Source organism: Rahnella sp. ATs2 (genome assembly GCF_051851855.1).
GTDB classification, from domain to species: Bacteria; Pseudomonadota; Gammaproteobacteria; order Enterobacterales; family Enterobacteriaceae; genus Rahnella; species Rahnella variigena.
Map to the genome: position 1 here is coordinate 114,999 of NZ_JBLYPL010000001.1, position 56,387 is coordinate 171,385.

The 56,387-nt window shown below is 52.4% G+C and carries 57 protein-coding genes and 1 other RNA gene (2 of these 58 cut by a window edge); 31 read left to right on the forward strand and 27 right to left on the reverse strand.

Translation table 11 applies throughout. The annotated features are described in order from the left end of the window. The 3 genes from ACJY2G_RS00515 to ACJY2G_RS00525 all read left to right on the forward strand — a co-directional run. On the forward strand, window positions 1–949 hold the 3' portion of the coding sequence (locus tag ACJY2G_RS00515; protein WP_120162172.1) for an NAD-dependent succinate-semialdehyde dehydrogenase. The gene continues 512 nt to the left of window position 1, outside the view; only the last 949 of its 1,461 coding nucleotides appear in the window; the start codon falls outside the window, past its left edge; it ends in the stop codon at window positions 947–949. 119 nt (window positions 950–1,068) lie between these two features. Next, on the forward strand, window positions 1,069–1,518 hold the full coding sequence (locus tag ACJY2G_RS00520) for a ribonuclease domain-containing protein (protein WP_120162171.1): 450 nt from the start codon (window positions 1,069–1,071) through the stop codon (window positions 1,516–1,518). A gap of 5 nt (window positions 1,519–1,523) precedes the next feature. Further along, a complete protein-coding gene (locus ACJY2G_RS00525; RefSeq protein WP_112290436.1) occupies window positions 1,524–1,817 on the forward strand; it encodes a barstar family protein in 294 nt (97 codons plus the stop codon). A 52-nt stretch (window positions 1,818–1,869) separates the two neighbouring features. Here ACJY2G_RS00525 and yjgA read toward each other — a convergent pair whose 3' ends face one another. After that, the gene (yjgA, locus tag ACJY2G_RS00530) at window positions 1,870–2,421 is read right to left on the reverse strand and encodes a ribosome biogenesis factor YjgA (RefSeq protein WP_112290437.1); all 552 of its coding nucleotides are present in this window, start codon (window positions 2,419–2,421) and stop codon (window positions 1,870–1,872) included. A 227-nt stretch (window positions 2,422–2,648) separates the two neighbouring features. On the opposite strand from yjgA, the gene pmbA reads away from it, so the two are divergent. Together pmbA and cybC are read left to right on the forward strand one after the other, a co-directional pair. Beyond that, complete coding sequence (gene pmbA, locus ACJY2G_RS00535; protein ID WP_015690526.1) at window positions 2,649–3,989, forward strand: metalloprotease PmbA; 1,341 nt, start codon at window positions 2,649–2,651, stop codon at window positions 3,987–3,989. 158 nt (window positions 3,990–4,147) lie between these two features. Continuing rightward, window positions 4,148–4,534, forward strand: a complete 387-nt coding sequence (cybC, locus tag ACJY2G_RS00540) for a cytochrome b562 (RefSeq protein ID WP_112290439.1) — start codon at window positions 4,148–4,150, stop codon at window positions 4,532–4,534. Between the two features lie 195 nt (window positions 4,535–4,729). On the opposite strand, the gene rnk is transcribed toward cybC, so the two are convergent. Continuing rightward, window positions 4,730–5,140: a nucleoside diphosphate kinase regulator gene (gene rnk, locus ACJY2G_RS00545; RefSeq protein ID WP_112288356.1), complete on the reverse strand. Its 411-nt coding sequence runs from the start codon at window positions 5,138–5,140 to the stop codon at window positions 4,730–4,732. A gap of 398 nt (window positions 5,141–5,538) precedes the next feature. Between rnk and ACJY2G_RS00550 the strand changes: the two genes are divergently transcribed. The 10 genes from ACJY2G_RS00550 to ACJY2G_RS00595 all read left to right on the forward strand — a co-directional run bounded on the left by ACJY2G_RS00550 (window position 5,539) and on the right by ACJY2G_RS00595 (window position 14,462). Continuing rightward, window positions 5,539–5,889 carry a PRD domain-containing protein gene (locus ACJY2G_RS00550; protein WP_112288357.1) on the forward strand — a complete coding sequence of 117 codons (351 nt, stop codon included), beginning with the start codon at window positions 5,539–5,541 and terminating at the stop codon, window positions 5,887–5,889. Between the two features lie 44 nt (window positions 5,890–5,933). Next, window positions 5,934–6,299, forward strand: a complete 366-nt coding sequence (locus tag ACJY2G_RS00555; protein WP_112288358.1) for an SFCGS family glycine-rich protein — start codon at window positions 5,934–5,936, stop codon at window positions 6,297–6,299. Further along, entirely contained in the window at window positions 6,299–6,598 is a 300-nt protein-coding gene (locus ACJY2G_RS00560) for a DUF4312 family protein (protein WP_047605601.1), read from the forward strand. The genes ACJY2G_RS00555 and ACJY2G_RS00560 overlap by 1 nt, the downstream gene beginning before the upstream one ends. A gap of 32 nt (window positions 6,599–6,630) precedes the next feature. Then, window positions 6,631–7,407: a DUF4311 domain-containing protein gene (locus tag ACJY2G_RS00565; RefSeq protein ID WP_056776226.1), complete on the forward strand. Its 777-nt coding sequence runs from the start codon at window positions 6,631–6,633 to the stop codon at window positions 7,405–7,407. Window positions 7,408–7,419: 12 nt separating this feature from the next. Further along, window positions 7,420–8,067: a DUF4310 family protein gene (locus tag ACJY2G_RS00570; RefSeq protein WP_112288360.1), complete on the forward strand. Its 648-nt coding sequence runs from the start codon at window positions 7,420–7,422 to the stop codon at window positions 8,065–8,067. A 79-nt stretch (window positions 8,068–8,146) separates the two neighbouring features. Further along, on the forward strand, window positions 8,147–9,280 hold the full coding sequence (locus tag ACJY2G_RS00575) for an amidohydrolase/deacetylase family metallohydrolase (RefSeq protein WP_430319875.1): 1,134 nt from the start codon (window positions 8,147–8,149) through the stop codon (window positions 9,278–9,280). Next, the gene (locus ACJY2G_RS00580) at window positions 9,270–10,397 is read left to right on the forward strand and encodes a DgaE family pyridoxal phosphate-dependent ammonia lyase (protein WP_430319876.1); all 1,128 of its coding nucleotides are present in this window, start codon (window positions 9,270–9,272) and stop codon (window positions 10,395–10,397) included. The genes ACJY2G_RS00575 and ACJY2G_RS00580 overlap by 11 nt, the downstream gene beginning before the upstream one ends. Next, a complete protein-coding gene (gene dagF, locus ACJY2G_RS00585; RefSeq protein ID WP_430319877.1) occupies window positions 10,394–11,134 on the forward strand; it encodes a 2-dehydro-3-deoxy-phosphogluconate aldolase in 741 nt (246 codons plus the stop codon). The genes ACJY2G_RS00580 and dagF overlap by 4 nt, the downstream gene beginning before the upstream one ends. Window positions 11,135–11,254: 120 nt before the next feature. Continuing rightward, the gene (locus ACJY2G_RS00590; protein WP_430319878.1) at window positions 11,255–12,454 is read left to right on the forward strand and encodes a lactonase family protein; all 1,200 of its coding nucleotides are present in this window, start codon (window positions 11,255–11,257) and stop codon (window positions 12,452–12,454) included. Between the two features lie 88 nt (window positions 12,455–12,542). Continuing rightward, window positions 12,543–14,462, forward strand: a complete 1,920-nt coding sequence (locus ACJY2G_RS00595; RefSeq protein WP_430319879.1) for a BglG family transcription antiterminator — start codon at window positions 12,543–12,545, stop codon at window positions 14,460–14,462. Window positions 14,463–14,652: 190 nt separating this feature from the next. Here the strand turns inward: ACJY2G_RS00595 and npr are convergent, their stop codons facing one another. The 11 genes from npr to ACJY2G_RS00650 all read right to left on the reverse strand — a co-directional run bounded on the left by npr (window position 14,653) and on the right by ACJY2G_RS00650 (window position 22,670). Next, window positions 14,653–14,925, reverse strand: coding sequence for a PTS phosphocarrier protein NPr (npr, locus tag ACJY2G_RS00600; protein ID WP_120131579.1), 273 nt, complete (start codon window positions 14,923–14,925; stop codon window positions 14,653–14,655). Beyond that, window positions 14,922–15,776, reverse strand: coding sequence for an RNase adapter RapZ (rapZ, locus tag ACJY2G_RS00605; RefSeq protein ID WP_013577261.1), 855 nt, complete (start codon window positions 15,774–15,776; stop codon window positions 14,922–14,924). The genes npr and rapZ overlap by 4 nt, the downstream gene beginning before the upstream one ends. A gap of 67 nt (window positions 15,777–15,843) precedes the next feature. Beyond that, window positions 15,844–16,326 (reverse strand): PTS IIA-like nitrogen regulatory protein PtsN, encoded by a 483-nt coding sequence (gene ptsN, locus ACJY2G_RS00610; protein ID WP_192878634.1) that lies wholly within the window; start codon window positions 16,324–16,326, stop codon window positions 15,844–15,846. A gap of 98 nt (window positions 16,327–16,424) precedes the next feature. After that, the gene (gene hpf / locus ACJY2G_RS00615) at window positions 16,425–16,712 is read right to left on the reverse strand and encodes a ribosome hibernation promoting factor (RefSeq protein WP_013577259.1); all 288 of its coding nucleotides are present in this window, start codon (window positions 16,710–16,712) and stop codon (window positions 16,425–16,427) included. 23 nt (window positions 16,713–16,735) lie between these two features. Further along, window positions 16,736–18,169: an RNA polymerase factor sigma-54 gene (rpoN, locus tag ACJY2G_RS00620; protein ID WP_426784919.1), complete on the reverse strand. Its 1,434-nt coding sequence runs from the start codon at window positions 18,167–18,169 to the stop codon at window positions 16,736–16,738. Window positions 18,170–18,271: 102 nt separating this feature from the next. Continuing rightward, window positions 18,272–18,997 (reverse strand): LPS export ABC transporter ATP-binding protein, encoded by a 726-nt coding sequence (gene lptB / locus ACJY2G_RS00625; RefSeq protein WP_112288368.1) that lies wholly within the window; start codon window positions 18,995–18,997, stop codon window positions 18,272–18,274. Window positions 18,998–19,002: 5 nt separating this feature from the next. After that, window positions 19,003–19,560, reverse strand: coding sequence for a lipopolysaccharide ABC transporter substrate-binding protein LptA (gene lptA, locus ACJY2G_RS00630; protein ID WP_112288369.1), 558 nt, complete (start codon window positions 19,558–19,560; stop codon window positions 19,003–19,005). Further along, on the reverse strand, window positions 19,538–20,107 hold the full coding sequence (gene lptC / locus ACJY2G_RS00635; protein ID WP_112288370.1) for an LPS export ABC transporter periplasmic protein LptC: 570 nt from the start codon (window positions 20,105–20,107) through the stop codon (window positions 19,538–19,540). Before lptC ends, lptA begins: the two co-directional genes overlap by 23 nt. Next, window positions 20,104–20,670 carry a 3-deoxy-manno-octulosonate-8-phosphatase KdsC gene (gene kdsC, locus ACJY2G_RS00640; RefSeq protein WP_439291036.1) on the reverse strand — a complete coding sequence of 189 codons (567 nt, stop codon included), beginning with the start codon at window positions 20,668–20,670 and terminating at the stop codon, window positions 20,104–20,106. The genes lptC and kdsC overlap by 4 nt, the downstream gene beginning before the upstream one ends. Window positions 20,671–20,686: 16 nt before the next feature. After that, entirely contained in the window at window positions 20,687–21,673 is a 987-nt protein-coding gene (gene kdsD / locus ACJY2G_RS00645; protein ID WP_112288372.1) for an arabinose-5-phosphate isomerase KdsD, read from the reverse strand. 19 nt (window positions 21,674–21,692) lie between these two features. Next, window positions 21,693–22,670 (reverse strand): calcium/sodium antiporter, encoded by a 978-nt coding sequence (locus tag ACJY2G_RS00650; RefSeq protein WP_112288373.1) that lies wholly within the window; start codon window positions 22,668–22,670, stop codon window positions 21,693–21,695. A gap of 307 nt (window positions 22,671–22,977) precedes the next feature. On the opposite strand from ACJY2G_RS00650, the gene mlaF reads away from it, so the two are divergent. The 7 genes from mlaF (at window position 22,978) to murA (ending at window position 27,883) form a co-directional block, all read left to right on the forward strand. After that, window positions 22,978–23,781 (forward strand): phospholipid ABC transporter ATP-binding protein MlaF, encoded by an 804-nt coding sequence (mlaF, locus tag ACJY2G_RS00655; protein WP_112288374.1) that lies wholly within the window; start codon window positions 22,978–22,980, stop codon window positions 23,779–23,781. 15 nt (window positions 23,782–23,796) lie between these two features. Continuing rightward, entirely contained in the window at window positions 23,797–24,594 is a 798-nt protein-coding gene (gene mlaE, locus ACJY2G_RS00660) for a lipid asymmetry maintenance ABC transporter permease subunit MlaE (protein WP_112288375.1), read from the forward strand. 3 nt (window positions 24,595–24,597) lie between these two features. Further along, on the forward strand, window positions 24,598–25,164 hold the full coding sequence (gene mlaD, locus ACJY2G_RS00665; RefSeq protein WP_120162159.1) for an outer membrane lipid asymmetry maintenance protein MlaD: 567 nt from the start codon (window positions 24,598–24,600) through the stop codon (window positions 25,162–25,164). Between the two features lie 41 nt (window positions 25,165–25,205). Continuing rightward, window positions 25,206–25,838, forward strand: a complete 633-nt coding sequence (gene mlaC, locus ACJY2G_RS00670) for a phospholipid-binding protein MlaC (protein WP_430319880.1) — start codon at window positions 25,206–25,208, stop codon at window positions 25,836–25,838. Then, window positions 25,835–26,128, forward strand: a complete 294-nt coding sequence (gene mlaB, locus ACJY2G_RS00675; RefSeq protein WP_112288378.1) for a lipid asymmetry maintenance protein MlaB — start codon at window positions 25,835–25,837, stop codon at window positions 26,126–26,128. The genes mlaC and mlaB overlap by 4 nt, the downstream gene beginning before the upstream one ends. A 173-nt stretch (window positions 26,129–26,301) precedes the next feature. Next, window positions 26,302–26,556, forward strand: a complete 255-nt coding sequence (ibaG, locus tag ACJY2G_RS00680) for a BolA family iron metabolism protein IbaG (protein ID WP_013577246.1) — start codon at window positions 26,302–26,304, stop codon at window positions 26,554–26,556. 67 nt (window positions 26,557–26,623) lie between these two features. Then, the gene (gene murA / locus ACJY2G_RS00685) at window positions 26,624–27,883 is read left to right on the forward strand and encodes a UDP-N-acetylglucosamine 1-carboxyvinyltransferase (protein WP_112288379.1); all 1,260 of its coding nucleotides are present in this window, start codon (window positions 26,624–26,626) and stop codon (window positions 27,881–27,883) included. A 72-nt stretch (window positions 27,884–27,955) separates the two neighbouring features. On the opposite strand, the gene degS is transcribed toward murA, so the two are convergent. The 3 genes from degS to zapG form a co-directional block, all read right to left on the reverse strand. Further along, window positions 27,956–29,023 carry an outer membrane-stress sensor serine endopeptidase DegS gene (gene degS / locus ACJY2G_RS00690; RefSeq protein ID WP_112288380.1) on the reverse strand — a complete coding sequence of 356 codons (1,068 nt, stop codon included), beginning with the start codon at window positions 29,021–29,023 and terminating at the stop codon, window positions 27,956–27,958. An 87-nt stretch (window positions 29,024–29,110) separates the two neighbouring features. Then, window positions 29,111–30,478, reverse strand: a complete 1,368-nt coding sequence (degQ, locus tag ACJY2G_RS00695; protein WP_112288381.1) for a serine endoprotease DegQ — start codon at window positions 30,476–30,478, stop codon at window positions 29,111–29,113. Window positions 30,479–30,631: 153 nt separating this feature from the next. Next, window positions 30,632–31,033, reverse strand: coding sequence for a Z-ring associated protein ZapG (zapG, locus tag ACJY2G_RS00700; RefSeq protein ID WP_013577242.1), 402 nt, complete (start codon window positions 31,031–31,033; stop codon window positions 30,632–30,634). Between the two features lie 285 nt (window positions 31,034–31,318). Between zapG and zapE the strand changes: the two genes are divergently transcribed. The 5 genes from zapE to sspB all read left to right on the forward strand — a co-directional run bounded on the left by zapE (window position 31,319) and on the right by sspB (window position 35,112). Further along, window positions 31,319–32,455: a cell division protein ZapE gene (gene zapE, locus ACJY2G_RS00705; RefSeq protein ID WP_113876730.1), complete on the forward strand. Its 1,137-nt coding sequence runs from the start codon at window positions 31,319–31,321 to the stop codon at window positions 32,453–32,455. A 346-nt stretch (window positions 32,456–32,801) separates the two neighbouring features. Then, entirely contained in the window at window positions 32,802–33,230 is a 429-nt protein-coding gene (rplM, locus tag ACJY2G_RS00710) for a 50S ribosomal protein L13 (protein WP_013577239.1), read from the forward strand. Window positions 33,231–33,246: 16 nt separating this feature from the next. Next, entirely contained in the window at window positions 33,247–33,639 is a 393-nt protein-coding gene (gene rpsI, locus ACJY2G_RS00715) for a 30S ribosomal protein S9 (RefSeq protein WP_013577238.1), read from the forward strand. A 333-nt stretch (window positions 33,640–33,972) separates the two neighbouring features. Next, a complete protein-coding gene (gene sspA / locus ACJY2G_RS00720; protein ID WP_112288384.1) occupies window positions 33,973–34,614 on the forward strand; it encodes a stringent starvation protein SspA in 642 nt (213 codons plus the stop codon). 3 nt (window positions 34,615–34,617) lie between these two features. Then, window positions 34,618–35,112, forward strand: a complete 495-nt coding sequence (gene sspB, locus ACJY2G_RS00725) for a ClpXP protease specificity-enhancing factor (protein ID WP_112288385.1) — start codon at window positions 34,618–34,620, stop codon at window positions 35,110–35,112. Between the two features lie 161 nt (window positions 35,113–35,273). Here sspB and ACJY2G_RS00730 read toward each other — a convergent pair whose 3' ends face one another. Both ACJY2G_RS00730 and gltB read right to left on the reverse strand, forming a co-directional pair. Beyond that, window positions 35,274–36,692 (reverse strand): glutamate synthase small subunit, encoded by a 1,419-nt coding sequence (locus tag ACJY2G_RS00730; protein WP_095924435.1) that lies wholly within the window; start codon window positions 36,690–36,692, stop codon window positions 35,274–35,276. A gap of 9 nt (window positions 36,693–36,701) precedes the next feature. Next, window positions 36,702–41,159, reverse strand: coding sequence for a glutamate synthase large subunit (gene gltB / locus ACJY2G_RS00735; protein ID WP_112288387.1), 4,458 nt, complete (start codon window positions 41,157–41,159; stop codon window positions 36,702–36,704). 871 nt (window positions 41,160–42,030) lie between these two features. On the opposite strand from gltB, the gene arcB reads away from it, so the two are divergent. Both arcB and mtgA read left to right on the forward strand, forming a co-directional pair. After that, window positions 42,031–44,370, forward strand: coding sequence for an aerobic respiration two-component sensor histidine kinase ArcB (arcB, locus tag ACJY2G_RS00740; RefSeq protein ID WP_430319882.1), 2,340 nt, complete (start codon window positions 42,031–42,033; stop codon window positions 44,368–44,370). An 896-nt stretch (window positions 44,371–45,266) separates the two neighbouring features. Further along, window positions 45,267–45,989, forward strand: coding sequence for a monofunctional biosynthetic peptidoglycan transglycosylase (mtgA, locus tag ACJY2G_RS00745; RefSeq protein WP_430319883.1), 723 nt, complete (start codon window positions 45,267–45,269; stop codon window positions 45,987–45,989). Between the two features lie 69 nt (window positions 45,990–46,058). Here the strand turns inward: mtgA and dolP are convergent, their stop codons facing one another. From dolP to ACJY2G_RS00765, 4 genes are all read right to left on the reverse strand, one after another. Then, window positions 46,059–46,634: a division/outer membrane stress-associated lipid-binding lipoprotein gene (gene dolP / locus ACJY2G_RS00750; RefSeq protein WP_112288390.1), complete on the reverse strand. Its 576-nt coding sequence runs from the start codon at window positions 46,632–46,634 to the stop codon at window positions 46,059–46,061. Window positions 46,635–46,643: 9 nt separating this feature from the next. Then, on the reverse strand, window positions 46,644–47,234 hold the full coding sequence (gene diaA / locus ACJY2G_RS00755; protein WP_013577230.1) for a DnaA initiator-associating protein DiaA: 591 nt from the start codon (window positions 47,232–47,234) through the stop codon (window positions 46,644–46,646). 30 nt (window positions 47,235–47,264) lie between these two features. Further along, window positions 47,265–47,633, reverse strand: a complete 369-nt coding sequence (locus tag ACJY2G_RS00760) for a YraN family protein (protein WP_112288391.1) — start codon at window positions 47,631–47,633, stop codon at window positions 47,265–47,267. 63 nt (window positions 47,634–47,696) lie between these two features. Then, window positions 47,697–49,724 carry a penicillin-binding protein activator gene (locus tag ACJY2G_RS00765; protein ID WP_430319884.1) on the reverse strand — a complete coding sequence of 676 codons (2,028 nt, stop codon included), beginning with the start codon at window positions 49,722–49,724 and terminating at the stop codon, window positions 47,697–47,699. Window positions 49,725–49,785: 61 nt separating this feature from the next. Here ACJY2G_RS00765 and rsmI point away from each other — a divergent pair, with 61 nt between their 5' ends. Further along, window positions 49,786–50,655 (forward strand): 16S rRNA (cytidine(1402)-2'-O)-methyltransferase, encoded by an 870-nt coding sequence (gene rsmI, locus ACJY2G_RS00770; RefSeq protein WP_112288072.1) that lies wholly within the window; start codon window positions 49,786–49,788, stop codon window positions 50,653–50,655. Window positions 50,656–50,680: 25 nt separating this feature from the next. Beyond that, window positions 50,681–51,059: RNase P RNA component class A (rnpB, locus tag ACJY2G_RS00775), an RNA gene on the forward strand. Between the two features lie 90 nt (window positions 51,060–51,149). On the opposite strand, the gene ACJY2G_RS00780 is transcribed toward rnpB, so the two are convergent. The 5 genes in view from ACJY2G_RS00780 to ACJY2G_RS00800 are tightly spaced (at most 28 nt apart) and all read right to left on the reverse strand, a layout consistent with a single transcriptional unit that may run on beyond the window. Further along, a complete protein-coding gene (locus ACJY2G_RS00780) occupies window positions 51,150–51,959 on the reverse strand; it encodes a M23 family metallopeptidase (protein WP_430319885.1) in 810 nt (269 codons plus the stop codon). Between the two features lie 3 nt (window positions 51,960–51,962). Continuing rightward, window positions 51,963–52,793, reverse strand: coding sequence for a prepilin peptidase (locus ACJY2G_RS00785; RefSeq protein WP_430319886.1), 831 nt, complete (start codon window positions 52,791–52,793; stop codon window positions 51,963–51,965). 28 nt (window positions 52,794–52,821) lie between these two features. Beyond that, on the reverse strand, window positions 52,822–54,162 hold the full coding sequence (locus ACJY2G_RS00790) for a hypothetical protein (protein WP_430319887.1): 1,341 nt from the start codon (window positions 54,160–54,162) through the stop codon (window positions 52,822–52,824). 11 nt (window positions 54,163–54,173) lie between these two features. Beyond that, complete coding sequence (locus ACJY2G_RS00795) at window positions 54,174–55,220, reverse strand: type II secretion system F family protein (RefSeq protein ID WP_439291041.1); 1,047 nt, start codon at window positions 55,218–55,220, stop codon at window positions 54,174–54,176. Beyond that, a protein-coding gene (locus ACJY2G_RS00800; RefSeq protein ID WP_430319889.1) for an ATPase, T2SS/T4P/T4SS family crosses the window boundary here: on the reverse strand, window positions 55,204–56,387 show its 3' portion. 346 nt of this gene lie beyond the right edge of the window; the window shows 1,184 of its 1,530 coding nt (coding positions 347–1,530); its start codon lies beyond the right edge, outside the window; the stop codon is at window positions 55,204–55,206. Before ACJY2G_RS00800 ends, ACJY2G_RS00795 begins: the two co-directional genes overlap by 17 nt.

A 56,387-nucleotide genomic window follows, 5' to 3' on the forward strand; every position in this document is an offset into this window, starting at 1 on the left:
TCCCGCACTGGCAGCAGGTTGTACCGGCCTGATCAAACCGGCCAGTAATACGCCGCTGTCGGCCTTTGCTCTGCTGCAGCTGGCAAAAGATGCCGGTGTGCCGGATGGCGTGATCAACGGCGTGGCGGGTGATACGAGCGCCATCAGCCAGGTGATTATGGCGAGCGACGCGGTGCGTAAAGTGTCGTTCACCGGCTCTACAGAAATCGGCAAAACGCTGGTGCGTAACAGCGCTGACACCATGAAAAAGGTGTCAATGGAACTGGGCGGTAACGCGCCGTATATCGTCTTTGATGATGCGGATATCGAGGCTGCTGTGAAGGGCGCCATTACCTGTAAATTCCGTAACACCGGACAGGTTTGCGTGTGTATCAACCGCATCTACGTGCAGGACGGCGTTTATGAGGCGTTCACCTCACGTCTGGCGGAAGAGGTGCGCAAGCTGAAAGTCGGTAAGGGTATGGACGAAGGTGTGACCGTAGGGCCGCTGATTAACATTCAGGGACTGGAGAAAGTCGAAGAGCATGTTAAAGACGCGCTGGAGAAAGGCGGACGTCTGATGGAAGGCGGTGAGCGCCATAAACTTGGCGGCAACTTCTTCCAGCCGACGGTCATTATTGATGCCACCGATGACATGAAAGTGGCACATGAAGAAACCTTCGGCCCGCTGGCGGCCTGTTTCCGTTTCAAAACGGAAGAAGAAGTGATTAAACGCGCCAACGACACGCCTTTCGGGCTGGCGGCGTATTTCTATAGCCAGAATCTGCAACGTATTTTCCGCGTGGCTGATGCAATTGAAAGCGGCATGATCGGGATAAACGAGTGTGCGATTTCCAACGAAGCCGCGCCGTTCGGTGGTGTGAAAGAATCTGGTCTGGGACGCGAAGGGTCGGTGCTGGGGCTGGAAGAATATCTGCAGGTGAAAACGCTGCATTTAGGAAATCTCTAAGTCAGCTTTCCAGAAATCGCTTTTTGAGAAACAATAAACAGGAAAAGATTCATTTTGGTTACCGGTCTCTGGCTACAAACAATTGGCTACAAACAATTGGCTACAAAAAAAGGACGTCAATGAAGGCATTTAACTGGCTGCGTTCGCGCAAACTGATGATGGCAGCTGCGGTCATTCTCGGGCTGTCTGGTGTTGCCGGGCATGTTGTCGCGAAATCGACATACAACCAGGGCACAATTGTGGCGGGCACTGATGAGCAATCCGTGGTGAGTTATTTGCGCCAGAATCACAGACTGCCTGACAATTACATCACCAAGAAAAAGGCGCGTGAAGCGGGCTGGGATGCGCGTTCCGGCAACCTGTGTGATGTGTTGCCGGGCAAAGCCATTGGCGGCGACCGGTTTTCAAACCGTGAAGGTCGTCTGCCATCGGCCAACAAACGGGTATGGCGCGAGGCAGATATCAACTATCGCTGCGGGCGTCGCGGGGCAGACCGCGTGCTGTTTGCCAGCGACGGGCTGATTTACGTCAGTAAAGACCATTATCAGAACTTCGTTCGGGTGGAGTAATGTCGATGAATAAAGTGAGCTTCGATTTTAATCACATCCCGGATTTACCCGCATTCTACGCCGAGTTTGTCCGTCAGTTTGGTCTGACCGACAGCTTCGGTGCGAATCTGGATGCACTCTGGGATGAGGTAACAGGCGGGATTGCGCTGCCGGTTGAGATAGATTTCATCAATCTGAATGCCAGCCGCAAGCGGCGTTTCGGCGCACTGATTTTGCTGTTTGAAGAGGCCGAAGAGGAGCTGGAAGGGGATCTGCGGCTGAATCTGCTGGAGAAACCGGCAGTAAAGGCTAAAGGCTGAAAAGAAAAAACCCGCCATTTTCTGTTAAGTAAAAAGGCGGGTTTTTGTTTTTTTAGTCCTGACCTTCAGCCAGTTCGCGCAGATACTGGAAGATCTGGCGGTAAGATTTCGGCGGCTTATTAGCGGCTTTCTCTTTCTGTGCGTTGCGGATCAGCGCACGCAGTTGCTGGCGGTCAGCTTCCGGATACAGTTCCAGCACCGGCGGGATTGCATCATCACCTTCTTCAACCAGACGGTCACGCAGCATTTCCAGTTTATGGAACAGCGAAACCTGCTGGTTGTGACGGTTTTTCAGCTTGTCCAGTGCAGTCTGGATTGGCTCGACATCGCGGGAACGCAGCATTTTACCGATCAGCTGAAGCTGACGGCGGCGGCCTTCTTTCTTGATCTTCTGCGCTAAGTCGATCGCAGCGCGCAGATCGTCATCCAGCGGCAGTTTGTCCAGCGAGTTTTTACCCAGCTCAACCATTTCTGCACCGAGATCTTTCAGCGCCTCGGCGTCACGTTTGATTTCACTTTTACTGACCCAGATGATTTCTTCTTCATCTTCGTTCTCGTTGGTTTCGGGAACGTCATCGTGCCAGTCGTCAATTTTCTTTGTCATGGGCGCTTCCTCTTAACGAGGTAATCCTGTCAGTTTGATTGTGCTTTATTGCTTCGGCGGCATTATGCAGGGTTATGCCGCATACATCCATGTTCTGTTGCAACTTTGGGCATAACAACGCCGGAGGTAATGCGAAATTGTGGCGAGTCTCTGTTAGACTCAAAGGTATAAGTTTCTTAATACCAGTGTAGAACAATCCCTTTTATCTCATAAGCGATGACATGCCGATGAACGTAGTGAATCAAGTAGCGCAGCAGCGTAAAACTCTGGAACAGGCCGTATCTCAGGCTCTGGAACTGGCGAAAGCGGGTTCAGATGCCGCAGAAGTGGCGGTCAGCAAAACCACCGGTATCGGCGTCAGCACCCGTTTTGGTGAAGTCGAGAACGTGGAATTCAACAGCGACGGCGCACTGGGCATCACCGTTTATTATCAGAATCGTAAAGGCAGCGCGTCTTCCACCGATTTAAGCCCGGACGCTATTTCCCGCACCGTACAGGCGGCACTGGATATCGCCCGTTACACGTCACCGGATCCGTTCGCGGGCGTGGCTGATAAAGAGATGCTGGCGTTTGACGCGCCGGATCTGGATTTATTCCACCCGGAAGAGCTGGATCCCGATCGCAGCATTGAGCTGGCTGCCCGTGCTGAACAGGCTGCTTTACAGGCTGACAAACGCATCACCAACACTGAAGGCGGCAGCTTTAACAGCCATTACGGCATCCGCGTTTTCGGTAACAGTCACGGCATGTTGCAGAGCTATTGCTCGACGCGCCATTCGATTTCCGCCTCCGTAATTGCTGAACACGAAGGCGACATGGAACGTGATTACGCCTATTCCATCGCCCGTAAGATGAGTGACCTGAAAGATCCGGAATGGGTTGGCGCAGAGTGCGCACGCCGCACCTTATCGCGTCTGGCACCGCGTAAATTACCGACCATGCAGGCACCGGTGTTGTTCGCCTCCGAAGTGGCGACCGGCCTGTTCGGTCATCTGGTCGGGGCGATCAGCGGCGGCAGCATTTACCGCAAATCGTCCTTCCTGCTCGACAGCCTCGGCAAGCAAATCCTGCCGGAGTGGCTGACCATCGAAGAACATCCGCATCTGTTGCAGGGGCTGGCTTCGACGCCGTTCGACAGCGAAGGTGTGCGCACCGAGCGTCGCGATATCGTCAAAGACGGCGTGCTGCAAAACTGGCTGATGACTTGTTATTCCGCGCGCAAACTCGGTCTGCAAACCACTGGCCACGCAGGCGGTATCCACAACTGGCGCATCGCCGGTCAGGGTGATGATTTCGCCGGTATGCTGCGTAAGCTCGACAAAGGCCTGGTCGTTACCGAACTGATGGGACAGGGCGTCAGCGGTGTGACCGGCGACTACTCTCGTGGCGCAGCAGGTTTCTGGGTTGAGAATGGTGAGATTCAGTATCCGGTAAGCGAAATCACCATCGCCGGTAACCTGAAAGACATGTGGCGCAATATGGTCGCCATTGGCAGCGATATCGAAACCCGCAGCAACATTCAGTGCGGTTCCGTGCTGTTACCGGCAATGAAAATCGCCGGCGAATAACGCTTCCAAAGCAGCGATCGCCCGATCGCTGCTGTTTCTTCCGCTACCATTCTTTACAAAAAATTCATCCCGTTTTCCTCTCTCTCCGCCTATTTTTATAAAGCCTTACAAGCAATGTCGTTTTATCTAACAAATAAATAACAATAGAGAGAAAGCTCATGCGTAAACAACTGATGGCGTTAGCGGTAGTCGCAATGCTGGGAAGCAGCACGGTGGCACTGGCGGCAGATTTAGAAACGGACATGGACACGATTGCTGATAACTACGGCAAGGTGTTGAAAACCAACGATCAGGCTGAACTGACTACCGGTCTGGCTAACATGAAAGCCGCTGCCGAAGACGCGAAAAAAGCCACGCCACCGAAACTGGAAGGCAAAGCACCGGACAGCCCGGAAATGCAGGATTACCACAAAGGGCTGGATACGCTGATTGGCCAGATTGACAAGGCCTCCGCTTTAGCCAAAGCGGGCAAGGTCGATGAAGCGAAGAAAGAAGCAGAAGGGTTTAAGGCGACAAGGAATGAGAACCACAAGAAATTTAAGTAAGCAGATGGCCGGTGTCTTGCTCCTCCCCCTGCGAAGGGGGAGGCGGGGAGGGGGGGTTAATGACAAAACCAATGTCAGTGCAAACTTCAACTTATTGATTCGTCATTAATACCCCACCCCAACCCTCCCCTTCGCAGGGGAGGGAGCCGTTCAGCGCGTTGCCTTCAACCTTCGCAGAACAAGGAGTTAACTGCCTTAACGTCTCAATTCCCCAGCCGCTTCCGGCTGAAACAACAATTCCAGCACTTCAATCCGGCTGTTCTCGCCATTCGGCATTTCCCACGTGATACTGCCACCCACGCGCAGTCCCAACAGGGCGGCACCTAACGGCGCCATCACGGACAGTTGCTCGTTGCTGTCTTTGAGCGCAGCCGGATACACCAGCGTGCGGATGTGTTCTTCGCCGTCTTTACCTTCAGTAAAGCGAACCTTGCTGTTCATCGTAACCACGTCGGCCGGGATTTGCTCGGGTGGCAAAATCTCTGCGCGATCCAACTCTTCATTCAGTGCGTCGGCGACCGGGCTGTTGGCAAAAGCCGGTTGCGCCAGCAGTGTGTCCAGGCGTTCTGCGTCAAGTTCATTGATGATCAGTGTCGGTTTACTCATAACATTCTCCGTGGTTCCTTTTGCATCACCCGCTTCATGCGAGTGGGGTGCCGGTCGGCAAAAAATAACACCCCCGCGCGTTAACGCAGGGGTGTCAGTGATTTGCATGTGTTCTTTGATACTAGGCACTCTTAAGCGGAAATGAAAGCGTTGTGAGGGAATTAATCCGCATTGCGAAAAATCCGATTACCAGTGAAATACGCTGCTACAGACAGCAATATTCAGTGATATGGCGACTTAACTTTTCGTTTTGCGAATTGGATCTGCTCAGCTCATCGTATTTCCACTTTGAACTGGAAAAAGACCCACTACACAGGAAATCTTCCCAGAGTTAGGGTAAAGACAGACGAAATAAACGGCTGAAATAGTGAGTCAGGTAAGGAGAGAGGTAATCGCGAGTGAATAACGCAAGCGCATCTGTGAAAGGAATCGGGCGGATTGAATTGAAAGATGCCCCGGCCACAACAGAGCAAGTATTAAAAGATATTCAGACAATGCAAAGCGCGAAGAATATCTACACCACAGATGTTCAGTTGCAGATGTTAACGTCTCACGTAAAAGCCATGGTATTACGCGCCATTACCGGCGAGCCGTTACCTGAAGTCGAAAAAGATTTATTTGATGAAATTTCTGCCGAATCCATGCAAATGGCAGAAGAAGTGGTCAGCTGGTTCGGAAATTTACCGATTGAGGAAGCGTATTTGCTCTCGGTGCATTTTGAAGTCGCAAGAGACAACGAACCGAAATAACTTTTTTAGAATACCGCGAATTAATTAATCTGGAGATGTGAATTATGGGACAAGTATTAGTTGTGATCGGCGACCGTTTAGGTAAAGGCCAGAAAGTGGCGGCAGGCGTGGAAGCGGCTGGCGGAAAAGCCATTGTTGTCCCAGGTATGGCAGCAGATATGAAACTTGGCGACGTGATGAAAGCAGAAGGTGCCAGCTTAGGTATTTCCTTCTGCGGCAGTGGCGGCGCGGGTGCGATTACCGCACAAAATAAATATGGATATAAAGCCAAGTACGGGATGCGCTCAGTGGATGAAGGCGTCACGGCAATTAACGAAGGCTGTCTGGTATTAGGGTTCGGATTTATGGATAAAGAAGAACTGGGTCAGCGTCTGGTTGAAGCGTTTAACAAGAAGTATGGTCAGGCGTAATGAAGCAACAATTAACCACGACAGTTCGGGTTGAAGGAAAAGGCGAAAATAAGGCTGCCGCCTTTTCTTCCGCACTGAGTCAGGTTCAGAGGACTGTTCTCAAATCTTCCGCCAATAATGTCTTGCTGCGTATTGAACCGCAGGACGTCAAGGTAATAAAAGCAGAAGAGTCAGTGAAAAGAGAAAAGTTTCTGTTCTTTTTTCTGGCCAGGGAAAGAAAGAGTTATTACGTGGCGTTAGACATTACCGTCAACCTGACTGTTATTAATACGGAACAGGTAGTTTTTGTCACGAAATAAAAACGTTAGCTATAAATGACAAGGATATACTGATGTTTTTAATTATTTTATTTAAGTCGCTTATTATCGGCGGACTGGTTGGCGTGGGCGTAGGTGCGGGTGCCGCACGTATGTTCCATGCGCCAACCGTGCAAGGAATGGGGGCTTTTCGTACGCTTGGGGAATTAAACTCCTGTGAAGGCGATCCGGCTTCGCATTTCTCATTCGGTCTGGGCTTCTTCTTTAACGCCTGGGCATCTTCCGTAGCAGCAGGTTCTTTCACGCAGGACGTTGACCACCGCATCATCCCTCACTGGGCTACCGCGGCGCTGATGTTCAAAAACCGCAATGTGGCTGAAACCATGCACGACCCGCGCAAGATGGCGATTGCCGGCGGCATCATCGGCATGATTGTGGTGGCCTTCCTCAACACCACCGCGTCCGCCGTTCCTCCGGCGTTACAGGTTACCGCGATTAAAGTGCTGGTACCGGCGGCCAACCTGCTGGTGAACACTGTCATGCCGGTGATTTTCTGGCTGGCGGCGATTGATGCAGGGCGTCGTTCCGGTTTCTGGGCCACCATTTTTGGCGGTCTGGCGCAGATGATTATGGGTAACGCCGTACCGGGTCTGGTGCTGGGTATCCTGATCGGTAAAGGCGTCGAAGAAAGCGGCTGGAACCACGTGACCAAAGTGATGATGGCGGCGATTATCGCGCTGTTCGTCCTCAGCGGTTTCTTCCGTGGTTTCGACGTCAAACTGTTGCAGTCATTCATGCTGGACGTCCCGACATGGCTGAACGGCATTCACAATTCACTCAGCGGTAAGTAAGGGAGCATGACAATGGAAGAACAAGCCAAACGTGGTTTCTGGTACGCCGAGTGGTCGTTCCCGATTTTTGTCGGACTGCTGTCTTCAGGCGTCTTCGCCGGGACACACATGTATTACCTGTACGGCATCGGCGCATTTAACGAAGTGGCGTTTGTGTCGATGTTGCGCTCGGGCATGGACACCGGTGTGTATGGCGCAGTGGCGGCCTTCGGTGCCAGCTTCCTGTTTGCCCGCATCATCGAAGGTTCGCTGGTCGGTATTCTCGATATCGGCGGCGCAATCCAGACGGGTATCGGTCTGGGCGTTCCGGCGATGCTGCTGGGGGCAGGATTTATTTTCCCGGTGGCGAACTTCGCCGCCTCGCTGGTGACCGGTCTGATCCTCGGTTTAGCCGTCGGTTACATCATTATTCTGGCGCGTAAATTCACCATCAATCAGAGCAATTCAACCTACGGCGCTGACGTGATGATGGGCGCGGGTAATGCCTCCGGCCGCTTCCTCGGGCCGTTGATTATCCTGTCAGCGATGGCGGCCTCGATTCCGATCGGTCTGGGTTCACTGCTCGGCGCACTGGGTTTTTATCTGTGGCAGAAGCCTATCACCGGGGGGGCGATCCTGGGTGCCATGATTCTGGGCGCTATCTTCCCGGTTTCATTGTAAGAACAGCAACATAGAAGCAAATCAGCAGTAAAGCGGGCGTCGGGAATATTCCTGACGCCCGGATTATGGAGAACGTCGTATGTATGACTTAATCATCCGGCAGGCATTACGCACAGACGGCAGCCTGACTGATATTGCAATTCAGGACGGCAAATTCGCCGCCATTGGCCCGCTGGCAGCCGATGCCACTGCCCGCCAGACTCTCAATCTTCAGGGCAAGGTTTACGCCAGCGCAGGCTGGATCGACTCCCACGTTCACTGTTACCCCAAATCGCCGATTTATCATGACGACGCTGACCTGATTGGCGTCGCCTGTGGCGTTACCACCGTGGCGGATGCCGGCAGCACCGGCGCGAATGATGTCGACGATTTCTATCAGATAACCCGTGCGGCGAACACCAACGTCTACGCGTTTCTGAATATCGCCCGCACCGGCATTGTCACGCAGAACGAACTGGCGGATATGACGCAGATCGACAAAGTCGGCGTGCGTGACGCCATCGCGCGAAATCCCGGTTTTATCATCGGTATTAAAGCGCGCATGAGCAGCAGCGTGGTCGGCCAGAACGGCATCAAGCCACTGGTGCGCGCCAAAGAAATTCAGCAGGAAAACGACGACCTGCCGCTGATGGTGCATATCGGTAATAACCCGCCGAATCTCGATGAGATCGCGGATTTGCTGACGTCGGGCGACATTATCACCCACTGCTACAACGGCAAACCGAACCGCATTCTCTCGCCGGAAGGTGTGCTGCGCGATTCCATTAAACGTGCGCTGAGCCGCGGCGTATTGCTGGATGTCGGTCATGGCACCGCGAGTTTCAGTTTCGACGTGGCGGAACTGGCGATTAAGCAGGGCATTTTGCCGCACACCATCAGTTCCGATATTTACTGCCGTAACCGTATGAACGGCCCGGTGCATAGCCTGGCGACCGTCATGTCGAAGTTCTTTAGCGTCGGTATGACCCTGACGCAGGTGATTGATTGCGTCACCTCGCACGCCGCTGACGCGCTGCGCCTGCCGGCTAAAGGCCGCCTGGAAGCCGGCGCTGATGCCGACCTGACCCTGTTCGAGCAGCGTTTTGCGCCACAGGTGTTTGTCGATTCCGAAGGACAGTCCGTGAAGGGCGAAAGTTTGCTGGTGCCTCTGGCCGCTGTGGTCGCGGGCGTCACCCTGTTAACCGAAGAAGGGAAATCTGCTCATGTCTTCTGAACAATCGTTATATGAAAAATATGATTTAAAACAGGTTATTAACGCGTCTGGTCGTATGACGGCGCTGGGCGTTTCCACGCCGCGCGAGGAAGTCGCCGCGGTAGTGAATACCGGTCTGAATCATTACTTCGAGATGAAAGATCTGGTGAATAAAACCGGCGCTTATATCGCGAAATTGCTGAACGTAGAAAATGCTGTGGTGGTGTCCTGTGCTTCCGCCGGGATCGCGCAGTCCGTAGCGGCGGTGATCGTCAAAGACGACGCGTGGCTGCTGGAAAACCTGCACGCCGCGCCGCTGGAAATTCCACACGATATCGTGTTGCCAAAAGGCCATAACGTGAACTTTGGTGCGCCGGTCGCGACGATGGTCACGATGGGTGGCGGCAAAGTGGTGGAAGCCGGTTACGCCAATGAATGTTCCGCCGCGCAACTTGCTGCCTGCATCACCCCGCGTACCGCCGCCATCATGTACATCAAATCGCACCACTCAGTGCAGAAAAGCATTCTGTCGGTTGCGGAGGCCGCTGAAGTGGCGCGTGCGCATAATCTGCCGCTGATCGTCGATGCGGCCGCAGAAGAAGACCTGACCTGCTATTACGAGATGGGCGCAGATCTGGTGATTTACAGCGGCGCAAAAGCCATTGAAGGGCCGACCAGCGGTCTGGTGCTCGGCAAAAAGCAGTACGTCGAATGGGTAAAACTGCAATCGGGCGGGATTGGTCGTGCGATGAAAGTCGGCAAAGAAGGCATTCTTGGCCTGACGCAGGCGATCGAAAGCTACATCACGCTGCCAAAAACCACCGGGCAGGAAATGGTCGACAAGATGACGCCATTTATCGCCAGCCTGAATGAAATCAACGGCGTCACTGGCCGCGTAGTCTGGGACAGCGCAGGACGTGATATCGCCCGCACGGAAATTACTTTCGATGAAACCGTGCTGGGTTGGAAAACCAAAGCCATCGTGGACGCCATGAAAAACGGCGACACCGCGATTTATTTCCGTGGCTACCGCGCCAACGAAGGCAAGATTGAAGTCGATGTGCGCAGCGTGACGCCACCGCAACTCGCCGTTGTCGCACAGCGTTTTAAACAACTTTTTAGCGGAGAGAAAGCATGAAGCTGACCCCAAATTTCTACCGTGACCGCGTGTGCCTGAATGTGCTGGCGGGCTCCAAAGACAATGCCCGTGACATCTACGAAGCGGCAGAAGGTCATGTGCTGGTCGGTGTGCTTTCCAAAAATTATCCGGATGTCGCGAGCGCAGTGGCGGACATGAAAGAGTATGCCGCTCTGATTGAAAACGCATTGTCCGTCGGTCTGGGGGCGGGCGATCCGCGTCAGTCGCTGATGGTCAGCCAGATTTCTGCGCAGGTTCAGCCGCAGCACGTCAATCAGGTCTTTACCGGCGTCGGTACCAGTCGTGGAATGCTTGGGCAAAACGACAGCGTGGTCAACGGTCTGATTTCACCGACCGGTAAACCCGGCTTTGTGAAGATCAATACCGGACCACTGAGTTCAGCTTCTGCGGATGCCATCGTGCCGGTGGAAACCGCCATTGCACTGCTGAAAGATATGGGCGGCAGCTCGGTGAAATATTTCCCGATGGGCGGCCTGAAAACCCGCGATGAATTCGCTGCCGTGGCCCGTGCCTGTGCGGAACAGGATTTCTGGCTGGAACCGACCGGCGGCATCGATTTAGAAAACTTCGAGCCGATTATGGAAATCGCGCTGGCGGCGGGCGTGACCAAAATCATCCCGCATATCTACAGCTCAATCATCGACAGTGCGTCGGGCAATACCCGTCCTGAAGATGTGAAAACCCTGCTGGCCAGCGTTAAAAAGCTGCTGGGCTGAAGGATCTGACCTTTCCTGCGCGGTAAGCCGTCTGCGCGGTTAAACACCCTGCATCCCTCAGCGACTGAGCGGGTGCAGGGTTCTCTCGTTTGTCTGATATCCCAAATTCTGAGGAAATGTATGAGAAACTGGTTTCTGATTTCAGGTTTAACCACCGCGATGCTGGCAGTGTCTGCCATGCCGCTCTATGCAGCAGAAAAAACAATGACTTCGACGACTCCGCATTTTGCTTACGTCGGCACCTACAACCCGAACGGGGAAGGTGTCTACCGCTTTAAATTCGATCCGAAAACCGGCGCGCTGAGTGATAAAACGCTCGCCAGCCAGCTGCCGAATCAGGCGCAGATGGTACTCAGCCACGACGGTAAAACGCTGTTTATCGGCAGTGAAATTGATAATTACAACGGCGGCAAACATGGCGCTGTGGCGGCCTACCGCATTGCGCCGGAAGACGGCAGCCTGACGCTGATTAACCAGGTGGATTCGCAGGGTGCAGGGCCGGTGTATTTGTCGCTGACGCCAAAAGGTGATCATTTGCTGGTGGCGAACTACATCAGCGGCGTGGTGGCAGTGTTCCCGGTGGATGCCAGTGGAAAACTGAGCGAAGCAAGCAACAGCCAGCAGGATTCCGGTCCGGCGGGGGCAGGCAAACCTGCAGCGGCGGCGGAAGGCAGTTTTGCCATCAGCGACCATAACGGGCCGCACGCACATATGATCGCCACCGATCCTTCCGGCAAATTTGTGTTCTCCACCGATCTCGGGCTTGACCGGATCTATCAGTGGAAACTCAACAGCGAAACCGGCGTGCTGGAAGCCAACGATCCGCCGTTCATCAAGGCCTCTTCAGAAGGTGCGGGACCGCGTCATTTTGTGTTCCATCCGAACGGTAAAGTGGTTTTCCTGATCAACGAGGAAGCCTCGACCCTGACCAGTTATCGCTTTGATACCACTAAAGGCACGCTGACGGAGTTGCACAGTCTGTCATCGTTACCGGCCGGTTTCAAAGGCACCAACTTTGCGGCAGGGATTGTGCTGAGCAAAGACGGCAGGCATCTGTACGTGGCTAACCGTCTGCATAACAGCATCGCGCAGATTAACGTGACCGGCGAAGGCGCAATGACCTGGAGTGATGAAACCTGGACGCGTGGCGATTATCCACGAACGCTGACGTTGTCACCGGACGGCAAATATATTTACGCAATGAATCAACGAAGCGATAACATCACCAGATTCAAGGTTTCTGGCGAAAACGGCAAACTGTCATTCGTTGATGATTATGTGGCTGTGGGCAGTCCGTCACAGATGGTGATTGCGCCCTGATAACGTACTGCGTCTGAACTAAACCATCTGCGTGGAAACTTTACCGGTGACTGCGCAGAGGGCGTATCCGCAATAATATGGAAGAACAATGGTGAGATTTCCCAATCAACGTCTGGCGCAACTGTTTGATGCGCTGCAAACCGAAACCCTTCCTCAGGATGAACTGGCAAAACGTCTGTCCGTTTCGACGCGCACGGTGCGTGCCGATATTACTGCGCTGAATGAAATCATCGCCGATTTTGGTGCGACGTTTGTTCACAACCGTGGCAGCGGGTATCAGCTGCGGATTGACGATCAGACGCTTTTCTCAACGTTACAGCAATCGACGCAACGCAAACCGAATCCGACGCCGCGCACTGCCGCTGAGCGGGTGAAAACGTTGCTGATCCGCTTTTTGACCTCAGCTTTTTCATTGAAGCTGGAAGATCTGGCCGATGAATGGTTTGTCAGCCGGGGAACCCTGCAAAATGATATGGCTGAGGTGAGGGAGCATCTGGCTCGCTATCACCTGAATATCGAAACCAAACCGCGCTACGGTATGAAACTGTTCGGTGCAGAACTGGCGATCCGCGCCTGTCTGACCGACCTGCTGTTCCAGCTGGATGCCGAAGAACAGGCGAATCCGCTGCTGAAGGCGGAAAGTCTGGAGCCGGAAGCGCTGGTGCCGCTGACACGCTTTATGCATCAGGTGCTGACGCAGTCTTCTGTTCAGCTGACCGATGAGGGCGAGCAGTATCTGATCTTGTACTGCGCGGTGGCGATCAAACGCATTACCGGCGGTTATCCGCTGACCGATTTTGATGCAGAAGACGGAGACCCGGCGGTGAAGCAGGTTTCCGTGCGTCTGGCGGCTGAGCTCAGAAATCTGGTCGGCAAGGAAATTCCGGCCTCTGAGGAAGCTTATCTGCGGGTAAATATCGCCGCCCGCCGCGTGCAGCAAATTCTGCCGACCGACATTAATGCCGACGATGACGAAGCGCTGGTCGATTACATTCTGTCGTATATCAATTCGCACTATAACTATGATTTGCAGGGCGATAAGCAACTGCGTGCTGACCTGCTGACGCACATTAAGACCATGATTACGCGGGTGAAATATCAGATAAACATCCCGAATCCGCTGCTGAATAATATCAAACAGCATTACCCGATGGCCTATGACGTCACGCTGGCAGCGGTCTCCAGCTGGGGAAAATACACGCCCTATACGCTGAGTGAAAACGAGATTGGTTTTCTGGTGCTGCATATCGGCGTCGGGCTTGAGCGGCATTACAATATCGGTTACCAGCGGCATCCGCAGGTGATGCTGGTGTGCGACACCGGCAATTCAACCATCCGCATGATCCAGGCACAGATTAACCGTAAGTATCCGCAACTGGTGATGAAACAGGTGGTTTCGCTGCGTGATTACGAGCAGCTGGAGCATGTCGACGAAGATTTTATTATTTCCAACGCCCGCATCACCGAGAAGAATAAGCCGGTGGTGGTGCTGTCGCCATTCCCGACCGAATACCAGATGGAACAGCTCGGTAAGCTGGTGCTGGTCGACCGCACACGGCCTTATATGCTGGAAAAATTCTTCGACGAAAAACACTTCATGATCGTCAAAGAGCCGATGACGCAGGCGGAGTTGTTCCGCCATGTGTGTTCACAGCTGGAAGAAGAAGGATATGTCGATCAGGCGTTTTACCCGTCGGTGGTCGAGCGTGAGGAGATTGTCTCGACCATGCTGGGCGAAGGGATTGCGCTGCCGCACTCTCTGGGACTGCTGGCGAAGAAAACCGTGGTGATTACGCTGCTCTCGCCGCAGGGCATTGCCTGGGGAGAAGGGGAAACCGCGCACGTGATTTTCCTGCTGGCGATCAGTAAGGCGGATTACGAAGAAGCGATGGCGATTTACGATTTGTTCGTGACGTTTGTGCGGGAACGGTCGATGAGCCGTTTGCTGAGCAGTGAGAATTTTGAAAGCTTCAAGGCCATTGCAATCGACTGTTTAAGCCGCATTTAGCCTGCGTCCTTGACGCCGCAGCGGCGTTCGTTCACCCGAATCACTGACTGATGTCAGCTCATCGGGATTAATGAGCCTCGTCCCTGAGGCTCACCCTGCGGGCCAGCGCGAGCGCTGTTCAAATCGGTTCCTGACCGATTTGTCTTTCGCTTGCTGCAACGCCAATGACTATGGCTAAGAGTGAAGGGGCTTAGTCTTCGTCAAATCCTGAATTGATCAGATTTACCACTGCCGTCAATGCCTGTTCTTCATCTGGCCCGGTGGCTTCGATTTCGATTTTCTGACCTTTCGGGGAATCAAGCATCAGCAGCGCGATCACGCTGCTGGCTTCCGCTTCAATGCCTGTGCCGTTGCGCAGCATCACTTCTGATTCAAAGCTCTGCACCAGTTCAAACAACTTCATCGCCGGACGGGCATGCATCCCTAACCGGTTTTTGATTTCTACCGTTTGTTTTACCGTCATGATTTACGTTTTTCCAGCGTGCGATGGCGGGATTGCACGTTCTTCCCGCGGGAACGGAAATAGTCGGCCAGTTGCTCTGCGATATACACCGAACGGTGTTTACCGCCGGTACAACCAATGGCGACGGTCAGATAGCTGCGGTTGTTGGTTTCCAGCATCGGCAGCCATTGTTCAAGGTAGCTGCGGGTCTGGTAGATAAAGTTGTGCACTTCGGTATGACGGTCGAGGAACGCCGCCACCGGTTTGTCGAGGCCGGTCATCGGACGCAGTTTCGGATCCCAGTGCGGGTTCGGCAGGAAACGTACGTCGAACACGTAATCCGCATCAATCGGAATACCGTGTTTGAAACCAAAGGATTCGAAGACCATCGTCAGTTCACGTTCGCGTTTACCCAGCAGGCGGGTACGCAGCATTTCTGCCAGTTCGTGAACGGACATTTCGGACGTGTCGATGATGAGATCAGCAGACGAACGCAGAGGCTCGAGCAAGTCGGCTTCTTCATCAATAGCACTTTCGAGGGAGAGATTTTTGCTGGAAAGCGGGTGCAGACGACGGGTGTCGCTGTAGCGGCGGATCAGCGTGTTGCGGTCGGCATCAAGGAACAACAGCTGCGGTGAGAAGCTCTCCGGCAGTTGTGACATCGCGTACTCATAAACTTCCGGGGTTTCCGGCATGTTACGCACGTCGATGCTGACGGCCGCTGACGTATTACGTTCAACGAGGGTCTGGGCAAGCTGCGGCAATAACACCACCGGCAGGTTATCCACACAGTAAAAACCCATGTCTTCCAATGCCCGTAGGGCAACCGATTTCCCGGAACCGGAACGGCCGCTGACAATCATCAGCACCATGGTGTCACTCCCCTGGCATTCAGTGTTCAGAATTCATTTTCCCGGCACCGTACCGGGAATCAGCAATTTATTCGTTTTCAGTCATTATCTGGAACAGTTCTTCATCGCTCTGCGCACCACGAAGGCGGCGACACACTGTTTTATCAGCTAATTTCTTAGCCACCAAAGATAATGTATGTAAATGGGTTTTACATTGATCTGCCGGTACCAGCAAGGCAAAAAGTAAGTCTACCGGCTGATTATCGATGGCATCAAAAGCGATCGGTTGTTCCAGCTGAATGAACACGCCGACGGCACGTAACGTATCTTCTTCCAGCTTACCGTGCGGGATGGCGATCCCGGCACCGATCCCGGTGCTGCCCATGCGTTCACGGGTCAAAATAGCGTCGAAAATCACCTGTGGCGACAAATTCAGTTGTCTGGCGGCCAGTTCGCTGATGATTTCCAGTGCGCGTTTTTTGCTGGCGCAATGAACGCCGCTTTTGGTGCATTCGGCATTAAGCACCGACGTTAATTGCATTGCTATATCGTTGATCATGTCATCTTTCACTTTTGCGCTGTTTCACCCTTAAAGCTATATCGGCTCGTTTCCCGAAGGTCACAAGCCGATGCCCGAAGGTTTGTAGCACAGGGTTGGCTACATGAATGTCAGTGCTGTTTCAGTTTGTCTTTATGTTTATTCAGCTGGCGGGCCAGTTTATCAACCAGTCCGTCAATCGCTGCGTACATATCCTGATGTTCCGAGGTGGCATGTAACTCGCCTCCATTCACATGCAAAGTCGCTTCGGCAACTTTTTGCACCTTTTCCACGCTCAACACCACATACACCTGATTAATCCTGTCGAAATACTGCTCTAGCTTGGCCAGCTTCGACGTGATGAACTCTCTCAGGGGATCCGTGATCTCAATGTGATGTCCGGTAATGTTGAGCTGCATAATGTCTTCCTTCTCTGTTGAGGTCAAACTAACTGTTTACGTTGGTTTGAGGGCGGGATGGACAAAGACTCTCGGTATTTGGCGACGGTTCGTCGTGCAACCATAATTCCCTGATCGGAAAGCAGGGTCGCTAACTTACTGTCACTGAGCGGTTTTACAGGATTCTCCGCTGCGATTAATTTCTTCACCAGCGCCCGGATGGCGGTTGACGATGCCTCGCCGCCGCTGTCTGTACTGACATGGCTGGAAAAGAAATACTTCAGTTCGAAAATGCCACGCGGGCTGTGCAGGAACTTCTGCGTCGTGACGCGTGAAATCGTCGATTCGTGCATTTCTACGGCGCTGGCGATATCGGCCAGCACCATAGGTTTCATAAATTCTTCACCCAGTTCAAAGAACGCCTGCTGTTGCTCAACGATACAGCGCGTGACTTTCAGCAGCGTGTCGTTACGGCTTTCCAGGCTTTTGATTAACCATTTGGCTTCCTGCAGATTGCTGCGGATAAACTGCCCGTCGCTGTCGCTGCGTGCGGAATTCCCCATCGCGGCGTACTGCTGGTTAATCTTCAGACGCGGAATGCTGTCCGAATTGAGTTCAACCGTCCAGACTCCTGACACTTTGCGCACCAGCACATCCGGGATCACGTATTCGGATTCGCCGGTGTTGATCGACTGGCCCGGACGCGGATCAAGAGACTGGATCAGGAGCATCGCTCCTTTCAGTGTATCTTCTTTTAACCGGGTTGATCGCATAAGTGCGCGGAAATCATGGTTCGCCAGCAAATCCAGATGTTCGCTGATGATAAGACGGGCTTCGGTGATGAAAGGCGTGTCGGTCGCATACTGGGAAAGCTGGATCAGCAGGCAGTCGCGCAGGTCGCGCGCGGCCACGCCGACCGGGTCAAAACGCTGTACGCGTTTGAGCACGGCTTCCACTTCGTCCATCGTGACGTTTTCATCCCCGATGCTTTCCAGAATGTCGTCAAGAGAAACGGTGAGGTAACCGGTGTCATCGACCGCATCGACAATGGACGTCGCAATCGCCGCATCAGTATCTGAGAACGGCGTCAGCTCGACCTGCCACATCAGGTAATCCTGAAGAGTCTGGGTGGTTTCACCCTGATAAATCGGCAGCTCGTCGTCGCTGTAATCATTACCGGTGCCGGAAGGCGTGCCCGCGGTATAGATTTCATCCCAGGTCGCATCCAGCGGCAGCTCTTCGGGCATGTCTTTTTGCTCGAGCGCTTCGCGGGTATCTAACCCTTCGCTGTCGGTGGCTTCTACCGAGTCGATTTCTTCATGAAGGTCGGTTTGTTCCAGCAGAGGGTTGCTCTCCAGCGCGAGTTGGATCTCCTGTTGGAGCTCAAGCGTGGACAATTGCAACAGGCGGATGGCCTGTTGTAACTGTGGAGTCATTGCCAGTTGTTGGCTGAATCTGAGTTGCAAACCTTGCTTCATATCTTGGCTTTATTTCCGTTGATGAGTGAAAACGGCAACACTTCTGTCAGAGACGGCCTGTTTCATTTTAAGGCGAAACAGGCACGGTTCCGGCGGCACAGATCACAGACGGAATTCTTCACCAAGATAAACGCGTTTAACTTGTTCATCAGCAAGAATATCGGCTGGCGTGCCGTGGGCGATTAACTTGCCCTGACTGACGATGTAAGCGCGTTCACACACGTCGAGCGTTTCGCGAACGTTATGGTCGGTGATCAGTACGCCGAGGCCACTGTCACGCAAATGCTCAATGATTTTTTTGATGTCGATAACTGAAATCGGGTCAACACCGGCGAACGGTTCATCCAGCAGGATGAATTTAGGGTTCGCCGCCAGCGCACGGGCGATTTCAACACGACGGCGTTCACCACCGGACAGTGACTGACCGAGGTTATCGCGCAAATGAGAAATATGGAACTCTTCCATCAGTTCATTGGCGCGATCGTTACGCTGTTCTTTGTTCAGATCGTCGCGGATCTGCAACACGGCCATCAGGTTATCAAACACGCTGAGGCGGCGGAAAATGGACGCTTCCTGAGGAAGATAGCCAATACCGCGACGGGCGCGGGTATGCAATGGCAACAAGCTGATGTCTTCGTCATCGACGATAATACGGCCTGCATCACGCTGCACAATGCCGACGACCATGTAAAACGTCGTAGTTTTACCGGCACCGTTTGGCCCTAATAACCCGACGATTTCGCCGGAGTTGACCATCAGGCTGACATCTTCAACGACCTTGCGGCCTTTGTAGGCTTTTGCCAGATTCTCTGCGATTAATTTAGCCATAAAAATCAGTTACTCTTTTTGGTCGGCTGGCCCGCCGCTGCAGGTGTTTTCTGTTGCAGCTGCGAAGGAACCAGAACGGTCGTCACACGGTTGCCTTTATCACTGAAGGCTTCCATTTGCTGTTTCTGCACCAGATAAGTAATACGGTCGCCTTTCACGTTGCTGTCGAGCTGTTCAAGGTAAGCGTTACCGGTCAGGGTCACCAGATCGTTTTCCACTTCATAGCGGACTTTCTGCGCATGGCCTTTTACCGGCTTGCCGTTGTCCTGCATCTGATAGAAGGTCACCGGATTACCGTAACCTTCAACCACTTCTTTGCCGGAAACGCCTTGCGGGCGGATGACGACAACTTTGTCCGCTTTAACCTGGATCGTACCCTGGTTTACCACCACATTACCGGTAAAGGTCGCGGTATTGGTATTCACGTCCAGCGCCTGATTAGCCGAATCAATGGTAATCGGTTTGGTCGTGTCATCTTTCAGGGCGAATGCCGGAACGCTGACGGCTAACAATGAGCTGACGATCAGGAGATTACGGATTTTATTTTTTGCTTTGAATTTCATAAGAGGTCGTTACCTTTTCGATCAGCTCTGCTGTTTTATCACGCAGATTACCACGCATTTTCATGCCGTTAGATGTAAAACCTGTGCCATAAAGCGTTACTTCATCATCTGAGGCAACGTCCTGTGTCGTCAGGTTAACCCGTGCATTGTCCGTTTTGATTCTTTGCAACTGAGAAGTCTCAGGTGTCAGGCTGTCTGCCTGCACATGCCCGTAAAGATAGAGCATTTTATCCTGAGTCAGCTTGGCCTTGTCAGAATGCAGCACCCACGTCGGGACTTTGTTCTTGTCGTACATGGTCGCTACCGGATTAGTAAACCATGTCACCTGATCAGTGGTGTAATATTTCACCTGATCTGAAACCAGTTTATACGTCAGGCTACCCAGCGGATCGTACACCATCGTGACGGTGTGGGAGCTCTGGTAGGTCGGATCCTGATCGTTGACCGCCGGCTGGACGTCATCGCTGTTGTCAGACATTGACCAGCCGATCAGCACCAGAACGATGGCTGTCAGCGCCAGAATAATCCAAAGTCTTGTTTTACTCATATCGACAGCCCTTTGGCGTCCTCCAGCTTACCCTGTGCCAGTAAAATCAAATCGCACAATTCGCGTACTGCACCACGTCCGCCGGCAATTCGGGTGACATAATGCGCTTTCGGCAACAGGATGGGATGCGCGTCCTGAACGGCCACGGAAAGACCAACTTCAGCCATAACCGGCCAGTCGATCAGGTCATCACCGATGTAGGCCACTTCTTCGGCCCGCAAAGACAGTGTATCTAACAGTTCGCGGAAGGCCAAAAGCTTATCCGATTGTCCCTGGTACAAGTGGCGTATACCGAGGGTTTCAGCGCGATCTTCCAGTAATTTCGCATTGCGGCCTGTAATAATCGAGACCTCAATGTCCGAAGTCAGCAGGCAGCGGATACCGTAACCGTCGCGAACGTTAAAACTTTTCAGCTCTTCTCCCTGATTTCCCATGTAGATCAGGCCATCAGACATCACGCCATCTACATCGCAAATCAGCAGGCGGATAGCTTTCGCCCGTTCCAGCACTTGCGTGCTGACCGGACCGTAGCAAGTTTCCACCAGGGCTGCGCTATTACTCATTCAGGGGATTCCTCAATTAAACTACGCCAGCGCGCAGCATGTCGTGCATATGTAACACACCCAGCAACTGGTCACCATCAGCAACCATCACGCAGGTTATGTTTTTTTCCTGCATTAAATTCAGCGCATCCACCGCCAGAAGAGAAGGGCGGACGCGGATACCCCCGGTCGTCATGACATCGGCAATCGAGGCTTCGTTGATGTTAACGCCCATATCGAAAATGCGGCGTAAATCACCATCGGTAAAGATACCTTCGATCCGCATCAGGTCGTTGCAGATAACTGTCATGCCGAGATTCTTGCGGGTGATTTCCAGCAAGGCATCACGCAAAGAAGCGTCACGGCTGACATGCGGAATTTCATCACCGGTGTGCATGATATCGCTCACGCGCAGTAAGAGCTTGCGACCCAGTGCTCCGCCCGGATGGGAAAGGGCGAAGTCTTCGGGTGTGAAACCGCGAGCTTCCAGTAAAGCCACCGCCAGCGCATCGCCCATGACCAATACCGCCGTGGTGCTGCTGGTCGGTGCCAGACCCAGCGGGCAGGCTTCTTTGGGGACTTTCACGCAAAGATGCACATCAGCCGCTTTGCCCATGGTGCTTTCCGGATTAGACGTCATGCAGATAAGCGTGATGTCCAGACGTTTGAGTACCGGGATCAGCCCGAGAATTTCATGTGCTTCACCGGAATTGGAAATCAGGATCACAACGTCCTGTTTCGACACCATGCCCAGATCACCGTGGCTGGCTTCGCCCGGATGGACAAAGAAAGCCGGTGTGCCGGTGCTGGCAAAGGTCGCTGCCATCTTGCGACCAATGTGGCCGGATTTGCCCATGCCCATCACGACGACTTTGCCGTTGCAGGCGAAGATTTTTTCGCATGCACGGGTAAAATCGCCGTTAATGTATTGATCTAACTGCTCAAGTCCTTCACGTTCTGTTTTCAGCACATCACGCCCGACGGCCTGAAAATCAAAGTCGGAGGCGAAGTTAACGTTAGCCATAGTCAGTTCCTGACAAAGTTCAGAAGGCAATGCTGTCCGGTAACAGGAACAGAACCGCCATATAGGCGATAAATCCACACAGTAACAGTGCGCCGGCGAGATGGCCGATACGGTGTTTACGCATCAGGCACAGCCCGGAAAGCACGATACTGACCGCCAGCATGACCCAGTAATCGCGATGAAACGCGTCCGGGTTGAACGAGCCTGGCGCAACCAGCGCGGGTAATCCCAGCACCAGACAGGTATTAAAAATATTCGCACCAATGATATTGCCCAGTGCGATATCATCTTCGCCCTTAATGGCACCGGCGATAAACGTCGCGAGTTCCGGCAGACTGGTGCCGATGGCGATAACCGTCAGGCCAATCACCAGTTCGCTGACGCCAAAGTAACGGGCAATCACTGTACTGTTGTCGACAATCATGCCCGACGCCAGCGGCATGATGATAAAGCCCAGTGCCAGCCACAGAAATGCCACGGTGTTGCTGCTGTCCTGAGGAAGTTCGGACATCTGTTCGTACGTCAGCGTATCCAGCCCTTCTTTTTCGGCCGCGCGGGCGATTTTTATCACCAGCATCATAAACACGGCGGCACTGGCCAGCAGCAGAACGCCGTCAAACCGGCTGAGTTCTCCGTCACTTAGCACAAAACCACAGAGTGCTGTGACCAGTAACAATAAAGGGAGTTCGCGGCGTAATATATCAGAACGAACGGAAAGTGGATGAATCAGGGCTGCACCGCCCAAAATCAGAAGAATATTAATGATATTCGAACCAATTGCGTTTCCGACGGCCAAATCCATCTGATCATTGATGGCGGCTGTGGTAGAAACCACCAGTTCCGGGAGAGATATTCCGACGCCGACGACGGTCATGCCAATCACCAGCGGAGGTATGCCTATTGAGCGTGCCAACACTGCGGCTCCGTACACCAGACGATCGGCGGCGTAAACTAACAGTAACAAGCCGACAATCATCAGTACGATAGCGAGAAGCATGAAACATCCTTTATTGGGTATAATGCGAGGTTCGTTGCCTTTGCAGGCAGGCGATTCCTTCGTCAACATGAGCTAAGGCAACATTTTCTCTGAAAACAAGGCCTGCAGGTTCCTGTATGTTAGACGATGAAGGCTTTTAATTTAAAATGATAATTCATCGATTTTGACCGTCTGGGGCGGAAAAGTAAAACGATGGCAACTTTGGTAACGAAACCGGGGTAAGTTTTTGTAAAAATACCAAAGTTATACGACACCCCATCTGGGTCAGACGTATTCTTAGCGAAAGTATTCCGAAGGGATAAACTGAATGAGTCAAAGCGAATCGAATCTGGTTGAGATCAAGGGCATGAGCTTCGTGCGCGGCGATCGTCCCATTTTCGAAGAGATCAATATGACCGTGCCACGAGGCAAAGTCACCGCCATTATGGGGCCTTCGGGGATCGGTAAAACCACCTTGCTGCGCCTGATCGGCGGGCAACTTGCGCCAAGTAGTGGGGAAATCTGGTTCGACGGAGACAACATTCCGACGTTGTCACGCCGTAAGCTGTACGAATCCCGCAAGAAAATGAGCATGTTGTTTCAGTCCGGTGCATTGTTTACTGACCTGACGGTGTTCGAGAATGTCGCGTTCCCGTTGCGTGAGCACAGTAAATTACCGGAAGAACTGCTGCGCAGCACCGTGACCATGAAACTCGAAGCGGTAGGGTTACGCGGTGCCGGCGACCTGATGCCTGCTGAGTTGTCTGGCGGGATGGCGCGTCGTGTAGCACTGGCGCGTGCGATTGCGCTTGATCCGGAACTCATCATGTTTGATGAGCCTTTTGTGGGTCAGGATCCGATCACTATGGGCGTGCTGGTGAAGCTTATCGATGAACTTAACCATGCGCTGGGCGTGACGTGTATCGTCGTCTCTCATGACGTACCTGAAGTACTCAGTATTGCGGATTATGCGTATATTGTGGCGGCACAGCATGTCATTGCTGAAGGTACACCAGAGGAATTGCAAAATAACCCTGATCCGCGAGTTCGCCAGTTCCTCGACGGTATTGCCGACGGACCGGTGCCTTTCCGTTTTCCTGCCGGTGATTACAAAACCGAGCTGCTCGGATAATGGAGTTCCTGATAAATGTACCTTGTTTTGAAAATAAATAGGGCCTTAGCCTCTGTCGGGCGCCGCGGAATAAACACCTGTGCGTCTTTTGGCCGTGCCGGTCTGATGCTCTTTCGGGCGTTGGTCGGTAAGCCGCAATTTGCCAAACAATGGCCGCTGCTGATCAAGCAGCTCTACAGCGTTGGCGTGCTTTCCCTGCTGATCATCCTGGTTTCCGGCCTGTTTATCGGCATGGTACTGGGCTTGCAGGGATACCTGATTTTAACCACCTACAGCGCTGAGGCCAGCCTCGGTATGATGGTGGCGCTTTCCCTGCTGCGTGAGCTGGGTCCTGTGGTAACGGCGCTGCTGTTTGCTGGTCGTGCGGGTTCTGCCCTGACCGCTGAGCTGGGGCTGATGAAGGCCACCGAGCAAATTTCCAGTCTGGAAATGATGGCTATCGATCCGCTGCGCCGCGTTGTGGCACCGCGTTTCTGGGCTGGCCTGATTTCCATGCCTCTGCTGACGGCGATTTTTGTCGCAGTCGGGATCTGGGGCGGCTCGCTGGTCGGCGTGGACTGGAAAGGCATCGATAGCGGATTCTTCTGGTCAGCGATGCAAACTTCCGTAGACTGGCGGACTGACCTGCTTAACTGCCTGATTAAAAGCCTTGTTTTCGCTATCACAGTGACCTGGATTGCGTTGTTCAATGGCTATGATGCGATACCGACGTCCGAAGGGATCAGCCGGGCAACGACACGTACTGTGGTGCATTCGTCACTGGCGGTGCTGGGATTGGATTTTGTGCTGACAGCACTGATGTTTGGAAATTAAACCATGCAAACGAAAAAGAGTGAAATCTGGGTAGGCGCATTTTTGATCATCGCACTGATTGCGGTGTTATTCCTGTGCCTGAAAGTGGCCGACATCCGTTCTATCGGCTCTGACCCGACTTACCGCATTTCTGCGGACTTCGACAATATCGGCGGCCTGAAAAGCGGTTCTCCGGTCAAAGTCGGCGGTGTGGTGATTGGTCGCGTCAGCAGCATATCGCTTGATAAAAACTATTCTCCACGCGTAGAAATGGATATTGACCAGAAGTACAACCAGATCCCGAGTACCAGTACGCTGGCTATCCGCACCTCTGGTTTACTGGGCGAGCAATTCCTGGCGCTGAACATTGGTTTTGAAGACCCTGACATGGGAACGACTATCCTTAAAAACGGTGGCGTCATTCAGGACACCAAATCGGCGCTGGTTCTCGAAGACCTGATTGGCCAGTTCCTTTATAAGAGCGGCGACGGGAAAGCGGATCCGGATGCAGGGTCTGCGACCGCAGCACCCGCGGGCGATTCTGCCCCTGCGCCAGACGCTAACACGGCTCCACAACCGGCTGCTCATTAAGAACTTGCTACTACGGATTCTCCATCAAAGAGGAAATGATTATGTTTAAACGTTTAGTGATCGCCGCACTGCTGGTGGTTATGGCTCCGCTGGCCAATGCCGCGGTTGATAAAACCAACCCTTACAGCGTGATGAATGAAGCGGCGAACAAAACCTTCACCCGCCTCAAAACCGAACAGCCGAAAATCAAGCAGGATCCTAACTACCTGCGCCAGATCGTGCGTGAAGAACTGCTGCCGTACGTGCAGATCAAATACGCCGGTGCGCTGGTGTTAGGTCGCTACTATCAACAGGCGACCCCTGCACAACGTGAGGCGTATTTCGCTGCGTTCTCTGACTATCTGCAACAGGCTTATGGTCAGGCGCTGGCGATGTACAACGGCCAGAACTATACCGTACAGCCGGAACAGTCTTACGCAGATAAAGACATCATTGCTATCCGCGTGACCATTACCGATCCGAACGGTCGTCCGCCAGTGCGTCTGGATTTCCAGTGGCGTAAAAACAGCCGTACCGGCGAATGGCAGGCATACGACATGATCGCCGAAGGCGTCAGTATGATTTCGACCAAGCAAAACGAATGGGTGGATATCCTGCGTCAGAAAGGGATTGATGGTCTGACTGCGCGTCTGAAACAAGCTGCTGCAGAACCGATTACCCTGGATAAAAAATGAGTGAAGCATTGCGCTGGGAATCGCAGCCGCCGCGACTGACGTTGCACGGTGAACTGGATCGCGAAACGCTGGTCCCCTTCTGGGATGCGCGCAAAAAGCTGATGTCCGGGATTACCTGTCTGGATGTTTCCGGGCTGGAGCGTGTGGATTCTTCCGGTCTGGCGCTGTTAGTGCATTTGCGTGAAGAGGCCAGCCAGCAGGGCGTTTCTCTGACGGTGGCTGGTATCACCGACAGACTGAATACTCTGATTGCGCTCTACAATCTGCAGGACATTATTCCGGCTGCCTGAGCAAATAAGCCAGCAGTTCCGGTAAGTTAGGCGGCTGAAGACGTACCGTCGCCTGACGCTCTCCAAAGCCCCTGTGCGAAACTCTTGCTCAGGGGCTTTTTCGTGGTTTAAGAATTGCGCCGATCCCTATAAGATATCGGGCTGTTATGATTCTTCAGAAGAATAGATCCCCTATGGAAACGAGTGAAATTAAAGATGTGCTGATGAACGCATTGGCACTGGACGAAGCCCACATTACTGGCGATGGCAGTCATTTTCAGGCCATTGTCGTTGGTGCGATGTTTGATGGCATGAGCCGCGTGAAAAAACAACAGACCGTTTACGCCCCGCTGATGGAATACATCGCCGACAACCGAATCCACGCACTGTCTATCAAGGCTTATACCCCTGAAGAATGGGCGCGTGACCGTAAACTGAGCGGTTTATAAGACTGCCGGAGTTCCGGCAGCTTCCTCATATCTGACCTGTCGTTTAAATGAATAGAGAGCAGTCATAATGGATAAATTTCGTGTACAGGGTGGGACTCGTCTAAGCGGCGAAGTCACTATCTCTGGTGCAAAAAATGCAGCACTTCCTATTTTGTTTGCCGCACTGCTTGCTGAAGAACCTGTTGAACTCCAGAACGTTCCTCACCTGAAAGATATCGATACCACCATCAAACTGCTGAGCCAGCTGGGCACCAAAATCGAACGTAACGGTTCGGTCTTTGTGGATGCCAGTGCGGTAAACGAGTTTTGTGCGCCATACGATCTGGTGAAAACCATGCGTGCTTCCATCTGGGCGCTGGGTCCGCTGGTGGCGCGTTTTGGTCGTGGCGAAGTTTCCCTGCCGGGCGGTTGTGCTATCGGCGCACGTCCTGTTGACCTGCACATCACCGGTCTGGAACAACTGGGCGCAACGATCGTGCTGGAAGAAGGCTACGTGAAAGCGTCCGTAGACGGTCGGCTGAAAGGCGCACACATCGTGATGGATAAAGTCAGCGTTGGCGCGACAGTCACCATCATGAGTGCCGCCACACTGGCCGAAGGCACCACCATTATTGAAAACGCCGCACGTGAGCCGGAAATCGTTGATACTGCGAATTTCCTGAATACGCTGGGCGCGAAAATCACCGGCGCGGGCACCGACAGAATCACCATCGAAGGCGTTGCACGTCTGGGTGGCGGTGTTTATCGCGTAGTGCCTGACCGTATTGAAACCGGGACTTTCCTGGTGGCGGCGGCGATTTCCGGTGGCAAAATTGTCTGCCGTGAAGCCCGTCCTGATACGCTGGATGCCGTTCTGGCGAAACTGCGTGAAGCTGGCGCTGAAATCGAAGTGGGCGAAGACTGGATCAGTCTCGACATGCATGGCAAACGTGCCAAAGCGGTAACGTTCCGTACTGCGCCGCATCCGGGCTTCCCGACTGACATGCAGGCACAGTTCAGCCTGCTGAACCTGGTGGCTGAAGGCACAGGTGTTATCACTGAAACCATCTTCGAAAACCGTTTCATGCATATTCCTGAGCTGATCCGTATGGGTGCTCACGCTGAAATCGAAGGCAGCACTCTGATTTGTCATGGCGTTGAAAAACTGTCTGGCGCTCAGGTGATGGCGACCGATTTGCGCGCTTCCGCCAGCCTGGTTCTGGCCGGTTGTATCGCAGAAGGCGTGACCGTCGTTGACCGTATTTATCACATTGATCGTGGCTATGAGCGTATCGAAGATAAACTGCGTCAGCTGGGTGCAAAAATCGAGCGTTTTAAAGGCGAGTAATTCCTGAGCCTGACGCAATAAAAAAGCCGGAAGGGGAGACCTTTCCGGCTTTTTTTGTGTGTTCAGCGGCTATCAGTGATCAGGATATTCCTGCACGGTGACCTGCAAGGTCAGCTGCTGGCCGTCCCGAATGATTTTAACTGGGATCACCGTGCCAGGGCGGACTTCCGCCACCTGATCCATCGTCTCAATCGCGGAAACAGCCGGTTTATTATTCACGTTAACAATCACATCCCGCACCTGCATACCCGCATTTGCCGCCGGACCGTTCGGGGTGACTTCATTAACCACAATCCCCTGAATGCGATCCAGTCCGCTGTTCGGCCCGTGCAGAGGCGATACCTCGCGGCCGCTGATGCCGATATAACCGCGAATGACGCGACCATCACGAATAAGCTTGCCCATCACTTTGGTGGCCAGCGCTGTCGGGATTGCAAAGCCAATGCCTTCCGGCGTCGCACCGTCATTACTCTGGTCAAATGACAGCGTATTAATCCCCATCAGCTCACCCAGTGAGTTCACCAGCGCACCGCCGGAGTTCCCCTGGTTGATTGAGGCATCGGTTTGCAGGAAGTTCTGGCGACCGGACGGGCTCAGACCGATACGACCGGTGGCACTGATAATGCCTTGTGTGACGGTCTGCCCGAGATTATACGGGTTCCCAATCGCCATCACGACATCACCGACATGCGGAGTCCTGTGTGAGTTAATCGGGATCACCGGCAGATTACCGGCGTTGATTTTGAGTACCGCCAGGTCAGTCAGGCTGTCAGAACCCACCAGCAAGGCTTCAAATACGCGGCCATCTTGTAGCGCCACGATGATCTGATCGGCATTATTAATGACATGTTTGTTGGTCAGGATATAGCCATTGTCATTCATGATAACGCCGGAACCCAGCGTGCGAATGGCCAGTTCGTTTTGCGAACTGTTGCCCATGTTGCGGTTATAGACGTTCACGACGGCAGGAGCCGCGTGACGAACGCCCGAGTTATAGCTGACAGGTTCTTCGCTGGTTTGGGTGAAATTGCGTTCGAACAGCGGGTCTGTGATGTTTTTACGCAACATAGGTACCGCCGCCAGCAAAATGCCAGCAACAATCAGGCCGATAACAGCGGATCTCAATAGCTTAACAAACATGGGTGTATGGGATGCGAGATAAAAAGTGAGGGAAGAATAGCATGAGTTAATCGGACGCAGCAGCACCTGCGTCCGATTTTCAACGCTTTACGGCATGAATAAGTAGATATTCTGCCCTTTACGCACAATGCTCAGCGCAATCAGGTCCGGTTTGCTTTCCAGAATTTTGCGGAAGGCGGCAAGATTCTCAAGCGGCTCACGGTTTACGCCGATAATCACATCGTCTTTTTGCAGACCTATCTGATCAGCCGGTGTGCCTTTCTTCACGTCATCGACATGCACGCCTTTAGCATTTTTATCTGCCGGATCGCTGAGTGTCACACCCTGCAAGGCAGGATTGAGTTTCTCAATGCTGACTTCCACGGCCGGGCTTTTATCCAGCGTGACGTTCACGGTCATCGGTTTGCCATCGCGCAGCAAACCAATCTGCATGGTAACGCCCGGACCGGCGGTACCGACTTTTGCACGTAATTCTGCAAAGCTGCTCAGCTTTTTGCCCTGAAGTGTGACCAGCACGTCACCGGATTTAATCCCGGCTTTTGCTGCCGCCGAATCAGGCAGCACTTCATTGACGAATGCGCCACGCTGGCTGTCGAGTTTAAATGCCTGTGCCAGTTCCGCCGTCATTTCACTGCCGCGGATCCCCAGCAGGCCACGTTTCACTTCGCCGAATTCAATCAGCTGATGGCTGAGGTTTTTCGCCATATTCACCGGGATGGCAAAGCCGATACCGACGCTGCCACCCTGGGAAGAAATAATGGCGGTATTGATGCCAATCAGTTCACCTTTCAGGTCGAGCAGGGCACCGCCGGAGTTGCCGCGGTTAATCGAGGCATCGGTCTGAATAAAGTTTTCCAGCCCTTCAAGGTTCAGGCCGCTGCGACCGAGAGCAGACACAATACCGGACGTCACGGTCTGACCGAGCCCGAAGGGGTTGCCGACGGCGACCGCAAAATCGCCCACGCGCAGATTATCTGAATCAGCCATGGTGATTTGTGTGAGATTTTTCGCATCGATCAGCTGGATGACGGCGATGTCAGACTGATCGTCTTTACCGATGAGCTTGGCTTTATATTCGCGGCCATCGTTGAGCTGAACACTGATCTTGTCAGCGTTATTCACGACGTGATTGTTGGTGAGCACGTAGCCTTTAGCGGCATCAATAATAACGCCCGAGCCCAGACCTTCAAAAGGCTGTGGCCCTGCATTTGGCTCCGGATCTTGCTGACCAAAGAAGAATTTGTATTCCGGTGGCACATCCGCACTTGGCGGCTGCGTGCCGGAAACCTGAACGCCCACGACGGCCGGCAGCACTTTATCCAGCATCGGTGCCAGGCTTGGCAAAGGTTGTCCCTGAACTTGTGTCGGTAAAGCAGCATTCGCCATAGGCGCAGAAGCGAAAGTTAATCCAAGGCTAACAGCTAACACACTGAGCAAAAATGACTTTTTCTTCATCACGATAACTCTCTCGCTTTCTGTAAGGGACGTCAGTTATGGACAATAGAACGATGATTCACTGCACGGGAAGGGGCTTGAGAACGGCACATGCACGGAACATGTGCCGTAAATACGCCTGCATAAAGAGTATAATGCAGGCAGGAGCGTCTGTTATTTACGAACCGGACGCTCGCCACGCAACAAACCCGATGCGCCATCAGAATAATCACGCGGCATTTGTACCGGCACCTGATCGTTATCGGCTTCAGAACCGGTCAGGCGATAGTTGAACGGATTATCCTGCTCTGGCATATCAGGCAGCAGATTGTTGGAGCTCTTCGCCATATGCTGATAAAGCTGACGGTAATCTGTCGCCATGTTATCGAGCAACTCTGCGCTGCGGGCAAAATGACCCACCAGCTCCTGACGGTATTCGTCGAGTTCGGCTTTGCTTTTCTCCAGTTCGTTTTTCATGACTTGTTGATCACGTAATTTACGATTACCAAAGCGCATCGCTACCGCACCAATCGCGATACCGACCACTAATCCAATGAGTGCATACTCCCAGGTCATAATGACTCCTATTTTGACTTCGTTGTCCCGCAGGGCTTTTTCACGTAACTTTTATGACTTAACTTTTTTACACAATGGTTTTAACGTAATTGTCACACGCATTCGTCATGCAATAGCTCCACTATAACCGTTAACCTTGTCAGAGTGGAATCCTGCCGGGAAAATCGCTGCCGTCTGATGGTTTTTTAGCACACAGACAGCCGGGAAAAGCGGCGAACCTACGGCAAAAAAGCGGCTAAACGACGTGAAAAACTTAAAATTTTTTTCTCAGGGACGTTAACTAAGATGCAACCCAAATCACCACTTTTCGTTTATCAGAACGCCGTTGATGCTGGCGAGTTCCAGCCGGACGCGGTTCAGAAACAGGCTGTTGCCCAGCTCGACGCTATTTATCAGGCCTTATCTTCCCGTCCGGCGGCAGAACCTGTGACCAGCCGGGGTGGCTTGCTTGGGCGACTGTTTGGCAAAAGTGCGCCAAAAACCACGCAACGCCCGGTTCAGGGCTTATATATGTGGGGTGGCGTCGGGCGCGGCAAAACCTGGCTGATGGATTTGTTTTTCCACAGTCTGCCGGGCGAGCGCAAACTTCGTCTCCACTTTCACCGCTTTATGTTGCGCGTTCACGAAGAACTGACGCAGCTCCAGGGGCAGGAAGATCCGCTGGAAGTGATTGCCGACCGTTTCAAAGCGGAAACCGACGTGCTGTGTTTCGATGAGTTTTTTGTCTCGGATATCACCGACGCGATGCTGCTGGCGACATTGCTACAGGCGCTGTTCGCACGTGGGATCACGTTAATCGCCACGTCCAACATTCCGCCTGACTCGCTTTACCGGAACGGCCTGCAACGCGCGCGTTTCCTGCCAGCTATCGATCTGATTAAAGAATATTGCGATGTCCTGAATGTGGATGCCGGGATTGATTACCGCCTGCGTACGCTGACTCAGGCCAATTTATGGCTGACTCCGGCGGGCGGGGATACGACGGCCGCCATGCAAAGTATGCTGGGAAAACTGACCGGTAATCACAGCGGTTCGGCGGGTACTGAGGCGGTCACGCTGGAAGTGAATCACCGCCCGATGCGGGCGATTGCCGCCGTCGATGGCGTGCTGGCGATAGAATTCCATACGCTTTGTGAAGAGGCGCGCAGCCAGCTCGACTACATTGCGCTGTCAAAAATCTATCACAGCGTGCTGCTGCACAATGTGCCGGTGATGAAGGCGGACAATGAAAATTCGGCGCGACGTTTTCTGGCTCTGGTGGATGAGTTTTATGAGCGTCATGTCAAACTGGTGGTTTCTGCTGCGGCACCGATGTTTGAGATTTATCAGGGCGAGCGGCTGAAATTCGAGTATCAGCGCTGCCTGTCCCGTCTGCAGGAAATGCAAAGTGAGGAATACCTCAAGCGACCGCATCTGCCGTGATTTTTAGCTGATTATATTTTGCTCGATTTGTGATATAAGAACACGCAGTACATTCTGCATGGCGAACCCTTCTGCTGTCGTGAAGGAAATCTTCCTTTTCGTCGAAAAAGGGTTCGATCTTTGCAGGAGACTTCTCTATAATCTTGCGACCCCACGTTACTACAAAGTTTTTTTCCCGAAACTTTATAAGTGCCAGCATTGGCTATTCGAAGGGGTAGGTTTGCTGGACGATGGTCGTGTGAACCTCCAATACTTATTTTATAAACCTGGGTTCTTATGTGGTTTATAAAAACATATAGGCGTTTGGGTGTTCGCCAACGTGTAACTTTAATTGGGTAAGCTTTTAATGAAAACTTTTACAGCTAAACCGGAAACCGTACAACGTGACTGGTTCGTAGTTGACGCTACCGGCAAGACCTTAGGTCGCCTGGCCACTGAACTGGCTCGCCGTCTGCGTGGCAAACATAAAGCGGAATACACTCCGCACGTTGATACTGGTGATTACATCATCGTTCTGAACGCAGAAAAAGTTGCTGTAACCGGCAACAAGCGTAACGACAAGATTTATTACCATCACACCGGCCACATCGGTGGTATCAAGCAAGCGACCTTTGAAGAGATGATCGCTCGCCGTCCTGAACGCGTGATCGAACTCGCGGTTAAAGGCATGTTGCCAAAGGGCCCGCTGGGTCGTGCAATGTACCGCAAAATGAAAGTTTACGCGGGTAACGAGCACACTCATGCGGCGCAACAACCGCAAGTTCTTGACATTTAATTCGGGATTATAGGCAATGGCTGAAAATCAATACTACGGCACTGGTCGCCGCAAAAGCTCCGCCGCTCGTGTTTTCATCAAACCGGGTAGTGGTAACATCGTAATTAACCAGCGTAGCCTGGAACAGTACTTTGGTCGTGAAACTGCCCGCATGGTAGTTCGTCAACCACTGGAACTGGTCGACATGGTTGAGAAATTCGACCTGTACATCACCGTTAAAGGTGGTGGTATCTCCGGTCAAGCTGGTGCTATCCGTCACGGTATTACCCGTGCACTGATGGAATATGACGAAAATCTTCGTGGCGAACTGCGTAAAGCTGGCTTCGTTACTCGTGATGCTCGTCAGGTTGAACGTAAGAAAGTCGGTCTGCGTAAAGCACGTCGTCGTCCTCAGTTCTCCAAACGTTAATTTTCTGCTGCTTTGCAGCTCAGTGCTTCGGCACGAAAATCAGCGTCAAAAACCCGGTGCTTCACCGGGTTTTTTTATGCCTTTTTTTCAGCAATCGCAGGCGAAATGATCTCCTGACACACAATTCCCCACGAAATCGTCTCACCGTCCACCACAGCCCGCGTAAAATCTGGTAAACTATCACACACTTTTGTGCCTATTCGCCGAGCAGTTGACGTTGCCGCGCTTCCTGGCTGGGTTCGCCTTGCCGATGGTTGTCTATGAAACTACGGGACAAAAACTGCAGGCTGGCGATAACTCGCTGTAATATTCTAGATAAACTTGGAGGTTTTCATGGCTGTCGCTGCCAACAAACGTTCGGTAATGACGCTGTTTTCCGGCCCGACCGACATTTTTAGCCATCAAGTACGTATCGTACTGGCGGAAAAAGGTGTCAGTGTCGAGATCGAGCAGGTTGAGATGGATCACCTGCCGCAGGATCTTATTGACCTCAACCCTTACCGCACCGTGCCTACGCTGGTTGATCGTGAGCTGACCCTGTTCGAATCCCGCATCATCATGGAATATCTTGATGAGCGTTTCCCGCATCCACCGCTGATGCCGGTTTATCCGGTTGCCCGTGGTGAGAGCCGTCTGATGATGCACCGCATCGAAAACGACTGGTATTCGCTGATGCGTCAAGTTGAGCAAGGTTCTGCGACTGAAGCGGACGCTGCGCGTAAGCAACTGCGTGAAGAGCTGCTGGCGATTGCGCCAATCTTCTCGTACATGCCTTACTTCAAAAGCGAAGAGTTCAGCCTGGTCGATTGCTACCTGGCTCCGCTGCTTTGGCGTTTGCCAGAGCTGGGCATTGAGCTGTCAGGTGCCGGTTCTAAAGAGCTGAAAGGCTACATGACCCGCGTCTTCGAACGTGATGCTTTCCTGGCTTCCCTGACCGAAGCAGAGCGCGAAATGCGTTTGCATACCCGAGGCTAAGGTATGGAGATGACCGACATGTCTCCGCGTCGCCCCTATCTGCTGCGGGCTTTTTATGACTGGTTGCTCGACAACCAGTTAACCCCGCATCTGGTGGTTGACGTGACGATGCCTGGCGTGATGGTGCCGATGGAGTTTGCGCGTGACGGACAAATCGTTCTGAACGTTGCGCCGCGTGCTGTCGGCAATCTCGAACTGGGTAACGATGATGTACGCTTTAACGCCCGTTTTGGCGGCGTGCCGCGTAACGTATTTGTACCGATCGCTGCCGTTCTGGCGATTTACGCCCGTGAAAACGGTGCCGGTACCATGTTCGAACCTGAACCTGCTTATGAAGCTGAAGGCGCCTTTGACGGCGACCTGAGCGCGGATGAGCCGACAGAGCCGACTATGTCAGTCATTGATGGCGATTTGCCAGATGTGGCTGAAGAAGATCCGGATGATGAGCCGCCGGCTCCGCCACGCGGTGGTCGCCCGGCATTGCGTGTTGTGAAATAACAACCCGACTCAGCCCTGTTTTACGCTTAAACCCTGCGATATTCGCGGGGTTTTTTATTGCCCTGAATTCATGGGCCTCTCATTTCGCCTGTACTGATTGCGTTCGGTTAAAAAAAACGGGGCTGCCATCGCTGGCAGCCCCGTTTTTACGACAGACCGGATCAGACTTCGAGGAAGTTCATGATGCCTTCTGCTGCCTTACGGCCTTCGGCAATCGCCGTGACGACCAGATCGGAACCGCGAACCGCATCGCCACCGGCGAAGATTTTCGGGTTGCTGGTCTGGAAGGCGTTGTCGCTGCCTTCAGGGGCTACGATACGTCCCTGCGTGTCCAACTCGACGTCATGGGCTGCCAGCCATTCCATTTTGTGTGGGCGGAAACCAAACGCCATCACCACGGCATCCGCTTCCATCACATGTTCGGAACCCGCCACGATTTCTGCACGACGGCGGCCATGTGCATCCGGTGCGCCCAGTTCGGTACGCGCCATGCGCACGCCACATACGCGGCCTGAATCGTTCAGTTCGATGCTCAGCGGTTGCAGGTTGAATTTGAAATCCACACCTTCTTCGCGCGCATTCTTCACTTCACGACGCGAGCCCGGCATGTTCTCTTCATCACGACGGTATGCACAGGTCACATGGGTTGCGCCCTGACGAATTGACGTACGCACGCAGTCCATGGCGGTATCACCACCGCCCAGCACCACGACGCGTTTCTTGTCCATCGTCACGTAAGGCTCTTCCTGGCTGTCATCATAGCCCATCAGCTGCTTGGTGTTAGCGATGAGGAACGGCAGGGCATCGTACACGCCCGGCGCATCTTCGTTCGCCAGACCACCGCGCATGGACTGATAAGTGCCGACGCCGAGGAACACAGAATCGTATTCCGCCAGCAGCGCATCAATGGTGATGTCTTTGCCGACTTCCGTATTGAGCTGGAATTCGATACCCATCTCAGTGAAGATTTCGCGACGCTTGGTCATCACTGATTTTTCCAACTTGAAGGCCGGAATACCGAAAGTCAGCAGGCCGCCGATTTCCGGATGGCGATCGTAAACCACCGCCTTCACACCGTTACGGGTCAGCACGTCCGCACAAGCCAGACCTGCCGGACCTGCACCGATGATCGCTACACGTTTGCCGGTTGGCTGCACGTGAGACATATCCGGACGCCAGCCCATCTCGATGGCTTTGTCGTTGATGTAGCGCTCGATATTACCGATGGTGACCGCACCGAACTCATCGTTCAGGGTGCAGGAACCTTCGCACAGACGGTCCTGCGGGCAAACGCGTCCGCAGACTTCCGGCAGGCTGTTGGTCTGGTGCGCGAGGTCGGCGGCTTCCATGATGCGACCTTCGTTCGCCAGCTTCAGCCAGTTCGGAATGTAGTTGTGAACCGGGCATTTCCATTCGCAGTAAGGGTTACCACAGGACAGACAGCGGTCTGCCTGCGATGCGGCCTGAGTTGCTGAGAACGGCTCGTAAATTTCCACAAACTCAATTTTACGGATCTTCAGCGCTTTTTTCGGCGGATCAACACGCTGTAAGTCGACAAATTGATAAACGTTTTGACTCATCTTAACCTCTTACTGCGCTTGTACCCGCAGCTCAGCTGCGGAACGACTACGGTGACCCAACAATGCTTTGACATCACTGGACTTCGGTTTTACCAGGGCAAATTTAGGCGCCCATTCCGGCCAGTTCGCCAAAATTTCTTCACCACGGGTCGATGCGGTCAACTGTACGTGTTCGATGATCAAACCGCGCAGATGCTCTTCATGGATAGCCAGTTCGGCCACTTCCAGGACTTCAACCAGCTCCGGGTTAACACGTTTGCGGAATTCGCCGTCTTCATCAAGAACGTAAGCGAAACCACCGGTCATGCCTGCGCCGAAGTTGACGCCGGTACGACCCAGCACACACACAATACCGCCGGTCATGTATTCACAACCGTTATCGCCAATGCCTTCGACGACAGTGATCGCACCGGAGTTACGGACTGCGAAGCGTTCACCCGCACGACCCGCTGCAAACAACTTACCGCCGGTTGCGCCGTACAGACAGGTGTTACCGATGATGCTGGCTTCGTGGCTGCGGAACGCGGAACCGATTGGCGGACGGATGGCAATACGGCCACCGGCCATGCCTTTGCCCACGTAGTCGTTCGCGTCGCCGGTCAGCATCAAATCGACTCCGCCTGCGTTCCAGACGCCGAAGCTCTGGCCCGCGGTACCGTTGAAGTTAATACGCACCGGATCAGCCGCCATGCCCTGATCGCCATGTTTCTCAGCAATTGCACCTGACAACATTGCACCCACAGAGCGGTCAGTGTTGCGGATATCAAAGTAGAACGCTTTGCTCTGCTTAGAATCGATGTGCGGCGCGGCCTGTTCCAGAATGTCTTTGTTCAGCTGACCCTTGTCGAACGCCGGGTTGCTTTCGGTGCAGTACACCGCTTTGCCTTCATGCGGCGTGGCAGTCGCCAGCATCGCAGAAAGGTCGAGATTGTTTTGTTTGGCGGTGAAACCGTCCAGCTCAGTCAGCAAATCGGTGCGACCAATCAGATCCACCAGCTGGCTGACGCCCAGTTCGGCCATGATTTCACGGGTTTCCTGCGTGATGAACTTGAAGTAGTTCACTACGCGTTCTGGCAGGCCGTGATAATGGTTGCGACGCAGTTTGTCGTCCTGAGTTGCCACGCCTGTTGCGCAGTTGTTCAGGTGACAAATACGCAGGTATTTACAACCCAGCGCGACCATCGGTCCGGTACCGAAACCGAAGCTTTCTGCACCCAGAATCGCGGCCTTGATGATGTCGAGGCCCGTTTTCAGACCGCCATCCACCTGCAGACGGATTTTGTGACGCAGGCCGTTGGCGACCAGTGCCTGTTGTGTTTCCACCAGACCCAGTTCCCATGGACAACCGGCATATTTCACCGAGGACAGCGGGCTTGCGCCGGTGCCGCCATCGTAGCCGGCAATAGTGATGAGATCCGCGTAGGCTTTCGCCACACCGACCGCGATAGTGCCGACGCCCGGCTCAGACACCAGTTTCACCGAAATCATCGCTTTCGGGTTGACCTGTTTCAGGTCGAAAATCAGCTGTGCCAGATCCTCGATAGAATAAATATCGTGGTGCGGCGGTGGAGAAATCAGGGTCACGCCCGGCACGGAATAACGCAGTTTCGCGATGTATGGCGTCACTTTGTCACCCGGCAACTGACCACCTTCGCCTGGTTTTGCACCCTGTGCGACTTTGATCTGAATAACGTCAGCATTCACCAGATACGCCGGTGTCACGCCGAAACGACCGGAAGCCACCTGTTTGATACGGGACACTTTATTGGTGCCGTAACGCGCAGGATCTTCGCCGCCTTCGCCGGAGTTCGAACGTCCGCCGATGCTGTTCATCGCTTCAGCCAGAGACTCATGCGCTTCCGGGCTTAACGCACCGATAGACATCGCTGCGGTATCGAAACGGGTATACAAACCTTCCGCCGGTTCAACCTGATCCACAGGGATTGGCTGGCCTTTTGGTGTCACTTTCAGCAGGTCACGCAGTGTGGCAACCGGACGTTCGTTAACCAGTTTGGCGTATTTTTTGTAATCGTCATAATCACCACTGTTCACTGCGGCTTGCAGGGTAGTGACCACGTCCGGGTTATAGGAGTGATATTCGCCGCCGTGGACAAATTTCAGCAGGCCGCCCTGATCCAGTGTTTTGCGTTTCAGCCACGCGCGTTTAGACAGGTTCAGCAAATCCTGTTCGAAATCGCTGTAACCGGCACCGCCGATACGGCTGACCACGCCGTTGAAACAGGTGTTGCACAGATCCTTCGCCAGACCGACCGCTTCAAACAGTTTTGAGCAGCGGTAAGAGGCAACGGTTGAAATGCCCATTTTGGACATGATCTTGTACAGGCCTTTGTTGATGCCGTTACGGTAGTTCAGCATCACTTCACGGTATTTCTTCTCAATAACCTGCGTATCGACCAGTTTGGCCAGCGTTTCGTAGGCCAGATATGGGTAAACCGCAGTCGCACCGAAACCAATCAGTACGGCGAAATGGTGCGGGTCGCGGGCACTGGCGGTTTCAACAATGATGTTGGCATCGCAGCGCAGGCTTTTCTCAACCAGACGCAGTTGCAGCGCGCCGACGGCCATTGGCGCAGGCAGCGGCAGACGGTTCGGCGCGATATTGCGGTCAGACAACACCAGCAGAACCGCGCCGTTACGCACTTTCTGTTCGCCTTCGTCACAGAGTTTCTGGACGAACTGCTCCATGTTTTGTTCGCTCGGATCGTAAGTCAGATCCAGCGTTTCAGCGCGATAGTGTTTGCTGTCGAGCGTGGTGAGCTGTTTAAAGTCAGACCACAGCAGGATTGGCGATTTAAAGCTCAGACGGTGAGCCTGACCTTCGGCTTCGCAGAACACGTTCATCTCGCGGCCAATGCTGGTCGCCAGAGACATCACGTGCGCTTCACGCAGCGGATCGATTGGCGGGTTGGTGACCTGCGCAAACTGCTGACGGAAGTAGTCATATACAATACGCGGACGGCTGGAAAGCACGGCGAATGGCGTGTCGTCGCCCATTGAGCCGACGGCTTCCTGACCGTTTTCACCCAGTACGCGGATGATCTGATCGAGTTCTTCGCTGCTGTAGCCGAACTGTTTCTGGAACGTTTCCAGTAACGTGTCTTCCATCTCGCGGCTGCCGACCTGATCTTCCGGCAGGTCTTCGAACGGCACCAGACGCTGAACGTTTTTCTCCATCCATTGCTTATAAGGATGGCGGCCTTTCAGGTCGTTATCGGTTTCCGCGGAGTGGTGGATCTTGCCGCTGCGGGTGTCGATCACCATCAGTTCACCCGGTCCGACGCGGCCTTTTTCGACCACTTCGTCCGGCTGATAATCCCAGATCCCGACTTCGGACGCACAGGTGATCAGCTTATCTTTGGTGATGACATAACGCGCAGGGCGCAGACCGTTACGGTCGAGGTTACAGGCGGCGTAACGGCCGTCTGACATCACGATACCGGCCGGGCCGTCCCACGGCTCCATGTGCATGGAGTTAAAGTCGAAGAACGCGCGCAGGTCGTCGTCCATATCCGGGTTTTGCTGCCAGGCTGGCGGCACCAGCAAACGCATGGCGCGCAGCAAGTCCATCCCGCCGGCCAGGAACAGCTCCAGCATGTTATCCAGCGAGCTGGAATCCGAACCGGTTTCGTTCACGAAAGGCGACGCGTCCTGCAAATCGGGGATCAGCGGCGTTTTAAATTTGTATGCACGGGCACGCGCCCACTGGCGGTTACCGGTGATGGTGTTGATTTCGCCGTTGTGCGCCAGATAGCGGAAAGGCTGAGCCAGCTGCCAGCGCGGCACCGTGTTGGTCGAAAAACGCTGGTGGAACAAGCAGATGGCTGATTCCAGACGCAGGTCGGCCAGGTCTAAATAGAAGCGTGGCAGATCCGCAGGCATACACAGGCCTTTATAGATCGTGACCACGTTGGAGAAACTGCACACATAGAAGTCTTTATCCTGAATGCGTTTCTCAATGCGGCGGCGCGCCATATACAGGCGGCGCTCCATGTCACGCGGACGCCATCCGGCAGGCGCGTTGACAAAAATTTGTTCGATACGAGGCAGGGAGGAAAGCGCGATTTCACCGAGTACGTCCGGATTGGTCGGAACGTCACGCCAGCCCACCACGGACAGCGTCTCGTTTTGCAATTCTTCTTCTACAATGCGGCGGCTCGCCTCAGCTTCTTTTTCATCTTTGCTGAGGAACAACATGCCCACGGCGTAGTTTTTCGCCAGACGCCAGCCACGTTCTTCGGCAATCATGCGGAAGAAGCGATCAGGTTTCTGTAAATGAAGGCCACAGCCGTCGCCGGTCTTGCCGTCAGCAAGGATCGCGCCACGGTGTTGCATACGGGCCAGCGCGTGAATTGCAGTACGCACGACCTTATGGCTAGGTTCGCCTTCTATATGGGCGATCAGGCCGAAACCACAGTTGTCCCTCTCTTGGGATTTATCGTACAACATAACGTGAACCTCCCCAGGCTCTGCGAGACTCTCACACCAATCGCGAGCGGTCTTATTCACAGAGTTTGTCCGCAATTTCGCGCACTCTTGCGGTGCGTTGATTGCCCGGACATCTCCGTCAAAGGCCTCTCGTGATGGTTCTCACAAGTGGTGGTTGACTTGTTTTAATGAGGGAGTCTTCAATTACTGCATAAATATGACGAGTTGCTCACCCGTCGAGATTGCTTCCAGCGGACTCCCAACTTAGCGAGAAAGCCCCATCAGGTCAAATGGCGAATTAACTTATATTAAAAGTGATATAAAAGAGTTTAACTCATTGATATATAAAAATTAGATTGCCTTTTTAATGGCATAATATCGGTGTGGTAAAGCGTGCAAAGTGTGAGCTGACTCACTATAGGAAAAGCTTCAGATCTCCGCACCGTGCTGGCAGGCGCTTAATTACCAGTATTTTATACTGGAAAACTCTGCGGGCATGCGGTTTGTCACTGTTTTTAACGTGACAGTAATAATGTGTCTGAGCGGGGTTTGTAATAAGAATTATTCATATTGCCGGGAATGACTTTATTTGCAGTAATAATGAATAGTTATGCCTGCGCCAAAAGCGCCGAGAGGGAAAGAATTCGGAGGATTAAAGGAAAAGATGTTAGCCACAGGGCATTTGGCGACTTTATCAGCCTGATAAAGCCGGCCGATATTAATAATATCACCCTGCAAAATAGTCAATAACTCTGCCCTTATTTCCTGCATTGCACCATGACCAGCCCTTGTTCGGTGCATCTCACAAACTTCACGCTCAATGATGACCCCGCCATCACGCCGGTGAGGTTTTGCGGTATGATTCAGGCGTCTTCGTTTTAAGGGAACCGTTATGAAGCAAATCCGGGTTTTAGCGCAGTATTATGTCGATCTGATGGTCAAGCTGGGGCTGGTGAGATTCTCACTGCTGCTGGCCTCTGCGCTGGTGGTGCTGGCGATGATTGTCCAGATGGCCGTCACCATGCTCCTGCGCGGGCAGGTGGAAAGTATCGACGTCGTTCGTTCCATCTTCTTTGGTTTGCTGATCACGCCCTGGGCAGTCTACTTCCTGTCGGTGGTGGTCGAGCAGCTCGAAGAGTCGCGTCAGCGTTTAGCGCGCCTGGTGGATAAGCTGGAAGAGATGCGCCATCGCGACCTCGAACTGAATCAGCAGCTCAAAGACAACATTACGCAGCTGAATCAGGAAATTGCCGACCGTGTGAAAGCGGAAGAAGCGCGTCTGGCAGTGGTCGATAAGCTGAAACTGGAAATGCAGCATCGTGAACAGGCACAGATCGAACTGAGCCAGCAATCTGCATTATTACGCTCTTTCCTCGATGCCTCACCAGATCTGGTGTATTACCGCAACGAAGACAAAGAATTCTCCGGCTGTAACCGGGCGATGGAATTGCTGACCGGTAAAAGCGAGAAGCAGCTGATCGGCCTCACTCCCAACGACGTTTATACTGCGGACATCGCCGAGAAAGTGGTCGAAACCGACGAGAAGGTATTCCGTCACAACGTTTCCCTGACGTACGAACAATGGCTGGTCTATCCGGACGGGCGCAAAGCCTGCTTTGAACTGCGTAAAGTACCGTTCTATGACCGTATCGGTAAACGACATGGCCTGATGGGCTTTGGTCGTGATATTACCGAGCGTAAGCGCTATCAGGACGCGTTAGAGAATGCCAGCCGTGAGAAGACTACCTTTATCTCCACGATCAGCCACGAGCTGCGTACGCCGCTTAACGGCATTGTCGGGCTGAGCCGCATTCTGCTCGATACCGAGCTGGACAAAGAACAGCACAGCTATCTGAAAACAATTCACGTCAGTGCGATCACGCTCGGCAATATCTTCAACGACATTATCGAAATGGACAAAATCGAGCGCCGCAAAGTGCAGCTCGATAATCAGCCGGTGGATTTCACGGAATTCCTGTCAGATCTGGAAAACCTCTCCGGTCTGCTGGCGCAGCCGAAAGGGCTGAAGTTTGTGATGGAACCGGATTTGCCGCTGCCGCGCAGCATCACCACGGATGGCACGCGCCTGCGCCAGATCCTGTGGAACCTGATCGGCAATGCCGTCAAGTTCACCCGTGAAGGCGAAATTGTCCTGAGCGTCCATTACGAGCCGAACGATATGCTGCGTTTTGTGGTGCGCGATTCCGGGATGGGGATCCCGCAGGACGAGCAGGACAAAATTTTCGCCATGTATTATCAGGTGAAAGACCAGAACGGCGGCAAACCGGCGACCGGTACGGGCATCGGGCTGGCGGTATCCAAACGTCTGGCGCAGACGATGGGCGGCGATATTACTGTCAGCAGCGTGCCGGGTCAGGGCTCCAGCTTCACGCTCACCGTGCGTGCGCCTAAACTTGATGCACCGGCACAACAGGTGGACGAAGAAGAAGATATGCCACTCCCGGCGCTGCATGTGCTGCTGGTGGAAGATATCGAGCTGAACGTCATCGTGGCGCGTTCGGTGCTGGAGAAACTGGGCAACAGCGTAGAAGTGGCCATGAACGGGCACGATGCGCTGGAGATGTTTGATCCTGACGAATTTGATCTGGTCTTGCTGGATATTCAGCTGCCGGATATGACCGGTCTGGATATCGCCCGTAAGTTACGCACTGATTACGCCGGTAAGCATCTGCCGCCGCTGATTGCGCTGACGGCGAACGTGCTGAAAGACAAAAAAGAATATCTTGATGCAGGAATGGACGACGTGCTGAGCAAGCCGCTGTCTGTTTCCGCGCTGACTGCGATGATCCAGCAGTTTTGGGATCATCAGCCTGAAGTTTCCGTTTCAGAAAAGGAGCCTGTAGTGATGAAAGACAGCGAATCGTTGCTTGATACCGCCATGCTTGAGCAGTACATCGATCTGGTGGGCGCGAAACTGATTTATCAAAGTGCAGATATGTTTGAAAAGATGATGCCGGGTTATCTCGCGGTTCTCGATTCAAACATGACGGCGCGCGACCAAAAAGGCATTGCAGAGGAAGGACACAAAATCAAAGGCGCTGCGGGTTCCGTTGGCCTGAAGCATTTACAGCAACTGGCGCAACAGATTCAGACCCCGACGCTGCCGGCGTGGTGGGATAACGTACAAGAATGGATTGATGAGCTGAAGGCCGAGTGGCGCAATGACATCAAAGTGTTACGCGACTGGACAGCAAACGCTGAAAAAAAATAACCCCAGCCGAGGCCGGGGTGCGCGAATACTGCGCCAACACCAGGGAAAGGGGTAACCCACGATAGTTTTTAGGGTTCGGTTTTCGCAGGTCTTGGAATTCAGTCTTAAAGTCTAATACATCCTGTAGCAATCAACATAACAAATATAAGCAGAACTGTTACAACATTCATTAAAAACTGTGATGTAGATTAGTCTTTGTCTATACAAAACATCAAGCCTTTATCGCAGGATTTTTGACAGAATACAAATGAACCCTACTGATGTTGTACTGGTGACATGCAATTTTACTTATGGAAGTGAACAATCACAGGCTGTTTAGCCAGTGATTTTGCAACATAACCGGCTATGAAACCGGTTGTCTAAAATGCAAAATCACTGGTAAATGATTGTAATTCATCGGTTATGGGTGATTTTTTCCTAAATGCTATTTTCGTGGCCGAAAGAGATCTGGAATTTATTTCAAATGAAAAAATTTCACTTAGGTTACTGCATTTTTTGTCTGTGAAAAAGACGTACACACTGCTGATTTGTTATGGTTTACAGGTGGCGGATTTGGCTTAGGGGGTTCGCCTGATGTGGAATAATCGATGAGAATTTATTCACTTTCCCAATCGATATACATAAGACTTGCTTACGCATTGTTTGCAAATTTTTTCACAAAAATTTTACTTTATCGTTTAAAAATGCATCGGCATGAAAAAAGCAGGAATTTCAGGCAGTTTTCCGGAACTCCTTGATGGTAGTGGGTAAATAGGAATTTTCCGCTCTGAATGTAAGCAAAAGTTTCATTCATATTGCTCAATTGTTAGCACTATTAATTTGCATTTCGCTAGCCTGATCTTGCAGATTATTCTCGAGATTGATTAGATGGTCGGATGTGTTGTGGAAAGCGTTAAATGAATAAAATTACTCGAAAGGGCCTTTTGCGCAAGCCGGCCTTATGGCTGAAACGTGCGCTGATACTGTTACTCTGCTTATGGGTAGCGGGCATTCTTCTTTTTTCATTTCTGCCGGTCCCTTTCTCCGCAGTCATGGTGGAGCGGCAGGTTTCAGCCTGGCTGACCGGTGATTTTGGCTATGTCGCACATTCAGACTGGGTGCCGATGAGTGAGATTTCCTCACCAATGGCGCTTGCAGTGATGGCTGCTGAAGATCAGAAATTCCCTGAGCACTGGGGTTTTGATGTGGATGCAATCCAGTCCGTTCTGGATAAAGATGGCGGCAAAATGCGCGGTGCCTCTACGTTATCCCAGCAAACTGCCAAGAACCTGTTTCTTTGGGATGGCCGCAGTTGGGTGAGAAAAGGGCTTGAAGCGGGCCTGACCGTCGGTATTGAAACAGTGTGGACCAAACGCCGGATACTCACTGTGTATCTGAATATCGTGGAATTTGGTGACGGCGTTTTTGGTGTGGAACAGGCTTCGCAGCATTTCTTCCATAAACCGGCCAGCCGCCTTACGGCTTCTCAGGCGGCGTTGCTGGCAGCGGTGCTGCCTAACCCGCACCTGTACAAAGTGAATGCGCCTTCCGCTTATGTGCTGCGTCGCCAGCAGTGGATACTGCGCCAGATGAGCCAGCTGGGCGGCGAGTCTTTCCTGCAAGAGCATAAGCTTCATTAGCGCCTGACGTTTTTGAGAAATAAAAAAGGACAGCCTGAGCTGTCCTTTTTCGTTATTGCGTTCACGCCATTATTTAACGTAAGTAAACGCCGTGGTGACGTGTTTAACACCGCTGATACCCGCCGCAATGCCTGCCGCCGATTTACCTTCTTCCTGAGTGACCAGACCCAGCAGGAAGACTTCACCGTTTTCAGTGGTCACTTTCACGTTAGAGGATTTCACCGAATCGCTGGTCAGCAACTGAGAGCGAACTTTGGTGGTGATCCACGTATCCGTTGAAGCAGTGCCCATACTGACTGGCTTGCCTGTACGGATCTCGTTATACACTTCTGTCGCACCGTCTACACCCACAGCAATCTGTTTGGCGCGGGCAGCCATGTCAGGCGTCGGAGCCTGGCCGGTCAGCAGAACTTTACCCTGATAGGCAGTCGCCACAACACGGGCTTCATCTTTCAGCTGTTTGTCTTTACTGATGGCATTGGAAACACGGGCTTCCAGAGTGCTGTCATCAACCTGAGTGCCCACAGTACGCGGGTCAGTGGTCGTTTTGGTGGCCACGCCAGCCACACCAACCACGGCGGCAGCAACACAGCCTTGTAACAGAAGGGCGCTTAACAATACAGCAAAGAGAGGACTCGCCTTCATTGGATCTCCTTAATCGTCCTGGTGTGGGAACAGCGTATTATCTATCAGGTCACAGAGACAGTTAACTGTGAGCATATGCATTTCCTGAATACGGGCGCTGCGATGGGAGGGAATACGGATCTCAACATCGTGAGGCCCCAGTAAACCCGCCAGTTCACCGCCGTCATAACCTGTCAATGCGACAATTGTCATATCGCGGGTCACCGCTGCTTCAACGGCTTTGACAATATCACGGCTGTTGCCGCGGGTAGAAATAGCCAGCAGAACATCACCCGCCTGACCTAAGGCGCGCACCTGTTTGGCATAGATTTCTTCATGCAGTCGATCATTAGCAATCGCGGTCAGCACAATGTTATCTGCACATAGTGAGATTGCAGGAAGGCTCGGACGTTCAGTTTCAAAACGATTAATCAGACTGGCGGAAAAATGCTGAGCATTCGCCGCAGAGGTGCCGTTGCCGCAGCACAGAATTTTATTGCCGTTGAGCAGCGATTGCACCAGCGTCATCGCGGCGCGTGAAATCGCGTCAGGCAAGGCTTCTGCCGCTGCAATCTGAGTTTGAATACTTTCTGTAAAGCAGACTTTGATTCTATCCAGCACGGGTTTTCGTCCAGTCAGTCGTCGTAATATTTATTCCGCATTGAATGCATCACGCAGCCATTCTACCTGGCTGCCGGTGATGGCAAAAACATCAAAACGGCAAGATGATGTGTCAAAGCTTGCATTCTTTCCTGCAAGCCAGAAAGACGCCGCGCGTAACAGGCGCTGCTGTTTTTGAACGGTCACGCTGGCCGCCGCACCGCCAAAATCAGCGTTACGCCGGTAGCGGACTTCTACAAACACCCAGGTTTGCTGGTCACGCATGATGAGGTCAATCTCACCTGCACGGCAGGCCACGTTGGCCGCCACGAAGATTAACCCGGCTCTTTCAAGATAACGACGGGCAAAGGCTTCGTACTTATCGCCGCATGCCCGCGTTTTAGATAAAAAAGAGTTCATCAGTACGTCCTTGTACTTGTTATGGCTGAACGATCCCGTCTCAGCGGTGCGGCCGTGTTTTTCTTATGAAGAAACCGGCACCAGCGAGCCCTGACGGTATTGCAGCCAAGGCAGTTTGCGATGGATAACACAATTCTCATTGGCACTCAGGTCGCCGGTGCTGCCGGAAACCTGGAAGCCAGGCAGGGTGCGCATCTGTGAGAAATGATTTGCCAGACTCCAGGCATCAATCCCCATCGCGTAGAGGCGAACCAGCGAATAGTCATTACCAAATTTAGCGGTGGCCTGCTGCATCAGCGCCGGGTTACCGCCCGCCAGCAATGGAATATCGCTGAACTGCACGCCTTCCATTTCCAGACGATAGTCCGGGCCGGCACCTGCCTGATAGCTGCGGGAACTTGCATAAACGGAAGGATGTACGCGACCATTTACGGCCAGATCCAGCATCGGTTTAATCAGCGTCAGTTCGCTCTGCGTGGCCACAACGTAAACGGAATCCACGCTGCCACCGGTGCTGCCTTGCGTAATCTGGGCATCTGTCGGCGGAGCCGGGATAGTGATCCCGCCAATCGTCACGCCCTGTGCTTGTGCCGGTGCGGCAGCATCACTGGCGATGACCGGCGTACCGGTCAGGCGGATACCGCTGCCGATAGAAGAACGCAATTCACTGCCTGAGCCGAGGCCTTGTTTCAGAACGGTGCCGCCGCCCAGCTTCTGCCATTCGTTAGCAAAAGCCTGCGCGATACGGTCACCAAAGTTGCCACGTGGAACCAGCAACAGTGGCAACCGTTTTTGCTCCGCCCACATATGGCGCGCAGCATCCTGTGCCTCGTCTTCCGGCGAGAGCGCAAAGTAACAGATATTCGGGCTGTTTTTCTCAGTTTCTGGCTGATTAAGTGCTAAAACATTCAGCGGAGTCTGATCTGAAGAGAGTTCGTTGACCTGATCTTTGAGCAGCGGGCCGATAACCAGTGTGGCACCATCCTGCTGAGCCTGTGTCAGAAGCGCCGCCAGCGGCTGGCCGTTGGTGTCATACACTTTCACCTGCGCATTGCTGCTGGCAACAGGCGCTGGCGCAGCTGGGGTTGCAGCCGGCTGAGCCTGAGCGGGATCGGTTTGCGGCTGGCTGGCATCCGGTGCAGAAGTACTCACCGCCGCGTTGGGGTCTGCCGGTGGTTGTGTCTGTGCATTCGGATCAGCTGGTGCGGCTTGCGGCGCTGGCTGGCTTAACTGACCGTTCATTGCCGCGTTGAAACCTTGCGAAATCGCATTCCCGTAAACCTGAGCCGGACCGCTCATCGGCAGGAAAAGCGCAATTTTGCCGGTAGAGGCTGGCTGGAAGCTCAGCACATTATTCAGCTGAGTCGGCAGGGTTTTCGCTGCCGGATTTACCGGATAACGACGCTGCCAGTCTTTGATCCCCGCTTTCAGCAGATCAGGATCCTGCTTGTTACTCTGCCAGACGCTCAGTAAATCCAGCCATCCCTGCAACGTGTTTTCATCAGCATTAATCACAATGCTGTTGACGTCCTGCGCGGACATTTGCGTCAGCGCGGTCCAGGTTTCGTCAATGTTGTCCTGATGCAGTTTGCCCTGCAACAGCGGTTCCTGTGCGATATATGCGCGGATCAGCCCGAGACTGGTCCGTCCCTGGCTGGCATCAATTTGCGCCTGGTAGTAACGCGCTTTCTGATCGTTGGTCAGATTGGTCGGGTCTATCTTACTCAGGCTGGTGGCCGCGGCCTGAACGTTTTTCTGCGCGACCTGCACTTCAGCGCTGGTCAGTTGTAGCTCGAGAGTTTGTGCGGCGGTCAGATTTTGCGGCACTTTAGCCAGTTGTTCAGCGGCCTGCGGCACTTTGCCTTCACGTATCAGGGCACGCACTGCAAGCAATTGCCAGTCAGCCTTGTTATCATCACCGCTTTGCTGTGCCTGTTGCAGAAAATAGTCAGAGCTGCCGGACGCTGCACCCTGGACACTTTCTGTCGGCGCCTGTGGTGCCTGACCGGAACAGCTGGCGAGAAGCATAGCCACGATAATGGCAGGGAGTAAACGTCCCGAACGGGTACGAAAGGTCATTGAGGAAGGCATTCAGTTTCCAGTGATGTTTTTTCAAGATGCTCAATATTAAATCGGCAATCCGGATGAAACAATGAATCAAGACGATCAAGCAGATATTTCTGCCTCAACGCTGTATATCGTACCGACGCCAATTGGCAATTTAGGGGATATTACCCAACGCGCGCTGGCCGTACTGAACAGTGTAGATTTGATTGCCGCAGAAGACACCCGCCATACCGGATTGCTGCTGCAACATTTCGCGATCACCGCCAAAATGTTCCCGCTGCACGATCATAATGAACAGCAGAAAGCCGAGCATTTGCTGTCAAAGTTGCAGGAAGGCCAGACCATTGCGCTGGTGTCCGATGCCGGTACGCCACTTATCAACGATCCCGGTTACCACCTGGTGCGTCGTTGTCGTGAGGCAGGTATTCGTGTGGTGCCGTTACCGGGTGCCTGTGCGGCGATCACCGCATTATGTGCCGCAGGTTTGCCTTCTGACCGTTTCTGTTACGAAGGATTTCTGCCGGCCAAAACCAAATCACGTAAAGATACGTTACAGGCATTAATCGAAGAGCCGCGCACGTTGATTTTCTACGAATCGACTCACCGTCTGATCGACAGTTTACAGGATATGGTGGAAGTGTGGGGGCCGCAGCGTTATGTGGTGCTGGCGCGCGAACTGACTAAAACCTGGGAAAATATTCACGGTGCGCCTGTGGGCGAACTGCTGGCCTGGGTACAGGAAGTTGAAACGCGCAGACGCGGTGAAATGGTGCTGATTGTTGAAGGCCATAAACTCGATACCGAAGCGTTACCGGCGGAAGCCTTACGCACACTGGCGTTACTGCAAAAAGAACTGCCACTGAAAAAAGCCGCCGCGCTGGCCGCGGAAATCCACGGCGTGAAAAAGAATGCGTTGTATAAATACGCGCTTGATGAGCAAGAGGGTGACAAATAGGGCGTAATACCCTATTATCCGCCGCGGAGTTGACCAGACAGTCGCCGCTTCTTTGCCGTCCCTTTCGGGGGAGACAGAAGGAGGGGAGGAAAGTCCGGGCTCCATAGGGCAGGGTGCCAGGTAACGCCTGGGAAGCGCGAGCTTACGACAAGTGCAACAGAGAGCAAACCGCCGATGGCCCGCGCAAGTGGGATCAGGTAAGGGTGAAAGGGTGCGGTAAGAGCGCACCGCGCGGCTGGCAACAGTTCGTGGCATGGTAAACTCCACCCGGAGCAAGGCCAAATAGGGGTTCACATGGTACGGCCCGTACTGAACCCGGGTAGGCTGCTTGAGCCAGTGAGCGATTGCTGGCCTAGACGAATGACTGTCCACGACAGAACCCGGCTTAACGGTCAACTCCCTCGTCAAAAGAAAGCCCGCGTAGTTAACACTACGCGGGCTTTCGTCTTTTTCCCGTCATCATTTGGGATACACCCACTTCTCTTTTGTTCTCTTCAGGACATTTTTTGTAACCGGTACCTGCCATTCTTCAAAATCACTTTATAATCGCCGAAAACTCTCTGATCAGCACTGGCATAGACTGTTTTTCCGTTATACCTCACCATCACCTTTTCCTGACCGGCTATTTCAGTCACCAGCATAATTTTGGGTACGGAAATTGTCGAAACACTGACGTCGGCAGCTTGCCTGTATGAAACATCGGAAGATGAAAGCAGCTTCGCCGCGTCCATTGCCTGTCCCTGATATATCAACTCAAAATGCAAATGTGGCCCCGTGCTGCGTCCGGTATTACCTGAAAAAGCGAGGATATCGCCACGTGCTATCTTCTGTCCGGCGATAACGTTAAGTCTGGTCAGATGCAGGTAGCGGCTTCTCCACCCCTGCGGATGGCTTACTACCACGTAATTACCGGCGGTGGGATGATACATCGCTTCCACGACAATCCCTTTTTCCGTGGCGAATACCGGTGTTAACGGCGGGGCGGCAAAATCAGTGCCTTCATGCCGGGAGAAACGATGCATGATGGGATGCCAGCGCAGACTGAATGCGGAAGTGATCCGCAAAGGAATATTCATTGGTGAGAGAAAATGCGGGTAGCGAATTGATGGGGATCCAGTTTTCAGCTTACTTGCTTCTGATGTTATCTCCTTTCTGGCCGTAAGTAGCGTCGTCGGAGAAAAATGATCATTATTTACCTCCACATCGGAACGCGTAGCATGAATCAATGCCAGCGTGACTGCGGCATCGCCAGCAGCCTGTGCAAACAACGGAATGAGCAGCAGGAAAGGCAGTATCCGGTGCATAGTTTAAAGTTGCTCAATAAAAAATATCACCAGTCCGGCCATGCAGATTGAAGGGCCGAAGGGGATGTAATGCTTTTCTGAGGTGGGATTATCTTTTTCCAGCGAACGGCGCTGGTTCAGCAGTGTACAGAGCAGATACACCATCATTCCTGAGGCCGCCGACCCGATAATCAGTTCCGGGATTTTTTCCATTCCCAGCCAGGCGGTGATTGCAGCTAACAGTTTGACATCGCCATAGCCCAGCCCTTCACGCCCGCGCAGTTTCTCATATGCCGCCATCACGACATAAAGTAATAGCCATGCGGCCACCGCGCCACAAATAGCAGAGCGGGGTTCGATATCGGTGATACCTGATACTGAACAGAGTAAACCACTCCATAGCAGTAAAGACACCAGACTGTCTGGCAAAATCAGATGCTGAAAATCAATCACCGACAAGCTGTAGAGCAGACAGAAATAGAGAAAGAAACTGCAAATCTGAACTTCTGTGAACTGCGGCAGAGCAATAATTGCCAGGCCGGTAAAGACGATTGCGCACAGAATTTCGGAAATTAAATACTGTGCAGAAATTGCACTTTCGCAATGGCGACATTTTCCCTTCAGGCATAACCAGCTCAGAACCGGAATATTGTCACGCTTCAAAACCCGCGCACCACATGCCGGGCAATGTGAAGGGGGCCACCAGAGGCTGATGTTGACAGCATCGGGTTCAGTACTACATTGTGCAAAAAGCATTAACGGCAACCGGTAAATCAAAACATTAATAAAGCTGCCAATAAACAGGCCGAAAATTAATGCCATGGTGGGATAAAACCACTGATAAAATAGAGTCATAATAATCTCTTGCTATTTAAGTTATTATTTATCGCGGTGTGACGTCAGTATGTAATTCCATAAAGTCCGTGGCTGTGTCAGGCCCTCCCGTTGGCGTATAGACCCTAAGACGTGAAGAAAATAACTGAGTGCCTTTGGTGTCACATATATAGGCATTATTAGATGTCGGTGGTTTATCAAACATTTCCTCAAACCTGAATCCTTTTCTACCCTCAGGAAGGGAGTACCTCTTCTGTTGCTTAATAATTGTTTTTAAAAAATAATCCGGGTATTCAAAATTTAACAAATCGGTATAGTCATCTATTGAATTTTCACCTTTCACCCCGTTCATACACATGAAAATATCTCCTCCACGTGCCCATCCCAATGCGTCATACCAAAGACTTGTCCATTCCAAACCTCCTCCAATACGTGTATGAATCGCAGCAACCTCAGTAACAGGAACAGATTCATTCTCATATTGGTTCAGTAATCCTATGCCCATGAAACCATTAAAGGCAGCAGGGTTTCCGGTTGAGACAAATGCTGGAGCGGGATAATGGCTCTGGTTGTTACCCTCAGGCCCTTTATAATAGGTGAAGTTTTCGCCGTCATTACTTTTTAATGTCCAGGCAGTGAGTACCTGATGCATACCCGACGTTCCTTCCAGTAATATCGCCTCTACATGGATCAGTGACATATGTCGGTGCGGAAGGTAAACCACTAATTCATGCCCCTCGCCACCTGTACCGATATTACTGGTAGAACCTTCGGGACCTGCAGAAGCGCGTGGAAAAACCAGGGTGCCAACCCACAGGCTCTTATTTTGTTTTGTCGCAACATCAAGAAGTTCATCGTATAAAGAAAGTGTGCGGGAGCCTGAGGTCATGCCAGGCTTACATTTGTAACGCTGTTCTTTAAGTGTCGCCGGCGTCCCGGAACAGGCGGTAATCGCCGGGAACGGATCGTTTTTTATATAAGGTTTCGCATTGAAAATGGGCAATCCCCAGTCGCCTTCCTTACCTCCGCTGACCCAACTGTATTTATCACCTGACGTATAATGGAGATAATGTTGTGAAAAATCATAATTGTCATCGGTGATTTCTGGCAATCGTGATGCAGGGATTTGCATGTCATCTGATTCGATATACATAATATTGACAGCGATCGGAGAGGAACTTTTTTCATCGTAATAATAAGAATTGCCACTCACTGCATAACCAAAAAAATTGGCAACAGGCAATGCCAGCGGCATGTCCAGGGGGTGTGCGGCTCCGCCACCACCATCAGCTTCAGTAAATTTGAAAACGCCACCCTGAGGTATCGTTGCAGAGAATGCACTGATCGGCAGCAAACAGAGTGTTGCGAAAATAAGCGTTATTTTTCTCATGGTATAATCCTTTAAAAAGAGCCGCTTGAACCCATTTTCCCAAGGGTGTCCGACAGAGCGAAAAGGGCAGCAAAAACCCAAATGACACATCCTCCCAGTATCAACGTGGAGAGTGACTTCAATACCCCGGATAACCTTTTTATATATTCCTGAACATGTTCACGGGATTTAGCCGAGACGGAACTCAGTACTTCATTAAACGATGGTAATTCGGCGTACAAACTAATATTCAGCAGCGTTTCAGGTCCAAATAATCCGGTGTTCAGCGCTTCACCGTAACCGAGTCCGGTCGCCATGTTCTCGCGCATAATGTTTATATGGTGCTTTAACCATCGGTTAGAGTTTAATAAAATAATCCCGAGGCCATCATTTAAAGGGATGCCATTTTTCAACATTAGTGCCAGATTGTTTAAAAAAATAGATCCCACAATTTGTTTATACGTTGAGAAAGGCAGTATCCGGTCGAGCACCTGATTTCTAAGTTTGCCGCTAACGTTTGAGATGACCATCTTTATAAAAAAAACGATTGTTGAAATAACAATGAGTATATAAATCCACAAGCCCGCGACTAAAGAATTTCCGAATGAATACAATGATTGTGTGATCCCCGGCCATTTGCTGACAGGAACCACACCTTCAAAAGCAGGGAATACTTTCATTGAGTACCCCGCAATAACAATAAGAGACAAAATTATCATAATGACCGGAAAAAGCACTGCCGAGATGAGTTTACTCTTCAATTCGCTGTTATAGTTTATGACATTAACTAACGTCATAAATCCATCAGCAAGGCTTCCGCTTTGCTCGGCTGCATTAATTACACTCAGTTCACTCTGCGGAACAAGGCCTTTAAACATTACGGCGATAGAAGCCCCTGTAAGACCAGCTTTCATATTGTTAGTTAATACGCCAATATTCTTCGAAAAAGCTGAACCCAGGAGGTTTTTTCCCTCGACTTGAAGTTTGACCAATGAGTCGTAAAGTGGCAGTTCTGTGCTGATCATGTCAGCACAGAACTTATAAAGAAAAAGCCTTTGTTTTTTACCGAACTTTGCCATGGATAATCTCTCTGTTATCTTTATCTACATCGCCAAATTCCATATTGAACCATGTCGCACACACCCGACCTCGCAGAACCTCAGCAAATACTTTTTCTTTTATTTCAAAGCCTTCGCTCATTCCCGGTGCCGAAAGGCGTTTCTCCCGCCACAAGGTATAAACCTGCAACCACTCTTGCTTAGATATTGCGGCCAGTTCATCGTAGGTTGGTCGCATATATTCCATCACCAGTTGCCTGCCACTGATGCCGGTATATTTACATCTCTCGCAGCCATCCTCATATTGCTCGTACAGAGACATCAGCTCCCCGCCGAATGATATATCGACAGGGCGATGACAATGGGTACAAATAACGGGGACAAGTTTTTGACATTGCAGTCCGGCAATGAATCCTGGCGTGGAAAGCTTATCGCTGGTTATACCCATGGCAGATAAGCGTTGTAATAAGGAGACAATATTCCCCGCATGAACTGTGGTGAAACAATAGTGACCACTTTCCACAGCTCCGGCCAGAGCGTTGGCAGATATGGTGTCGCGGATTTCGCCGACCATCAGAACATCTGGATCACGTCGCAATGCTGATTTGATGGCTGAATGGAAGCCGCCTCCTTCAACACTGACCACTGAGCTTTGTTTCGCTCCGTATATCTGATATTCGACAGGATCCTCAACCGTGAGAAAGCACCCTTTGTTGCCATAACGATTGATTTGTAACCACTCCATCAGGTTCTTCAATGTTGTGGATTTCCCCGACCCCGTGGTTCCTGCAATAAAATAGGCACCATAAGGGTTGCTGAGGATCTTTTTGAGATCGTCTAATTCTTCGTTCGATATGCCCAGTTTATTAAGATTGGCGACTGCACTTTTTGACAATCCGGAAGGAATAATTCGCAGCACGGCATGATAACAATCGTTCGTTTCGCCAAAAATCGGAAAGTGCGCGTAGCGGAACCGAAAACTTAACGCATTGAGTGTGTAGAGAATATTGGCACTTTGCGGAATAGTGCGGTTCCAGGTGGTATCGCGGGTACTGGCTTGTACGTTGTACAGGACGAATACCAGCTCATCACATTTGCTGGCAGGCATCTGCATCATGGGCAACAGCATACCGTTAACCCGAACCTCCAGCTGCGCAAGAATATCATTGCGTGTGATGTGAAGGTCAC

What these genes read in the sequence shown, in the direction of transcription:
- murA (WP_112288379.1), top strand. Translation starts at nt 26,624, where the DNA reads ATGGATAAATTTCGTGTACAGGGTGGGACTCGTCTAAGCGGCGAAGTC.
- rpsI (WP_013577238.1), top strand. Translation starts at nt 33,247, where the DNA reads ATGGCTGAAAATCAATACTACGGCACTGGTCGCCGCAAAAGCTCCGCC.
- dagF (WP_430319877.1), top strand. Translation starts at nt 10,394, where the DNA reads ATGAAGCTGACCCCAAATTTCTACCGTGACCGCGTGTGCCTGAATGTG.
- rsmI (WP_112288072.1), top strand. Translation starts at nt 49,786, where the DNA reads ATGAATCAAGACGATCAAGCAGATATTTCTGCCTCAACGCTGTATATC.
- kdsC (WP_439291036.1), bottom strand. Translation starts at nt 20,670, where the DNA reads ATGAGTAATAGCGCAGCCCTGGTGGAAACTTGCTACGGTCCGGTCAGC.
- ACJY2G_RS00785 (WP_430319886.1), bottom strand. Translation starts at nt 52,793, where the DNA reads ATGACTCTATTTTATCAGTGGTTTTATCCCACCATGGCATTAATTTTC.
- ibaG (WP_013577246.1), top strand. Translation starts at nt 26,302, where the DNA reads ATGGAAACGAGTGAAATTAAAGATGTGCTGATGAACGCATTGGCACTG.
- lptA (WP_112288369.1), bottom strand. Translation starts at nt 19,560, where the DNA reads ATGAAATTCAAAGCAAAAAATAAAATCCGTAATCTCCTGATCGTCAGC.
- ACJY2G_RS00730 (WP_095924435.1), bottom strand. Translation starts at nt 36,692, where the DNA reads ATGAGTCAAAACGTTTATCAATTTGTCGACTTACAGCGTGTTGATCCG.
- rnk (WP_112288356.1), bottom strand. Translation starts at nt 5,140, where the DNA reads ATGAGTAAACCGACACTGATCATCAATGAACTTGACGCAGAACGCCTG.
- cybC (WP_112290439.1), top strand. Translation starts at nt 4,148, where the DNA reads ATGCGTAAACAACTGATGGCGTTAGCGGTAGTCGCAATGCTGGGAAGC.
- lptC (WP_112288370.1), bottom strand. Translation starts at nt 20,107, where the DNA reads ATGAGTAAAACAAGACTTTGGATTATTCTGGCGCTGACAGCCATCGTT.
- ACJY2G_RS00570 (WP_112288360.1), top strand. Translation starts at nt 7,420, where the DNA reads ATGGAAGAACAAGCCAAACGTGGTTTCTGGTACGCCGAGTGGTCGTTC.
- kdsD (WP_112288372.1), bottom strand. Translation starts at nt 21,673, where the DNA reads ATGGCTAACGTTAACTTCGCCTCCGACTTTGATTTTCAGGCCGTCGGG.
- dolP (WP_112288390.1), bottom strand. Translation starts at nt 46,634, where the DNA reads ATGAAGGCGAGTCCTCTCTTTGCTGTATTGTTAAGCGCCCTTCTGTTA.
- degQ (WP_112288381.1), bottom strand. Translation starts at nt 30,478, where the DNA reads ATGAAGAAAAAGTCATTTTTGCTCAGTGTGTTAGCTGTTAGCCTTGGA.
- ACJY2G_RS00580 (WP_430319876.1), top strand. Translation starts at nt 9,270, where the DNA reads ATGTCTTCTGAACAATCGTTATATGAAAAATATGATTTAAAACAGGTT.
- pmbA (WP_015690526.1), top strand. Translation starts at nt 2,649, where the DNA reads ATGAACGTAGTGAATCAAGTAGCGCAGCAGCGTAAAACTCTGGAACAG.
- ACJY2G_RS00560 (WP_047605601.1), top strand. Translation starts at nt 6,299, where the DNA reads ATGAAGCAACAATTAACCACGACAGTTCGGGTTGAAGGAAAAGGCGAA.
- npr (WP_120131579.1), bottom strand. Translation starts at nt 14,925, where the DNA reads ATGACGGTAAAACAAACGGTAGAAATCAAAAACCGGTTAGGGATGCAT.
- ACJY2G_RS00590 (WP_430319878.1), top strand. Translation starts at nt 11,255, where the DNA reads ATGAGAAACTGGTTTCTGATTTCAGGTTTAACCACCGCGATGCTGGCA.
- mlaD (WP_120162159.1), top strand. Translation starts at nt 24,598, where the DNA reads ATGCAAACGAAAAAGAGTGAAATCTGGGTAGGCGCATTTTTGATCATC.
- ACJY2G_RS00565 (WP_056776226.1), top strand. Translation starts at nt 6,631, where the DNA reads ATGTTTTTAATTATTTTATTTAAGTCGCTTATTATCGGCGGACTGGTT.
- zapE (WP_113876730.1), top strand. Translation starts at nt 31,319, where the DNA reads ATGCAACCCAAATCACCACTTTTCGTTTATCAGAACGCCGTTGATGCT.
- ACJY2G_RS00765 (WP_430319884.1), bottom strand. Translation starts at nt 49,724, where the DNA reads ATGCCTTCCTCAATGACCTTTCGTACCCGTTCGGGACGTTTACTCCCT.
- ACJY2G_RS00525 (WP_112290436.1), top strand. Translation starts at nt 1,524, where the DNA reads ATGAATAAAGTGAGCTTCGATTTTAATCACATCCCGGATTTACCCGCA.
- ACJY2G_RS00595 (WP_430319879.1), top strand. Translation starts at nt 12,543, where the DNA reads ATGGTGAGATTTCCCAATCAACGTCTGGCGCAACTGTTTGATGCGCTG.
- rpoN (WP_426784919.1), bottom strand. Translation starts at nt 18,169, where the DNA reads ATGAAGCAAGGTTTGCAACTCAGATTCAGCCAACAACTGGCAATGACT.
- sspB (WP_112288385.1), top strand. Translation starts at nt 34,618, where the DNA reads ATGGAGATGACCGACATGTCTCCGCGTCGCCCCTATCTGCTGCGGGCT.
- degS (WP_112288380.1), bottom strand. Translation starts at nt 29,023, where the DNA reads ATGTTTGTTAAGCTATTGAGATCCGCTGTTATCGGCCTGATTGTTGCT.
- mlaF (WP_112288374.1), top strand. Translation starts at nt 22,978, where the DNA reads ATGAGTCAAAGCGAATCGAATCTGGTTGAGATCAAGGGCATGAGCTTC.
- hpf (WP_013577259.1), bottom strand. Translation starts at nt 16,712, where the DNA reads ATGCAGCTCAACATTACCGGACATCACATTGAGATCACGGATCCCCTG.
- yjgA (WP_112290437.1), bottom strand. Translation starts at nt 2,421, where the DNA reads ATGACAAAGAAAATTGACGACTGGCACGATGACGTTCCCGAAACCAAC.
- sspA (WP_112288384.1), top strand. Translation starts at nt 33,973, where the DNA reads ATGGCTGTCGCTGCCAACAAACGTTCGGTAATGACGCTGTTTTCCGGC.
- ACJY2G_RS00760 (WP_112288391.1), bottom strand. Translation starts at nt 47,633, where the DNA reads ATGAACTCTTTTTTATCTAAAACGCGGGCATGCGGCGATAAGTACGAA.
- ACJY2G_RS00790 (WP_430319887.1), bottom strand. Translation starts at nt 54,162, where the DNA reads ATGAGAAAAATAACGCTTATTTTCGCAACACTCTGTTTGCTGCCGATC.
- arcB (WP_430319882.1), top strand. Translation starts at nt 42,031, where the DNA reads ATGAAGCAAATCCGGGTTTTAGCGCAGTATTATGTCGATCTGATGGTC.
- ACJY2G_RS00780 (WP_430319885.1), bottom strand. Translation starts at nt 51,959, where the DNA reads ATGCACCGGATACTGCCTTTCCTGCTGCTCATTCCGTTGTTTGCACAG.
- ACJY2G_RS00520 (WP_120162171.1), top strand. Translation starts at nt 1,069, where the DNA reads ATGAAGGCATTTAACTGGCTGCGTTCGCGCAAACTGATGATGGCAGCT.
- mtgA (WP_430319883.1), top strand. Translation starts at nt 45,267, where the DNA reads ATGAATAAAATTACTCGAAAGGGCCTTTTGCGCAAGCCGGCCTTATGG.
- lptB (WP_112288368.1), bottom strand. Translation starts at nt 18,997, where the DNA reads ATGGCTAAATTAATCGCAGAGAATCTGGCAAAAGCCTACAAAGGCCGC.
- ACJY2G_RS00795 (WP_439291041.1), bottom strand. Translation starts at nt 55,220, where the DNA reads ATGGCAAAGTTCGGTAAAAAACAAAGGCTTTTTCTTTATAAGTTCTGT.
- mlaB (WP_112288378.1), top strand. Translation starts at nt 25,835, where the DNA reads ATGAGTGAAGCATTGCGCTGGGAATCGCAGCCGCCGCGACTGACGTTG.
- gltB (WP_112288387.1), bottom strand. Translation starts at nt 41,159, where the DNA reads ATGTTGTACGATAAATCCCAAGAGAGGGACAACTGTGGTTTCGGCCTG.
- mlaC (WP_430319880.1), top strand. Translation starts at nt 25,206, where the DNA reads ATGTTTAAACGTTTAGTGATCGCCGCACTGCTGGTGGTTATGGCTCCG.
- ACJY2G_RS00575 (WP_430319875.1), top strand. Translation starts at nt 8,147, where the DNA reads ATGTATGACTTAATCATCCGGCAGGCATTACGCACAGACGGCAGCCTG.
- mlaE (WP_112288375.1), top strand. Translation starts at nt 23,797, where the DNA reads ATGTACCTTGTTTTGAAAATAAATAGGGCCTTAGCCTCTGTCGGGCGC.
- rapZ (WP_013577261.1), bottom strand. Translation starts at nt 15,776, where the DNA reads ATGGTGCTGATGATTGTCAGCGGCCGTTCCGGTTCCGGGAAATCGGTT.
- rplM (WP_013577239.1), top strand. Translation starts at nt 32,802, where the DNA reads ATGAAAACTTTTACAGCTAAACCGGAAACCGTACAACGTGACTGGTTC.
- ACJY2G_RS00650 (WP_112288373.1), bottom strand. Translation starts at nt 22,670, where the DNA reads ATGCTTCTCGCTATCGTACTGATGATTGTCGGCTTGTTACTGTTAGTT.
- zapG (WP_013577242.1), bottom strand. Translation starts at nt 31,033, where the DNA reads ATGACCTGGGAGTATGCACTCATTGGATTAGTGGTCGGTATCGCGATT.
- ACJY2G_RS00555 (WP_112288358.1), top strand. Translation starts at nt 5,934, where the DNA reads ATGGGACAAGTATTAGTTGTGATCGGCGACCGTTTAGGTAAAGGCCAG.